General features: G+C 50.2%; 44 protein-coding genes, 1 tRNA gene and 1 pseudogene (1 of these 46 running past the window's edge). 34 read left to right on the top strand and 12 right to left on the bottom strand.

Translation table 11 applies throughout. The annotated features are described in order from the left end of the window. Positions 1 to 2: 2 nt before the first annotated feature. The 22 genes and pseudogenes from CX650_RS15385 (at position 3) to CX650_RS15290 (ending at position 26,194) form a co-directional block, all read left to right on the top strand. A tRNA-Asp gene (locus CX650_RS15385) sits at positions 3 to 79 on the top strand. A gap of 303 nt (positions 80 to 382) precedes the next feature. Then, positions 383 to 1,885 carry a sigma-54 interaction domain-containing protein gene (locus CX650_RS15380; protein WP_101096318.1) on the top strand — a complete coding sequence of 501 codons (1,503 nt, stop codon included), beginning with the start codon at positions 383 to 385 and terminating at the stop codon, positions 1,883 to 1,885. A gap of 64 nt (positions 1,886 to 1,949) precedes the next feature. Continuing rightward, on the top strand, positions 1,950 to 3,899 hold the full coding sequence (locus tag CX650_RS20470) for a DEAD/DEAH box helicase family protein (RefSeq protein WP_229800013.1): 1,950 nt from the start codon (positions 1,950 to 1,952) through the stop codon (positions 3,897 to 3,899). Between the two features lie 30 nt (positions 3,900 to 3,929). Further along, entirely contained in the window at positions 3,930 to 4,457 is a 528-nt protein-coding gene (locus CX650_RS20465) for a helicase-related protein (RefSeq protein ID WP_268248573.1), read from the top strand. 36 nt (positions 4,458 to 4,493) lie between these two features. After that, positions 4,494 to 5,396, top strand: a complete 903-nt coding sequence (locus CX650_RS20460) for a type I restriction-modification enzyme R subunit C-terminal domain-containing protein (protein WP_229800011.1) — start codon at positions 4,494 to 4,496, stop codon at positions 5,394 to 5,396. Between the two features lie 38 nt (positions 5,397 to 5,434). Further along, positions 5,435 to 5,746: a hypothetical protein gene (locus CX650_RS15370; protein WP_101096317.1), complete on the top strand. Its 312-nt coding sequence runs from the start codon at positions 5,435 to 5,437 to the stop codon at positions 5,744 to 5,746. Next, positions 5,743 to 7,295, top strand: a pseudogene (locus CX650_RS15365) (type I restriction-modification system subunit M). Before CX650_RS15370 ends, CX650_RS15365 begins: the two are co-directional and overlap by 4 nt. After that, complete coding sequence (locus CX650_RS15360; RefSeq protein WP_101096315.1) at positions 7,292 to 8,458, top strand: restriction endonuclease subunit S; 1,167 nt, start codon at positions 7,292 to 7,294, stop codon at positions 8,456 to 8,458. The pseudogene CX650_RS15365 and the gene CX650_RS15360 overlap by 4 nt, the downstream one beginning before the upstream one ends. A 58-nt stretch (positions 8,459 to 8,516) precedes the next feature. Then, entirely contained in the window at positions 8,517 to 9,056 is a 540-nt protein-coding gene (locus CX650_RS20570) for a P-loop NTPase fold protein (RefSeq protein WP_101096314.1), read from the top strand. Continuing rightward, complete coding sequence (locus tag CX650_RS20565) at positions 9,053 to 9,958, top strand: KAP family P-loop NTPase fold protein (RefSeq protein ID WP_101096313.1); 906 nt, start codon at positions 9,053 to 9,055, stop codon at positions 9,956 to 9,958. Before CX650_RS20570 ends, CX650_RS20565 begins: the two co-directional genes overlap by 4 nt. Before the next feature lie 123 nt (positions 9,959 to 10,081). Beyond that, positions 10,082 to 11,068: an HNH endonuclease gene (locus CX650_RS15345; RefSeq protein ID WP_101096311.1), complete on the top strand. Its 987-nt coding sequence runs from the start codon at positions 10,082 to 10,084 to the stop codon at positions 11,066 to 11,068. A 215-nt stretch (positions 11,069 to 11,283) separates the two neighbouring features. Beyond that, positions 11,284 to 11,628, top strand: a complete 345-nt coding sequence (locus CX650_RS15340; protein WP_157823040.1) for a DUF4258 domain-containing protein — start codon at positions 11,284 to 11,286, stop codon at positions 11,626 to 11,628. 210 nt (positions 11,629 to 11,838) lie between these two features. Next, the gene (locus CX650_RS15335) at positions 11,839 to 12,096 is read left to right on the top strand and encodes a hypothetical protein (protein WP_101096308.1); all 258 of its coding nucleotides are present in this window, start codon (positions 11,839 to 11,841) and stop codon (positions 12,094 to 12,096) included. Positions 12,097 to 12,210: 114 nt separating this feature from the next. Next, positions 12,211 to 14,016: a nuclease-related domain-containing DEAD/DEAH box helicase gene (locus CX650_RS15330; RefSeq protein ID WP_229800009.1), complete on the top strand. Its 1,806-nt coding sequence runs from the start codon at positions 12,211 to 12,213 to the stop codon at positions 14,014 to 14,016. 187 nt (positions 14,017 to 14,203) lie between these two features. Then, on the top strand, positions 14,204 to 14,383 hold the full coding sequence (locus CX650_RS15325; protein ID WP_101096304.1) for a hypothetical protein: 180 nt from the start codon (positions 14,204 to 14,206) through the stop codon (positions 14,381 to 14,383). Positions 14,384 to 14,453: 70 nt separating this feature from the next. Beyond that, a complete protein-coding gene (locus CX650_RS15320) occupies positions 14,454 to 15,128 on the top strand; it encodes a vWA domain-containing protein (protein WP_101096303.1) in 675 nt (224 codons plus the stop codon). Between the two features lie 2 nt (positions 15,129 to 15,130). Continuing rightward, entirely contained in the window at positions 15,131 to 15,820 is a 690-nt protein-coding gene (locus tag CX650_RS15315) for a PP2C family serine/threonine-protein phosphatase (protein ID WP_101096302.1), read from the top strand. 11 nt (positions 15,821 to 15,831) lie between these two features. After that, complete coding sequence (locus CX650_RS15310) at positions 15,832 to 17,247, top strand: serine/threonine protein kinase (RefSeq protein WP_157823038.1); 1,416 nt, start codon at positions 15,832 to 15,834, stop codon at positions 17,245 to 17,247. Between the two features lie 9 nt (positions 17,248 to 17,256). Continuing rightward, entirely contained in the window at positions 17,257 to 20,568 is a 3,312-nt protein-coding gene (locus CX650_RS15305; protein ID WP_101096299.1) for a DEAD/DEAH box helicase, read from the top strand. Continuing rightward, positions 20,552 to 22,066, top strand: a complete 1,515-nt coding sequence (locus CX650_RS15300; protein ID WP_101096297.1) for a hypothetical protein — start codon at positions 20,552 to 20,554, stop codon at positions 22,064 to 22,066. The genes CX650_RS15305 and CX650_RS15300 overlap by 17 nt, the downstream gene beginning before the upstream one ends. Beyond that, positions 22,053 to 24,377 (top strand): AAA family ATPase, encoded by a 2,325-nt coding sequence (locus tag CX650_RS15295; RefSeq protein WP_101096296.1) that lies wholly within the window; start codon positions 22,053 to 22,055, stop codon positions 24,375 to 24,377. Before CX650_RS15300 ends, CX650_RS15295 begins: the two co-directional genes overlap by 14 nt. Then, on the top strand, positions 24,377 to 26,194 hold the full coding sequence (locus tag CX650_RS15290; RefSeq protein WP_101096295.1) for a hypothetical protein: 1,818 nt from the start codon (positions 24,377 to 24,379) through the stop codon (positions 26,192 to 26,194). The genes CX650_RS15295 and CX650_RS15290 overlap by 1 nt, the downstream gene beginning before the upstream one ends. A 100-nt stretch (positions 26,195 to 26,294) precedes the next feature. Here CX650_RS15290 and CX650_RS15285 read toward each other — a convergent pair whose 3' ends face one another. Then, positions 26,295 to 26,534: a helix-turn-helix domain-containing protein gene (locus CX650_RS15285; RefSeq protein ID WP_101096294.1), complete on the bottom strand. Its 240-nt coding sequence runs from the start codon at positions 26,532 to 26,534 to the stop codon at positions 26,295 to 26,297. A 145-nt stretch (positions 26,535 to 26,679) separates the two neighbouring features. Here CX650_RS15285 and CX650_RS15280 point away from each other — a divergent pair, with 145 nt between their 5' ends. From CX650_RS15280 to CX650_RS15270, 3 genes are read left to right on the top strand one after another with little or no spacing between them, the layout of a single operon-like run. Further along, a complete protein-coding gene (locus tag CX650_RS15280; protein ID WP_101096293.1) occupies positions 26,680 to 26,892 on the top strand; it encodes a hypothetical protein in 213 nt (70 codons plus the stop codon). Between the two features lie 9 nt (positions 26,893 to 26,901). Further along, a complete protein-coding gene (locus tag CX650_RS15275; RefSeq protein WP_101096292.1) occupies positions 26,902 to 28,080 on the top strand; it encodes an Arm DNA-binding domain-containing protein in 1,179 nt (392 codons plus the stop codon). Next, positions 28,077 to 28,946, top strand: a complete 870-nt coding sequence (locus CX650_RS15270) for an HD domain-containing protein (protein WP_101096291.1) — start codon at positions 28,077 to 28,079, stop codon at positions 28,944 to 28,946. Before CX650_RS15275 ends, CX650_RS15270 begins: the two co-directional genes overlap by 4 nt. A 13-nt stretch (positions 28,947 to 28,959) precedes the next feature. Here CX650_RS15270 and CX650_RS15265 read toward each other — a convergent pair whose 3' ends face one another. Genes CX650_RS15265 through CX650_RS15255 form a run of 3 tightly spaced genes read right to left on the bottom strand, consistent with a single transcriptional unit; the run spans position 28,960 to position 34,909 of the window. After that, positions 28,960 to 32,046: a tyrosine-type recombinase/integrase gene (locus CX650_RS15265; protein ID WP_101096290.1), complete on the bottom strand. Its 3,087-nt coding sequence runs from the start codon at positions 32,044 to 32,046 to the stop codon at positions 28,960 to 28,962. Then, positions 32,031 to 34,295, bottom strand: a complete 2,265-nt coding sequence (locus CX650_RS15260) for a hypothetical protein (protein WP_101096289.1) — start codon at positions 34,293 to 34,295, stop codon at positions 32,031 to 32,033. Before CX650_RS15260 ends, CX650_RS15265 begins: the two co-directional genes overlap by 16 nt. Further along, entirely contained in the window at positions 34,292 to 34,909 is a 618-nt protein-coding gene (locus tag CX650_RS15255; RefSeq protein ID WP_101096288.1) for a hypothetical protein, read from the bottom strand. Before CX650_RS15255 ends, CX650_RS15260 begins: the two co-directional genes overlap by 4 nt. Positions 34,910 to 35,522: 613 nt before the next feature. Between CX650_RS15255 and CX650_RS15245 the strand changes: the two genes are divergently transcribed. Next, complete coding sequence (locus CX650_RS15245) at positions 35,523 to 35,777, top strand: YkgJ family cysteine cluster protein (protein WP_039035350.1); 255 nt, start codon at positions 35,523 to 35,525, stop codon at positions 35,775 to 35,777. Between the two features lie 9 nt (positions 35,778 to 35,786). Next, positions 35,787 to 36,239, top strand: coding sequence for an Rrf2 family transcriptional regulator (locus tag CX650_RS15240; protein ID WP_039035305.1), 453 nt, complete (start codon positions 35,787 to 35,789; stop codon positions 36,237 to 36,239). Here CX650_RS15240 and CX650_RS15235 read toward each other — a convergent pair whose 3' ends face one another. Genes CX650_RS15235 through gpmM form a run of 4 tightly spaced genes read right to left on the bottom strand, consistent with a single transcriptional unit; the run spans position 36,240 to position 40,930 of the window. Next, positions 36,240 to 36,989 (bottom strand): divergent polysaccharide deacetylase family protein, encoded by a 750-nt coding sequence (locus CX650_RS15235; RefSeq protein WP_101096287.1) that lies wholly within the window; start codon positions 36,987 to 36,989, stop codon positions 36,240 to 36,242. Positions 36,990 to 37,003: 14 nt separating this feature from the next. Beyond that, a complete protein-coding gene (locus CX650_RS15230) occupies positions 37,004 to 38,209 on the bottom strand; it encodes a S41 family peptidase (RefSeq protein ID WP_101096286.1) in 1,206 nt (401 codons plus the stop codon). A gap of 32 nt (positions 38,210 to 38,241) precedes the next feature. Next, positions 38,242 to 39,378 (bottom strand): murein hydrolase activator EnvC family protein, encoded by a 1,137-nt coding sequence (locus tag CX650_RS15225; RefSeq protein ID WP_083399748.1) that lies wholly within the window; start codon positions 39,376 to 39,378, stop codon positions 38,242 to 38,244. A gap of 10 nt (positions 39,379 to 39,388) precedes the next feature. Continuing rightward, a complete protein-coding gene (gene gpmM / locus CX650_RS15220) occupies positions 39,389 to 40,930 on the bottom strand; it encodes a 2,3-bisphosphoglycerate-independent phosphoglycerate mutase (RefSeq protein WP_039035309.1) in 1,542 nt (513 codons plus the stop codon). A 229-nt stretch (positions 40,931 to 41,159) separates the two neighbouring features. Between gpmM and CX650_RS15215 the strand changes: the two genes are divergently transcribed. From CX650_RS15215 to gpsA, 3 genes are all read left to right on the top strand, one after another. After that, positions 41,160 to 41,594, top strand: a complete 435-nt coding sequence (locus CX650_RS15215; protein WP_071475747.1) for a rhodanese-like domain-containing protein — start codon at positions 41,160 to 41,162, stop codon at positions 41,592 to 41,594. 205 nt (positions 41,595 to 41,799) lie between these two features. Then, entirely contained in the window at positions 41,800 to 42,285 is a 486-nt protein-coding gene (gene secB, locus CX650_RS15210; RefSeq protein WP_025010842.1) for a protein-export chaperone SecB, read from the top strand. Between the two features lie 7 nt (positions 42,286 to 42,292). Then, the gene (gene gpsA, locus CX650_RS15205; RefSeq protein WP_071475746.1) at positions 42,293 to 43,309 is read left to right on the top strand and encodes an NAD(P)H-dependent glycerol-3-phosphate dehydrogenase; all 1,017 of its coding nucleotides are present in this window, start codon (positions 42,293 to 42,295) and stop codon (positions 43,307 to 43,309) included. 183 nt (positions 43,310 to 43,492) lie between these two features. On the opposite strand, the gene CX650_RS15200 is transcribed toward gpsA, so the two are convergent. Next, on the bottom strand, positions 43,493 to 45,643 hold the full coding sequence (locus CX650_RS15200; protein ID WP_101096285.1) for a TonB-dependent receptor: 2,151 nt from the start codon (positions 45,641 to 45,643) through the stop codon (positions 43,493 to 43,495). Between the two features lie 299 nt (positions 45,644 to 45,942). Between CX650_RS15200 and CX650_RS15195 the strand changes: the two genes are divergently transcribed. Both CX650_RS15195 and CX650_RS15190 read left to right on the top strand, forming a co-directional pair. Continuing rightward, complete coding sequence (locus CX650_RS15195; RefSeq protein ID WP_101096284.1) at positions 45,943 to 48,285, top strand: Tex family protein; 2,343 nt, start codon at positions 45,943 to 45,945, stop codon at positions 48,283 to 48,285. Between the two features lie 338 nt (positions 48,286 to 48,623). Next, positions 48,624 to 50,618 carry an LTA synthase family protein gene (locus CX650_RS15190; RefSeq protein ID WP_101096325.1) on the top strand — a complete coding sequence of 665 codons (1,995 nt, stop codon included), beginning with the start codon at positions 48,624 to 48,626 and terminating at the stop codon, positions 50,616 to 50,618. On the opposite strand, the gene CX650_RS15185 is transcribed toward CX650_RS15190, so the two are convergent. Beyond that, complete coding sequence (locus CX650_RS15185) at positions 50,570 to 51,070, bottom strand: hypothetical protein (RefSeq protein WP_039035314.1); 501 nt, start codon at positions 51,068 to 51,070, stop codon at positions 50,570 to 50,572. The genes CX650_RS15190 and CX650_RS15185 overlap by 49 nt on opposite strands. A gap of 37 nt (positions 51,071 to 51,107) precedes the next feature. Then, positions 51,108 to 51,887, bottom strand: coding sequence for a pimeloyl-ACP methyl ester esterase BioH (gene bioH, locus CX650_RS15180; protein WP_039035315.1), 780 nt, complete (start codon positions 51,885 to 51,887; stop codon positions 51,108 to 51,110). 226 nt (positions 51,888 to 52,113) lie between these two features. Here bioH and CX650_RS15175 point away from each other — a divergent pair, with 226 nt between their 5' ends. Both CX650_RS15175 and nfuA read left to right on the top strand, forming a co-directional pair. Then, on the top strand, positions 52,114 to 52,650 hold the full coding sequence (locus CX650_RS15175; protein WP_229800006.1) for a ComF family protein: 537 nt from the start codon (positions 52,114 to 52,116) through the stop codon (positions 52,648 to 52,650). Positions 52,651 to 52,844: 194 nt separating this feature from the next. After that, positions 52,845 to 53,423, top strand: coding sequence for a Fe-S biogenesis protein NfuA (gene nfuA / locus CX650_RS15170; protein ID WP_039035317.1), 579 nt, complete (start codon positions 52,845 to 52,847; stop codon positions 53,421 to 53,423). A 58-nt stretch (positions 53,424 to 53,481) separates the two neighbouring features. Here nfuA and CX650_RS15165 read toward each other — a convergent pair whose 3' ends face one another. Further along, a protein-coding gene (locus tag CX650_RS15165; RefSeq protein ID WP_101096282.1) for an MATE family efflux transporter crosses the window boundary here: on the bottom strand, positions 53,482 to 53,520 show its 3' portion. Its footprint extends 1,302 nt past the window's final position; the window shows 39 of its 1,341 coding nt (coding positions 1,303-1,341); the start codon falls outside the window, past its right edge; it ends in the stop codon at positions 53,482 to 53,484.

The following is a 53,520-nucleotide window of genomic DNA, read 5'->3' as shown; positions in this document are numbered from 1 at the left end:
AAGGAGCGGTAGTTCAGTTGGTTAGAATACCGGCCTGTCACGCCGGGGGTCGCGGGTTCGAGTCCCGTCCGCTCCGCCAACATTCATGAAGCCCAAGCTTATAAATAGCTTGGGCTTTTTGATTTTTACGCATTCAACTTCCTCATATCGCGGTTTGTGACTGTGACCAATCCGTGACCATTCGGTGACCCGAACCCAGTTTTGGCCGAGTGTCATTTCCTAACTGTTTGAGTAAATCTGCCTTGAAATTTGCCAAACCAAGACCGCTAAGTTCCATTTCTTACAAAGCTGCCGATGATCTCAAATTTTGTTTTGTGTGAGTAGGATACACAAAGGTCATGTGGTAAGTTCTCTTACAAATAAGTAAAGGAACTGCTTTGTGATGAAACGTAGACTCTTGCTGACTTGGTTGGGTAAGCATGATCTTGACGCAGAAGCCGAAGGGACGCTTGGTCCTATCGGCTCCATTCTTGTCGAGTCAGATGCTCCCTATGATGAGGTTAAAATTCTTACCAATAATTGGTTTGATAGGATTTCTGACTATCAGATTTGGCTGTCAAAAACACTGCGCAGCAACCGCCGATCAACCAAGATCATCATCGACACAGTTAAGATTAAAAGCCCTATTGATTACCCCAGCATTTATGCGATTGCAGAAAAAGAGCTAAGCCAGACAAGCCTCGACAGCGATTTGGTAACCTTAAACCTGTCATCAGGCACCCCGGCTATGGCTGCTGTGTGGGTACTGCTTGGTAAGGGTATCTACAACACCAAACTCGTTCAAACCTCTGTGCAGAACGGGCTGTCAGACGTTACTTTGCCCGTGAACATCGCCCTTGAAAGCCTTAAACGTCAGGATGAGGTATTAGGAGAACTTGCAAGCTCTGCTCCCGATTTTGATGGTCAATTTGCCCATATTCAGACCGGCTCAGAACCGATGCGCAATGCTGTTGAAATGGCGAAAAAACTCTCCCCCCGCAATTTGCCAGTGATTATTCAGGGCGAGTCAGGTACGGGTAAAGAAGTCTTCGCAGAGGCCATCCATAAGGCGTCTCCATGTACAGATAAGCCCTTCATCGCCGTTAACTGTGGAGCTATCCCTGAAACTCTGATTGATTCACACCTGTTTGGCCATAAAAAGGGTTCTTTCACCGGGGCAATGGAAGACCGAAAAGGGCTCTTTGAAGAGGCGAACGGTGGTACTCTGTTTCTCGATGAGATCGGTGAGCTGCCCCTTGATGCTCAGGCCAAACTGCTGCGCGCCTTGCAACAAAAGCAGATTACTTCTGTAGGTGAGAGCAAGCCAAAAACCGTTGATGTGCGTATCATTGCGGCCACTCACAGAGACTTGCTTGCTATGGTGGACGAGGGCAGTTTTCGAGAGGATTTGTTTTACCGACTGGCTGTGGGCGTGGTGCAATTGCCTCCCTTGCGTGAACGCCATGAAGATATACAAGACTTGCTGGCGGTGCTGATAGCGCGTCTGAACGATGAAGCCAAAGACCAGCCCGGTTATCAAAGTAAAAAAATTTCCAAAGACGCAATAGATTTTATAAAAATCCAGCCATGGCCGGGTAATATCCGGGAGCTATGGAACACCTTGCTGCGAGCCTCTATCTGGTCAGACAGTAATATGCTTACCGCAGAACATCTGCAACGAGCCATGATAAAACGTCGTGAAAGACCTGAGCAGCAGGTGCAATCAATCGATGTATCGGCTGGTATAGATATCAATCAAGTCATTGATAAAACAAAGCGTCACTGTATTCTTGAGGCATTAAAAATTACCGCTGGCCAAAAAAGCAAGGCTGCAAAATTGCTCGGGCTACCAAACCATCAAACGCTGACAAACTGGATGGATAAGCTAGGTATTGATGGTGATTGATGTGCGGCAACCCCTAAGTTGGCACGATATCTGATAAACAGGACGTTATTAAGGGCAAAACGGTATGCAGTCCATGAACTTTGAACACCTCAGGCAACAATGGCCGGCACTGGCCGAACTCGGCGGATTTGCGGAGACGTACGCCCATTCCGACCCGCAAAGTGCCCTGGTCAAGCTGCGCTGTTATGTTGAAAAACTGGTGGGCGTCATTTACAGCGAACTTAAATTGCCTGCGGAAGCCAATGCCACCTTCATGGACAGGTTGAATAACGGCAGTTTTACCGCCGTCGTGCCCAGGGTCATCCTCGACAAACTCCATGCTATCCGCATTCACGGCAATAAGGCCGCCCACGAAGGCAATGTTTCAGCAACCAATGCTGTTTGGCTGGTTCAGGAAGCCTACTATCTGGGCTGCTGGTTGTTTATCGCCCAGGGTGGCGGCAGCCGGGAGCAGTGCCCTGAGTTCCAGACACCCGAGCAACCTCAGGCAGCAACCGCCAAGTCGGAGCTGAAACAAAAAAATAAGGCGCAGCAGGAAAAACTCGCCGCTCAAACTGCCCAGCTTGAGACTGCCTTGAAGGAGCTTGAAGCCGCGCAGCAGGCCGAGCAGGAAGCCCAGCGTCAGGCGGCACAGTTTAAAGCGGCCATAGACCAATCCAAATTCCAGGATTTTATACTGGCAAGTACCAAGGCCGCCAGCACCCTTGATCTTAACGAAGCCGAGACCTGTCGTCGCCTTATCGACAGCGAACTGCGCCTCTCCGGCTGGGAGGTATCGCAAAATGGCAGCAATACCGAGCAGGTCAGTCTGGAGCATGAGGTCACAGGTCAGCCCACTGCCACAGGTATCGGATATTGCGACTATGTGCTGTGGGACGACAATGGCAAGCCGCTGGCGGTAGTCGAAGCCAAGCGTGCCCGTGAGAATCCGGAAAAGGGCCGCCAACAGGCCAAGCTCTATGCTGATGCCCTTGAAAAAGCCCATGGGCAAAGACCTGTCATCTTCTACACCAACGGCTACGATATCTGGATTTGGGATGATGTTCTCGACTCAGTGCCACGCAAGCTCTATGGCTACTACAGCAAAGACAGCCTGCAGTACCTCATCAGTCAGCGCAAACAGCGTCAGAACTTGAACACCACCCCGATAGATATCGCTATTGCTGGTCGGGATTATCAAATCGAATCCGTTACCCGTGTCAGCGAGCGTTTCAGTGAGGGGCATCGTAAAGCCCTGATTGTGCAGGCCACAGGTACGGGAAAGACCCGAGTCTCCATCGCACTGACCAAGCGGCTGCTCGATGCCGGATGGGCCAAGCGGGTACTCTTCCTGTGCGATCGTAAAGAGCTGCGCAAACAGGCCAAAAACGCCTACAGCGAATTCATTAAAGAACCGCTATATGTGGTTGGTCGCAGTAAAAAAGAGGATCAACACAATGCCCGTATCTATATCGCCACCTATCCGGGCATGATGGGCATTTATGAGCAGTTCGACGTAGGCTACTTTGACCTTATCATCGCCGATGAGTCCCACCGCTCGATTTACAACGTCTATGGCGACCTGTTCAAGTACTTCGATGCCCGGCAGGTTGGCCTTACCGCTACCCCGGTCGAAATGATAAGCCGCTCTACCTGCCGTCTGTTTGGTTGTGATTACAAACTGCCCACAGCCAGCTACCCACTGGAGCGCGCAGTGGACGAAGGCAATCTGGTCCCTTTCCGGGTGGTGACCCATACCACTCAGTTTCTGCGTGAAGGAATAAGGGGACATGCCCTCAGCGATGAGCAGATAGCGGAGCTTGAAGATCAGGGTATCGACCCCAATGAGCTTGATTTCAGTGCCTCAGACATAGACAAAGCCGTCTACAACAAAGACACCAACCGCGCTATCCTGCGTAACCTGATGGAAAAAGGCCTGCGGGATCTCGATGGTCAGCTGCCCGGCAAAAGCATTGTCTTTGCCCGCTCCATTCAGCACGCCGAATTGCTGGCAAGCCTGTTTGGCGAAATGTAACCTCAGCATGGCGGTAATTTCTGCCGCGTAATTCACTCTAAGTATGAGCGCGCCGAAGATCTTATCGACGATTTCAAAAAGACCGATGGCTCCAGAGATCAAATCACCATCGCCGTCTCCGTTGATATGCTCGACACCGGCATCGATGTGCCCGAGGTGGTTAACCTGGTGTTTGCCAAGCCGGTCAAATCCAAGGTCAAATTTTGGCAAATGGTGGGGCGCGGTACCCGTCTGTGTGAAGATCTATACGGCCCTGGCAAGCCCAAGAGCCATTTTTTAATTTTCGATCACTGGGGCAACTTCGATTATTTCGAGATGGACCCACCGGAAGACGAAGGCAGGCCCGATAAATCCTTGTGTGAAAAGCTGTTCGAGGCCCGCATCAACCTGGCAGAAACCGCACTTAAAAAGGCCGAGATGGAGGTGTTTAATCACGCGATCACCCTCATCAAGGCCGATATCGATGCGCTCGATGACCGCTGCATCGCGGTGCGCGACAACTGGCAGCTCAAGGCTCGCCTGAGCGACCCCAAACGGCTCAACAGCTTTGCCCCCTAGACCCGCCAACTGCTGCGCGCTGAGCTGGCGCCGCTGATGCAGTGGCGCGACATCAAGGGCGAGTCAGAAGCCATTTGCTGGGATCTGCAGCTTACCGAATTGCAGTACATTCAGCTTACCAAGCCGTCTGAGCTGGCTGTGGCCAAACAGCCGGTGATGACCAAAGTAGGCCGGTTGAAGATGGATCTCAATGCGGTGCGCGCCAAGGCCGATGCCATCAAAGCCATCCAGCAGGACAGCTTCTGGCAACATGTCAGCATAGCGGCATTGGAGCAGCAGCGCCTGGCGCTGCGTGGTATCATCCACCTGCGAGACAAAGACAGCACGCCGCCAACCGAAACCTTGCCGGTGCTGGATATTCGGGAAGATACCGCCGCATACCAGATAAACGACAGGCCGACCCATATTGTCACAGTGGACTATCAGATTTTCCGTCAGGAAGTGGAGCGTACCCTGTCGCCACTGTTTGCCACCGATCCCGTGCTGGCCAAAATCCGCAAGGGGCAACCGGTCAGCGACGCCGAGCTCACCCAGCTTAACGCCCTGGTGCATATTCAGAATCCCAATCTGGATCTGCGCACCCTCAAGGCGTTTTTCCCGGATTCGGGCGCGAGCCTCGACCAGCTGCTGCGAACCCTTATCGGCATGGATGAAAAGGGCGTCGAACAGGCCTTTACTGCGTTTGTGCAGCAGCACCATATCCATTTAAACAGCCGCCAGCTGCGGTTTATTGGTCTGCTGAAAAACCACCTGTGCAAGTTCGGCACTATCAGGGTGGCAGAGCTTTACGACCAGCCCTTTACCGGGGTGCACACCGATGGTCTCGATGGTGTGTTTACCGATCCGGCCCAGGCCGATGCGCTGGTGGCACTGATAAACAGATTCGGCGTGGAGCTGGGCACCCCTATAACGCGGGCCACTTCACCCATGTCAGCCTGAGCCACAGGCTACAACTTTGATAGGATTGGATACTGCGAATGAATGAGTTGCTGTGCCGCAAGTTGCGGCTAACCCATAAGAATGGTCAGGTGCTCTATCCCGTGCGGATAAAAAACAACGACACAGGCAAGCTGGCCTTTCGTCTCTCCAAAAAGGGCAATACCAAGGCCGAAGGCATAGAAGTCTCCGACGAACAGGACATGATCTTAAAAGTCACCACCCAGGGCTATAAGGTGCGTGCCCGCACCGAACAGCCGCCATCTCAGGGCGGAATAGCCGGGCTCTACGCACTGGACCAACGCTCGATTAGCCACTGGCAAAAAATTGAAACCAAAGAGAAAATTGCATGATCACCGGCGAACTGAAAAACAAAATCGATAAACTCTGGGAAGAATTCTGGACCGGCGGCATCGCCAATCCGCTCACCGTGATTGAGCAAATCACCTTCCTGATGTACGCGCGTCTCCTGGATATGAACGAGCGCCGTGACGAAAAGCGCGCCGAGCGTACCGGCCAGCCGTTCAAGCGCCGCTTCGGTGATTTCGATCAGGACATCCGCTGGGAGCAGTTCCGTCATCTGCCCGCCGAGCAGATGTTCAAGCTGGTGAAAGACGACGTCTTCCCCACTTTAAAGATCTGGCGGGTGAGGGCACCCTGTTTGCCGAGTTTATGAAAGACGCCCAGCTGATGATCCAAAAGCCAAGCCTTTTGGTCAAAGCGGTCAACATGATAAGCGAGCTGCCGCTCGACAGCAGCGACACCAAGGGCGATCTGTACGAGTATCTGCTCAGTAAGCTCACCACCGCCGGCATTAACGGCCAGTTCCGTACCCCGCGCCATATCATCCGCGCCATGGTGGAAATGCTCGACCCAGACGCCAGCCACCGCATCGCCGATCCGGCCTGCGGTACCGCAGGTTTCCTGTCGGTCAGTTACGAATACCTGCTGGAAAAATACAGCTCCCCCGAAGGGGTGATCCGCGAAACCGTCAGCAACGACAAAGGCGAGCCCGTCGAGCAAACCATTTTCCTTGGTGATTTGCTGCACGAGCACCGCAAGCATGTCGACACCGACATGTTCCACGGCTTCGATTTCGATGCCACCATGCTGCGTATCGCCGCCATGAACCTGGTGATGCATGGTGTCGCCGAGCCCGATATCCACTATCAGGACACCTTAAGCCAGCGTTTTGCTGAGCGCTTCCCGAAGGATGCCAGCGAAGGCTTCGACCTTATCCTCGCCAACCCGCCATTCAAGGGCAGCCTCGATGAAGAAGATGTCGACCCCAAACTGCTGCGGGTAGTCAAAACCAAAAAGACCGAACTTTTGTTTGTCGCCCTTATCCTGCGGATGCTCAAACTCGGCGGCCGCAGTGCCACCATAGTTCCCGACGGGGTGCTGTTTGGCTCCAGCAAGGCCCACCAGCAGCTGCGCCAGCATCTCTTGGACGACAACCAGCTCGACGCCGTCATCAGCCTGCCAAGCGGGGTGTTCAAACCCTACGCCGGCGTCTCCACCGCCATCCTGATTTTCACCAAGGGCAGCCCCGGCTGCGGCGGCAGCGATCAGGTCTGGTTCTATGACGTAGCGGCCGATGGCTTCTCACTCGACGACAAACGTCAGCCCATCGAGGCTAACGATCTGCCTGAGCTGGTCAAGGCCTTCAAGGCCCGCGACAAGGCCAGTGCGACCACGGATGCCAATGACCGCAGCAGCAAATCTTTCTGGGTCAGCCGCGACGAAATCGCCGCCAACAAGTACGACTTGTCCCTCAATCGCTATAAAGAGCAAAAGTACCAGGCTGAAGAGTACGATGCCCCCAAAGACATTCTGGCGCGGCTCAAGGCGCTGGAAGCGGAGATCCAGCGGGATCTGCAAGCGCTGGAGGAGATGCTGTGAGTGCTCCGCTCGTAAAATTAGAAAAGCTGACCACGATCCTTTCAGGTTTTGCTTTCAAGTCCGCAAATTTTAGCGAAACCGAAGGGCTGCCTTTAGCGCGTATCCGTGATGTGGTGCGCGGGCGATCTGAAACCTTTTACAAAGGCGACTACTCGGATGATTTCGTTATCAATGATGGCGATATGCTGATCGGGATGGACGGAGACTTTAACCGTGAAAAGTGGCAAGGCGGGAAAGCATTGCTGAATCAGCGGGTGTGCAAAATCACCGCTGATGGGGTCCAATTAGATCAGCAGTATCTGTATCATTTTCTTCCAGATGCTTTGCTCCGAATTCATGCAGAGACGCCTGCCGTTACGGTAAAACATCTTTCCGTGAAGAAAATTCGCGAGATTGAAATCCCCCTCCCGCCGTTGACCGAGCAAAAGCGCATCGCCGCCATCCTCGACAAGGCCGACGCCCTGCGCCGTAAACGCCAGCAAGCCATCGACCTCGCCGACCAGTTCCTGCGCAGCGTTTTCCTCGACATGTTCGGCGATCCCGTCACCAACCCAAAGGGCTTCCCTGTCCGCACTCTCAAAGAGTTCTATTGCGATCAAAAGCAAGGAACAAAGTGTGGCCCATTCGGCAGCGCGTTAAAGAAAGATGAGTATCAGAGTGATGGCGTTCCTGTTTGGAATATGGACAACATCTCTTTATCAGGAGAGTTCAAAGATTCACCATCACTTTGGGTCACACCTGAAAAATATGAGGAGCTGGAATCGTACAGTGTACTGTCCGGAGATGTAATTATATCGCGAGCTGGAACTGTTGGGAAAATGGGGGTTGTTCGAACTCGATACTCGCGGTCGCTGATCAGTACTAACTTAATTCGAGTTCGCTTCGGCCCTAGGTTGATGCCCGAATATTTTGTTGCATTGATGACGTACTGCAAAGGGCGCGTAGGAAGGCTTAAAGTTGGTACTGATGGTTCATTTACACACATGAATACTGGCATCCTCGATTCAATAGAGTTTCCGTATCCACCTTTAGAAGTACAAGAAGGATATCTAAAAGTAAGGGACCAAGTACTTGCTGGGCTAGCTTCTCAAGTAATTGCTAAGAATGAACTGGATGGTTTGTTCGCTTCAATGAGCCAGCAAGCCTTTAGCGGCAAGTTTTGAAGCACCGACTCATCGCCAGCAATACATAACAGCATTCACCAGCCACAGGGACGTGAACATGCCAGACAGCAGCGCCAACTCAGATAACAACCCCAAGTCGGCAGTGCCGCTGCGTTTTCATCCGCCCAGCTTTGCGGAAGGTGAGTGGCCGTGCGTAGCCGATAAGCTCGGCCGCAGCCGTGAAATTGAAAACCTCACCCCGGTGCTGCTGAATGCCGAGGCACCACTGGTGTTTGCCATCGATGCACCCTGGGGCGGCGGCAAGACCACTTTTATTCAGCTTTGGCAGCAGTTCCTGAAAAAGGAGGGCAAGGTCAGCCTCTACCTCAATGCCTGGGAAAGTGACTTTGCCGACGATCCGCTGCTGCCCATGTTATCTGTGCTGGATGACTGGCTAACTTCACAATCGAGTAAACCCGCGATAAAAGAGGCGTGGGATAAAGCCAAAGCCTGTGCCCCCGGGATTATCAAAGCAACTGCGGTCGCTGCCGCCAAAGCCGCCACCTTTGGCGCATTAGATCTTGATAAGGAATACGAAAAGCTCGCTGCCGATTTGACCGGCGAGGCTGTTGGTAGCTTGCTAGAAGCTTTAACGTGAAACAAAAATCGTTGGCCAAGTTCAAACAGCAGCTGTCGGTGGCGCTGGATGCCTTGCCTGATGATCAGGCTAACCTGATAGTCTTTGTCGATGAACTCGACCGCTGCAAACCCACCTATGCCATCGAAGTGCTGGAGCGTATCAAGCATTTGTTTGATATCGACCGCCTGGTGTTTGTGCTTGCCGTAAACCGCGATCAGCTCAGCAAGAGTATTCAGGGTGTCTATGGCCCAAGTTTCGATGGACTTAGTTACTTGAAACGCTTTATCGACCTCGACTACAGCTTGAGAACTCCAAACAGGAACGCGTATATACGGATGCGGCTGCAGCAGCAGGATTTACAGAATCGCTTTGCCAAACTCCATAATGGCAATAGAAACATCGATACTGTAGAGAGCATGTTGTTTTGGCTGTGCGAGCGTTTCGAGTACACCGTAAGGGACATAGACCAGTTAATCACCAGATTGCGTTTGATAGTCCGTTCAATACCTAGAGATGATTATTTAGATACTGTCGTACTGCTGTGCATGTTGATACTGCGCCAGGAGAAAAGCGCGCTATATCAACGATTTGTGCAGGATGTGATGTGCACCAATGAGGTAATCGAGTTCTTGTTGGGGGGCAACATTAAGACCACTCCCTTTCCCAAATCATTTGGCGTTATATGTGGTTGGCTTATCAAGTCGGGATACGATGAATATAAAAACACCGATTTGGAGCCATTGATCGCACCTTGGGAGCAATTGAGTGGTGAGTTTCCTGATGATGATCCCCGGCAAGCTGAATTGGCCAAGTTGATACGTTTATCAAGAAGCAATGATACATCGCGGGATTACTCAGATCTGCGCGGAACCGCATTTAACCGGATTGAGCTGGTATGTCAGATAGATATATCCGATTAGAAGCGCGTATTTGCTGAAAATGACTTCGCCGATGTTGCCAAAGGAATGACCATTCTGGGTAACGTGGCATCCGGCTGACGTGGATTTCTGTGACAGCTACCTTGAAATACCGTGGAGGTAAAGATGGAATTTGCTCCCAATAATATTGATTACTCGGGATCTGAGCAGTTTGAGCGGGACTGGAAACAAGCTTCAAAACAGATTTTTGAGCACGTTAGGCCACTGTTCGAGCCTTATGCAGGCAAGCTGCGCTGCTCGCCGGATCTCAAGGATAAAGCGGCATGGCTGAAGTTTGAGAACCCTCATCCCGAAGTGCACTTGCTGGCCGTTTGTTTCAGCCGGGTCTGCACCAATTCGGTGCTGGATATTCGCGTCTGGTTTCGACAGGAACAGCGCGGCGCTTACGACCTGTTATCTCAGGCCGAACCCTTTATCTTCAACGAAACCCCATTGATAAAATCGGTGGGAATGAATCCAAGGACGTCCTGGGCATCACAGCTTCGCGATAAAGACCTTGATGTGGTCGGCATTCAGTACGGGTACCGACAAGGGTACTTTGCCGACGAAACCAGCATAGCGGAAGGAATAGCGAGTTTACTCCAGGACTTTGCACAGTATCTTCTAAGGGTATTGGAAGGACAATGTGAGCAAACTGCTGTTCCGGACACGACCGAAGCTTTGGACGAGGCCGCGATAGTAGTTGAGGCTGGTGCAACAGCAAAAAGGTTACAGTGGATAGCGGATCGTCAGGGTCAGCCCGCGTTTCGGCAGAAATTACTTGAAGCCTATGAAGGGTGCTGTTGTCTGTCAGGAACTGCGGTTCCTGAGGCGCTGGAGGCGGCGCATATTATTCCCTTCAGTGAGCGCAGGGCTAACGACATCTGCAATGGTTTGCTACTGCGGGCTGATCTTCACACCCTGTTCGATTTAGGACTAATCAATATCTGTCCGGACACACGTACAGTAGAAGTAGCCGAAATGCTTCGAGAAACAGAATACGGCAAACTGGCAGGAAAACGATTACACGAACCTCTCTCACCAGATGCAAGGCCCTCAGCTGATGCCTTGAGGTGGCGCACTCGTCATATCTGGAACTCTGAAGGTATGTAGACGACTTACTTATCAGTAATGGCTGCAGTGGGATCTACCTTAGGTTGTTGTTTAAATTTCTATCGCTGTAAACAAACTTACAATAAGGTAAAAATCCCATAGATATTTAGATGAGCACTCTACGGCAAAAAGTTTAAGTGTATGAATTTAAATTGTTATTTATGTTGGCACTGAATCTGCTCTATCTCTGGCACAGGCAACCAGGAGGCAGAACGATGAGACATCAAACCGATTATTCCCCATCTTCAGGCATTGATTGCACAGCGGATGTTGAGCTGGCGGCACATGCCCGCAAGCGCATGGATCAGCGTGGCGTATCCGAGCAAGCGGTATTGCTTACCCTCAGGTACGGCCGAAAAATTCACTCACGCCGTACCGTGTTTCATGTGATTGGCCGTAAGGAGATTGCCCGCTATGGCAAGCAGGTGCCAGAGCTGCTTGCCCTGGATGGAGTTCAGGTGATCACCTCCCAGGGTGAGCATATGGTGGTGACTGTGTACAGGAATCACGATCTGCGCGGCATCCGTCCGACCAAGAGAAAGCACCGGCATCTGCATTGAACAGCAAATAGTTATGCTACGGCATGACTCATTTTCAGTGATTAGGGGCAGCATTTCTTGTGGGTTGAAATACCAGCAAACAATATTTTAATTTCAATAAATCATTGACTTAAGTCACAGCGCACAAGACATTATCAGGCGAAGATGTGTGAAGGGTTGGTCGCTGTGTCGACAGCTTCGCCGTTTCATTGAATGGATCAGGTCGAGAATATGGAAGTGATGTTCGATATCAAAAAGGCCAACAAGGCCGGCACCGATGGCTCTGAGCACTACATCGTAGAGTTCGATGACATGGCGCTGATGCAGCTGTTTGGTGCTGAATCCCAATATTGTCTGGTGACAGCTACCGCCGGCGAGGGCGTTGGTGCAGCCCCCTACACCACACTCAAATGTTTAATATCGCAAAGCGTCGCACAGACGCACGTTAAGCCTGCAAGCCAGGTTGCGTCACTTGCGTCAACACAATAGGAGCGTTACCTGCACAATAGTCAGGGATGATAAGGCCATCAGATGACAAGATTCGTGTCTCCTCCCAAAGCGGAATTTCACAAACTCCGCCAGCCCCTCACCAAGGGCGAGAGGATGGTGTTTGAGTTTTTTGATACCCATTTGCCGGAGCATTGGGATATCTATATGCAGCCGCATCTGAACGGTTTACGGCCCGATATTGTGTTGTTGAGCCCAAAAATCGGCATTGCGGTGTTTGAAATTAAAGACTGGGATCTCAGCGCCATGGAGTATTGGGTCGACATCCAGCCCAATAAAACGCCCAAACTGATGGGGCGTAAAGATGGTAAGTCCTTCTCGTTACACAGCAAAAATCCAATTGAGCAAGTTCACCGCTACAAACAGGAAATTTTTGAACTCTACTGTCCCCGCCTGGAAAGCAAAAGAGGGTTTGGCGCTATCACCGCAGGGGTGATATTTCCCTTTGCCGATGACGAGCAGCTTTTGAGGTTGTTTGCACCCTGCCTTAAACACCGGGAAGTGGATAAATACCCTATGCTGTATCCGGTTATTGGCCGCAACACCTTGCAAGGCGGAAACATGAAAGCGGTATTCCCCAAGGGGGAGTCATTTTATTCCCCTGTAATGAATGACGACATGTACAAGGATTTACGTAACTGGCTCGTCGAGCCCGATTTCGCTCAGACACAAAGGCGGCCACTGGAACTGGATAAAGACCAGCGGGCACTGGTTTCCAGCAGAACTGAGTCAGGCTATCGACGGATAAAAGGCGCGGCAGGTTCGGGCAAATCTCTGGTGCTGGCCGCGAGGGCGGCGGAGCTGATAAGTCAGGGTAAGCAGATCCTGGTGGTGACCTTCAACATAACCCTGCTGCACTACTTGATGGACGTGGCAGTGCGCTGGCCGGGTGGTAAAGGTAAGACTCGCTCCAGTATCACTTGGCTAAATTTCCACGCCTGGTGCAAGCGGGTTTGTGCTGATGCCGGTGCAGATGAAGAGTATCGGCAACTCTTCCATTTGGGGAACAATGAGGCTGATAAACATGTAATCGACGACCTGGTGCCAGCCTTGGTTGAGAAAATCATTCGGCATGACTCTGACGGCGATGTTGCCCGTTACGATGCCATTTTGGTCGATGAGGGCCAGGATTTTTTGCCCCACTGGTGGAGCGTGCTGAGGTTGGTGTTAAATCCCGGTGGCGAAATGCTGCTGGTGGCTGATTCCACTCAGGATGTCTATGGTACTGCGTCCCGGTGGACTGATGAGGCTATGACCAATGCAGGGTTTCGCGGCCCTTGGTCTGAACTCAGTATCAGTTACCGACTGCCGCAACGAATTCTTGAGCTTGTTCAGGACTTTGCACAGCAATTCCTTCCTCCTGAACAGGTCAATTTGCCAAAGGGGCAGCAACTGGGCCTGGATTTGGAACAGTCTTATTTAAAGTGGGTGCAAATAGATGCACATCGGACCGTGGACAGCTGTTGTACCGCGCTGCTGGATCTCCTCAAGCATGACACGGCTCAACCGCTGGCGATTGCGGATCTGACGTTACTCTGCAGCCACAAGGCAACCGGTCAGCTGGTGGTTAATGCACTGGCGCAAAAAGGCATCCGAGTTATCCATACCTATGACAACGACGAGCGAGAATGCAGGCGGCAAAAGGTTGGTTTTTACATGGGGGATGCCCGGGTAAAGGCCACAACTCTGCACAGTTTTAAAGGCTGGGAGTCGCGCGCCATTGTGATATGCATCAGCGGCAAGCTGACAACCACTGATCTGGCGCTGTTATATACCGGCCTAACACGACTGAAGAGACATCCCGACGGCAGTTTTCTCACAGTGGTATCAAGTGCGCCGCAACTGAGAGGCTTCGGCCAAACCTGGCCGGTATTTGAATCGCTCGAGAGCGTCATGGCATGAACCGCCTGATGGACAAGCACTGCTGCTTCACAAGGCACAATGCATAATAAAAATTACATTGGCGTAAATTTACTTACGGCATATCAGTCTGGCTTATTGTGTAAATTAAGTTAAGGCATTGGATATACTGGGTATTAAATTTTGGCATGAGTTCTGCTGATACAGGATGTATACAGAGGAGAACTCAATGATGAACAACAACGATGATTTTAAGGTGGTTTCCAATCACTCCGGATATGACTACGCCGGCAGTGAAAATTTTGAACATGATGACACAGGTTCCATCCACTGCTACTCAGGCGTTGAAGATGATGTGTTATCCGCTTTCGCTGAGCATGAGGGATGGTGTGAGGGATATGACTTTTAAACAGGCGGTTATCCCGCTGAACCCTGGCAATTGATTTTAAGAATTGAACAAAAAAGAAGGAATTTAATCCATGGGAATAGGTGATTTTACAGCTAAATCGGCTCGTCCACTGCCGGTTATCATTTTGGCAGATACCAGCGGCAGCATGAGCGTTGATGGCAAAATCGAAGCGTTGAATTTAGCTCTTAAGGATATGGTAAGCAGCTTTGCACAGGAAGGCAGAATGCAAGCCGAAATCCAAGTTGGGCTCATTACCTTTGGTCATGAAGTGACTCAGCACCTGCCATTGACCCCAGCGCATCAGATTAAAGAAGTTGAGCCTCTCAGTGCTGCTGGCAGAACGCCGATGGGGGAAGCTATGGAGTTGGCCACCGCGTTATTGGAAGATAAAGAGCTCATTCCTTCCCGAGCATATCGGCCGGTGATTATCCTGATTTCGGATGGCCATCCCACCGATGATATTCGCGGCCCCTTTGAACGACTTAAGTCCAGCGAGAGGGCTCGCAAGGCAACGCGACTGGCACTTGCTATTGGCTCAGATGCGGATGAATCTCTGTTAAGAGACTTTGGCAATGATTTGGAGGCGCCGCTCTTTTATGCCAATGACGCCCACGATATACGTCAATTCTTTAAAGCAGTCACCATGAGCGTCTGTGCCCGCACCAGAAGTTCAGCACCCGGTGAGCCGATCAAAATAGAGTACCAACCAGGAGTTGGCGACGATCTGCTGGAGCTGGGTTTTTAACCTTGAAACTGTCTTTTCAACATTGCAGTGTTCGGGGCCCAGGACATATACGAAGCGGCTTGCCTAATCAGGATTATCTGATGTGTGGCTGCTGGGGGCCATATTGGGCAGCGGTCGTTTGTGATGGCATGGGCTCTCGAACTCGTTCAGACATAGGCTCCCGAGAGGCAGCAAAGGCCGCTCTTCAGAGTGTGAAGATGCTTGGCTTCGAAGTGAATAACAGGGTGATTGTTGAGATGCTATATCGGCAATGGCTGGCGCGATTGAAGCAATTGCATATTCAACCGACCGAAGCCGTCACCACCTGTATTTTGGTTTGGGGGGTATCCGATGGAAGTTTCAGGTACGGGCATTTGGGCGACGGATTGCTGGCCTCACCCCGCATGCCAATTTCCTGTGCCCTGGGTTCAGCTTTCAGTAATGAGACCACGGGCCTTGGCATATCCAAACATCTTTCGGATTGGCAATTCGGTTCGGGAACTCTGCGTGAACACGACAATAGCCTGTTTTTGATGACAGACGGCATCAGTGAGGATTTGACTAATCCAACAGCTTTCTGTGGGTACCTGAGTGAAGTGCTGTTGCACAAAAATACAAGACAAGCGAAGAAATGGCTGCATCGTCAACTAAGTGACTGGCCCACGCCGGGGCATAGTGATGATAAGACCCTATTGATGTTGCGCCACTACTAGGGATGGATTTAATGACTCAACACGTTCAACCGACTGCAGAGAAAGCCAAGACAGCGCCCCAAAAACGTCTTGTCTTGGATCAATATGGTTCCACCTACGAATGCACAGAGCTACTGGGCGAAGGTGGACAGGGCAAGGTATGGAAAACCAACCACCATAACACTCTGGTGAAGACCTTCTATCGTAAAAATAAGGATAAAGAGCAAAACTGGTTTCAGCATGTCCAATGGGTGCTGAGGCAAGATCTGGAAGGGCTGGCAATTGCCGCGCCTAAAGCACTGATCACAAGCCCTCTTCCTGGATATGTGATGGAACTGATGGACGGTTTACATCCTCTGTCGACGGATATGGAGCGCAGTTTTACTTCGCTGGTCGAAGGGCGGGGTCTTACGGGTTATCTACTGACCGGAGGTTTGAAGCGGCGACTGTTACTGTTAGCGGAAATTGCCAATACGCTTGCCAGGCTTCACGCGAAAGGACTGGCATACGGTGATTTATCGCCAAGTAATATCTACGTATCACAACAGGTCACCCATTCACGGGCCTGGCTTATCGATTGCGATAACATTTGCGCCAATGAACGGACGGGTTGGGCACATTTGTACTCACCTGGCTATGGTGCCCCTGAAGTGGTTAGAGGTGAGTCCGGGGTCAATAGCCTGACAGATGCCTGGTCGTTTGCTGTCATTGCTTATCAAATGCTCACTCTCAACCATCCGCTTAAAGGTATCTTAGTCGAGGATGGCGAGCTCGAATTGGAGCAACAAGCCTATCGAGGCGAATTGCCATGGGCACTGGAGCCTGATGATGACACCAATGAGCACTCAGGTGGGATCCCGCTGGATTTGGTGGCATCAAACAAAATGCAGGAGTTGTTTCATCGCTGCTTCGAACAAGGTAAATGCTGCGCTTGGGAACGTCCGACCTTATCGGAATGGCGCTGCGTACTCGATGAAGCCATTTCGATGTTGCTTGTTTGCCATAACCCTGCTTGTGAGAGCTCTTATTACAGAAGCCATGCCTGTCCATTCTGCAAGACTGCCACAGATGCCAACAACTCGGTGTTGCTGACTGCACTTGTCTATAGCTCTGACCCAGAACTGACCGAAAAGCTTTTAAAAACAGGGTTTGGGCGTGTGCTAAATCGAGGCGAAACAGCCGCATTGAAAAGAATGCCAGCAGGAACCTCTTTGTTTTATGAGTCTGACGAAGTATGCCAGATAAGACTTGATGAGCAGGGACTATCGGTAAATGTCATTCCGGGCAACCGCATCATCTTGGTGAGAAATGGCAAACAGGAAGAGATAACCAGGCGGTTACTTCTGAGTGATAGTAAGAAAATGGGAGAGAACTACTTTCTTCATCTTGTCCAACCACAGCAGTCAGACGGAGTCACAATCCATCCCGTCTGGGCTTTTCGTTGGTAGGGGGCTCGTATGAAGTTAGCTGACTTTCGCTTTTTCGACCCAACACTGCACTGCATTCACTTTGTTGATAGCACCTCTGGGGCACTCAATTGGCAATCAGGCAAAGAAGTTCGTTTGGTCAGCGATAAAAGCGACCTGATTGTATCCCAAAATGGCTTGATTGCCTTGGTTAGGGCCAGCGATCCAAAAACTAAGGACTTAGCCTCGACAAGATTAGGTTTATGGCGATTGGCGCAACTGGGGGGTAACCATGTTCATCTGGAACACGCCGGCTTCCAGCTCAGATTGTCATTGGATTTAAAAATAGCCGTGGACGGCTACCTGGCAGAGCAATTATCCAATGAGGCCCTTATCGCCCAAAACTCCGTCGCACAAGCCAATGACTGGTTGAAGGATGAGTTTATCCTTGAGCTGGACGAACCCATGTTAATCGCTCGCTATTTCCAAAGTCAGGAGCGGAATGATTTCCAGCTGGTTGGTAAGAGTTACTCACTCTCTATCTTCAAGGACGGTAGGCTCTGGCGAGCCAAGAAACTGACCAAACTTCGAAGAGACGACAGCGACCTCATTGCGTTGGTTGGCAATGCAGAGTTTGTCGATGACTCAGTTGCTGCCAGGGTCAACGCCAGTGCTGTCGATGTATTGGAGCAACACATCAACAATAGTGGTAGTTACCTTAGCCTTTGGGAAACATACAGCAAACTGCAATGGAACATCGCGACACGTGCCGCCAAAAAACTCGGCTACATTCCTTACAGCGCAATGTGTCATTCGGGCAAAGAAATCCCACGTTTTCGACTGAATGTAGGCCATGAGCAAGCCATTGAATTTGGTAAACGGATTAAAGCCTTGCAGGATAACGATGAGCTGGGTACCACCGAGCTGATATTTGAAATTACCGATGAGCCACCAAGCTGGATGCTGGAGCAGTCCGAACCAGTCAAAAAAGAAGCAACAGGACGCAGCCCATTGCTAGGGCGCGATATCCAAATTAGCCCTCCGTATATCGAAATCGAAATCAAGCAAAATCCGCCTCCTCAAAAAGGCATTATTTTGCTTTCTATTCAAGGCGATAAAACGGCGTATGAGCGCAGAGAAAGAGCCTATCGCGCCATACAATTGCATCAAAACCTCATGCCACAATTGCGAATGTTGCTTGAGGGTATCGAACCGCCTGTAGAAAGAGCCAGAACGCTGACAGCCTTATCCACAAAAGCCAGACAACGCTTCAAAGGCGAGCCAACGGCAAGGCAAAAAGATGCCCTGAAAGTTGCCCTGAACACGCCTGATGTGGCACTCATCATTGGCCCGCCAGGTACAGGAAAAACTCAGGTCATTACAGCCCTGCAGCAACGTATTGTGGATGAATTTTCGGACAACTCATCGTTGAAGCATCAGGTCTTATTGACCAGCTTCCAACATGACGCTGTAGAGAACGTCGTTGGACGTTCGGGCGTTTTTGGGCTGCCAGCAGTAAAAGTTGGTGGGCGTCGCTTCGGAGGCGATGCCTCGGAAAACCCAATCACTAAATGGCGAATTGGTAAAATACTTTCACTCAAACAGCCTCTTGAGGCAGAACTTAAGTCCTGGCCGGAATTTGGTCTTTACGAGCAGCTGAAGGAGACAAGCCTCAGCCTGCGGATGTCCAGGGATCCAGGTTCCAGAAGAGCTTTGTCGTTGGAAATCGAGGATATACTGACGAGACTCTCTAATGAACATGACATGTATCTCTCAAATGCATTGAGTGATTCATGGCAACGAACGCTCGTGAAACACCTTAAAGGCAGCGAGTTACAGCTTTCAAATAGCCATCGTTTGGAACTATTGCGAGTGATTAGAGGGCTGAGAACCAGCATTGTGGCCTTCAACGATGATGGAGATGACAGACTGGCAGATTTACTTAAATTTGCTGAAACCATCCCAACCCTGAGTGGCCATCCAACAATAGCGCGCTTGCGTGAATTACAGCACCTGTTGACAGATTTCCGGCTTTCAGAGGAAGCCGCTATTGAGGAAATAATATCCACTAAAGAACAACTCATCGATGCCGTTCGTCCGGACTATCGGCCATATCTGCTGCGTTCATATATCGATGAGGCTGACTGTTCTGTGCTGGACGAGATGGAAAGCGAGCTCTATGGGTTGCTCTCAAAATCCCGAGTATTGGGACCTCTGATTGTGCGACACGAGTATATTGAGGCTCTTGAAAACCAAGCTTACAACATTGAAAAAAGCATCGAAGATTACGTCACTATTATCGGTGCAACCTGTCAGCAAGCCGCTGGGGATCAGATGCTCAGTCTCAAGGAAACAACAGAGAGACAAGGCATAACCTTTAACACCGTCATAGTGGACGAAGCAGCCAGAGCCAGTCCGCTGGATTTGATGATTCCAATGGCGATGGCCAAACGCCGCATTGTGCTGGTGGGGGATCACCTTCAGTTGCCCCACATGCTTGAGCCGAGGGTTGAAACGGAATTACAGGAACAACATGAACTGGATGCCGTTAATTCTGAGCTGCTTCGCATCAGTTTGTTTGAGCATTTATACCGGCAGTTTAAAGAAATGCATAAAAATGGCGGCCCGGAGCGTGTTGTGATGCTTGATACCCAATTTCGCATGCATCCTGTGCTGGGTCGCTTTGTTAGTCGTGAGTTTTACGAGCGCCGCGGTTTTGATCCGATCGAACCAGGATTATCTGAAGCAGTGTTTGAACATGGTATTGAAGATTATCAAGGATGCTGCGCTGCGTGGGTGGATGTGCCTAAGGAGCTGGGCCTTGAGCAAAAGCGCCATGGCAGCAGATTAAGGACTGATGAGGCAAAACGATGTGCAGAAGAAGCATCTAAGCTCCTCAACGCCTATCCCGATATCAGTGTTGGCATCATTACTTTCTACAGTGCCCAGAGAGACGCAATTTATGAGGAGCTGGCAGCACTGGGATTCGCGGAACATACCGAGGATGGTTGGCAGATTGGCGCCGAGTATCGAATTAATGAGCAGGGTGAGGAACGTCTGCGAGTCGGGTCAGTGGATGCCTTTCAAGGGAAAGAGTTCGATGTGGTAATTCTCTCGGTTGTGCGGACCTGGACGTCGGATACTGAGATAAATACCGAAAGTTTGAATCGCAAGCTGGGCTTTTTAAGGCTTCCAAATCGTATCAACGTCGCCATGAGCCGACAGAAAAAGCTGTTAATTGTTGTGGGCGATAAAGAACTCAGAAATGTGAATGGTGTAAATCCTGAAGACAATATGCCATTGCTACCCGGGTTCCCTGCCTTTTTTGAATTATGTGAGGGAGCACATGGCAAGATTCTCTGATGATTTCATCTGTTACCAAAACCGGCCACCAGTTGATGAACGCCAGTCGGTAAGGGCTGTATTGTGGCCAGTTTTTGTTTGGCAGGTCTACGGCCCCAATCTCTCTGGCAAAAGCATCAACATATTCGAACGCTCTATCTTATCCCTGCTTTCAATGAAAACTGGAAGACGGTTGGACAGCACTCGCCTTAGCGAGATAGCACAGTGGCATGGACTCGAGCCTGAGATGGTGAGGTACATTATTGAACAACAACTCGAACCTAATGGGTGGGTGGATGCAAACACGGGGTGGTTGACCGACGAGGGACATCAAGCGTTGCAGCAGGATATGCCGAGCTCCACAGGGCTGAGAACAGGTTATGTTTTCCAGGATGCTGTCTACGGTAGCCTGTTTCCGAGATACGCCAACAATATTAATGCTATTGAACCGTCGAATACTGCCACGACTCCTTTGGAATTTTCTCTTTCAAAAGGTTCTAATTGGCCATGGCGACCAACTGTCATTAGGGAAAAAGTCGACCCAAAATCTCCAAGCAGGGACGAACTCCGTCATGTTATGGAGGCTACGCACCAAGCTCAACGTAATGCGTGGATGATGGGACATTCAAACGAGTTTGAGTCTTTTCGTCAGCTGGATGCTCTGAAGCTTACCGATAGAGCTCCTTTCAACGCCTATCTTTGGGTCTGGACTTACACGACGCCGGCACTTGAGAATATTTGGGCCGTGCAGGACCCTATTGGACTCCATAGTGACGTGCAATGGATGCGAAACAAAATCGAGGGCGTTTTTACAAGTTATCCCAAAATAAGTCGTGAAATCATGCAAATGATTGGCATTAAGGACTCCAATGACTTCTCTTCGTTGGATGAAGCATTGGCAGCAAGGTCAGAACAAGCCAGGTTAGAGGTGCTAACCGAGTATAGCCAGGCTGACACTGTTGATGGTTTAACCGGTCTTCTGCACGGGTGGATGAGCCGTAAACTGGAAATAGAAACCGCCGGGGAGACTAACAGGTACCACGATTACCGGGATTTGATCACTCAAAGCTCGAGCATCATCGAACACTGCGTAAGATATTGCCTTGAGCGATATCCCCTTAAAAACCTGAAAATTATTCCCCGGCAATGCGGTCCCAAAGAAATGCGAAAGCTGATTAGTGACGCAGCTCCATTTTTATCCCGCTTGCAACTCGAAGAGGCGCTACAACTCCGGCATTCAGCGGTGTTTAACACTGCCAAAAATAAACAAGGCTCGTTTCGATTGTGCTTTGCAGCTTGCTTATTGTCGATGCCTGACTACCCAACGCATCCTATTCGTGAATTTGTTCAACAAGAAAATCTCTTCCTCGATGCGTACCGTTTATCTCACTGGCGTGACAAAACAGCGCACGCAGAGGGGGGATTTAATGTCTCTAAATCCATGTCATTGGAAGCCGCTGACATCTGCGCTTCTTTCTTAAAGACGTTCTTCGAAGGACTGAGTAATGGCCAAAAATAGAAATCGGACTAACATTCCAGCGCTCAAACAAACCCCCAAAATGCCCAAAAATGCTATTACAGAAAAAATCGCCAGCATTACGGGAACAAAACCCGATAGCGAGTTGATGGATGAAGCTACTCCTGAAACGCTTGAAAGGTTAGAGGCCCTTTGTAGTGAGTTGAGCTCACTGAAATCACAGTACGAAAATGATTTGCAATCGTTAGCCTCTGAGCGTGATGAGCTGGAACGGGATCGGACTGCAATAAAGACTAAACAAACAGTAATAGAAACCCAAAAGGTAGATCACCAGCAAGAACTGCGCAACATGGAAAAAATGCGCAATGACTTGCTTATCAAAGAAAAGAGACTGATCCAGCAGGAAGAAAGCCTGTCAGTGAGGGAGGCTGAGGCTCAAGCTGGGTTTGTAAACCTCCACAATCAGTCTTTGGCAAAGTTAAGCGCTGAGTTATCCAAACTGAAAGAAGAGCAACTTCTAACCTTGGAACAAAACCGGAAAGCAATCATAAATGCCCAGCAAGTCATCGATGATGAAAGAAAAAAGCAGACTGATGCCATCAATAGCGATTGGGAAAAACTGAGGCTGGCACAGCTGGCCCAGGAAAGAGAGCGGGCAGAGATAGAAGTACAGCAAGCTCAATTGGAGGCAAAAGAGTCTGCCCGTGCTTCTTGGGAAGGAATAAAGAAAGCCCAATTAGAACGGCAGTTTGGTGACAGAATTTCCGAGCTCGAATCAGAGCTTGAGCTAATTCAGAACTACAGGCAGAGGGATGCAAAAACAATTCAGGAACTAAAAGGACGACTGTCTGACTTTGCAGAACTTGAGAGAACGTTAAAGCAAAATGATATGCCCTCTGTTGAAGAACTGTTCAGGACTATGGATAAGCTTGAAACAGAAGTCAGGGAATATCGACAAAAATTAGCCGGCCGCCCTGTTGCTGAGCTGGAGGATGAAGTCGAGTACCTGAAAGATTTCAACCGCAGTCTGGAAGACCAACTCAGAGAGCGCACACAAGAATTGCAGGAAGCCAATATCGAACGCAATCAAAGAGCTACCGGCATAATGGAGCGTGAACAGCTCGCGCTGAAAAACAGAGCATTGCAGCAACATAATGATGCTCTAGGGCTTGCAACTGAGCAGTTAAGACGGGAAATCGAGAGTCTTAAAGACATGCAGCAAGGACAGCCTACGTTCCCTGAGTTGACGAAAATGGACGAGGAACTGAGGGAAGGCTCTGTGACTCAACCTATCCCTGCTCTTGCAGAGTTCATTGATGATCTCCAAGCAAGGATTTGCCAGGTCGATCCAAATAACCCTCTTTATTTCGGTAAAGATACCCTTCGCCTTTTTATGGGTGGTTTGGCGATGAGCCAGCTACACATTCTGCAGGGGATATCCGGAACAGGAAAGACCAGCTTAGCCAAAGCTTTTGCTCGGGCTGTTGGCGGTCAATGTACAGTGGTGCCGGTTCAGGCGGGTTGGCGAGACCGCTATGATCTCGTCGGGCACTACAACGCGTTTGAAAAAAGATTTTATGAGAAAGAGTGTCTGCACGCACTCTACAAAGCTCAAACGCCAGCATTTAAAGATCGATTCAATGTGGTGCTACTGGACGAAATGAACCTATCCCGCCCCGAGCAGTATTTTGCCGAATTTCTCTCTGCACTCGAGCTTACCGGCGATGATCGGCACGTTGTGCTGATGGAAAACACCCCTGCGAAATATCCTCAGTTGCTGATGGAAGGAAGAAAGATCCGTGTTGCAGACAACCTGTGGTTTATTGGCACAGCAAACCATGATGAAACCACATTTGAATTTGCAGATAAAACCCAGGACAGAAGCTTTGTGATGGAACTTGGTCGCAACGATTCAGAGGGCATTTCGACAACGTTAAAGCGCCCAGTTGTGTACAGCGTTTCCTCTATGCAAGCAGCTTTCGATACGGCAATCAAACAATACCGACCAGAAGTGGACCGACTCTTTAAAGTGCTACAGGCACATGAGATTACAAAAGTTCTGGAACAGCGTTTTGGCATTGGCTGGGGCAACCGTTTAGAGCGCCAGGCAAGACAGTTTATTCCGGTGGTGATGGCTAGTGGCGGCACATCCAGCCAGGCATTGGATCATCTGCTATCAACTCGCCTATTCCGAGATGGCAAGGTTACCGGGCGCTATGACACAAAAACTGAGCATTTGAACAAGCTTGAAAGTTGTCTAAATGATGTTTGGGAACAGATGTTTAGTAAGGAGTTTGCACTTAAATGCGGTGAGAGACTGCTGCAGGAAATTGAGCGTAAGGAGATGGCCTGATGCTCACACTTCGAGATTGTGTGACTGGCGAAACGGTTGCAATTTCCAGAGAGAGTGCCATTGATTCTGGTCGTTATGCATTAATTAAGGAAAGTTGCCTGGGCATACATGGTCGCTGGCCTGCTGGCACCATTTTGCTTGACGATGGTCGAGGCAAAATCGAGATAGATGGCGTGTCTGTCCGACTTACGAGAGACAAGCTCAATATTGATATGCAGGCGGATAGAGATATTGCTATTCAGGCGTTGGAAGAAATCAATGCAATTGCTGACTTGACGGATACAGCTTCGCTGCCATCGGCTGTTATTCCACCACAAATAGCGCACAGGTTTGATTCTTCTCAGCTGGAAATGGCATTACAAGAAGTTATGCAATCAGGGCATCTTCACAGTATCGCGAAATCACCTCGCATTTCGATGAGATACGATGAGGAGTTATTACCCGTGTCTAGGGTAAAGCGGACGGCGAGCAACTTTCAGCGGCATTTGGCAGCACATTCTGAATGCTGGCAACAGCGTACCTTTACAGGCGTGGTGCCAAAGAAATTACAAGCCAAGATCAGCGAGGATGAACTCCATATCTATGAAAATCGAGTTTATGCACGATTGCTGGATCATCTCGAACGGTACATTAAAAAGATCCTTGCTGAATTAAGAGCTCTGGATAAGGTTCTTGAAAAAGGATTGAAATTAGACGGCAGTGATTCACTTCACCGGAGCCTGCGTCATGCACTTTGTGACTCTTGGGGGGAATCTTTTGCCCAGGAGGAGGCTGAAAGTCTGAAACGCCTCTCCGAGTCTAAGCTAGAGCAATTTAATGAACTGCTTAGAAAAATACAGCAACTTAAACAGAGTGAAACATACAGAGCCATCCCCAAAGAGGCACAGGTTCCGCTTACGCTTAAGAGCACCAATATTCTGCTGAATGACCCACACTACATGAAGGTTAGACACCTGTGGAATATATGGATAAAAGAAACGGCGTCAAGCACCAAAGACCCAGTTCAAATTTTCCAACAACGGCAAAGACAACAAGCTGCCTATCAGCAATATATAGGCATGGTGGTTTTGCGCGCCCATCAGAAAATTGGCTGGGATACTATCCCATTATCTGGCGACTGCTGGTTGCTAAACCACCCGTCTGGTATGTCTGGAAAACTGAATAACGTAGGTAATAGCTGGCAGTTATCATGCGTAAGTTTTGATTGCTCGGAACCGCTCACATTTGTTCCTTTGACAGACGGTTTTCCAGTAGAACAAGAGAGGCCAAACCGCTTTATGTGCCGCCTATTCGTCGATACAGAGACGGATGCGCTCTTCTCATGTTCTCCTGTTAATCTATTCACCGAAGAAAGGGTCATCGAAGCAGTTCAACGATGGTGGATTAAAGTTGTGGTACCTGACTACGGAGCCGTGGTCAGCCAACTTCCCAAGGTGACTAAAGAAAACTGGCCCAAGTCCCAACCTTCTGGACAGTTTAAATTGGCCAGCCAATTGAGCAATGACGAATTTCAACATTGGCTCAGAGCTTTTACTTTGTCACCGGCAGTGAAGGCAGCTCTGGAGAAACTGTACACTGCCGCCAAGTTTGTAGCTTATTGCCCATGTTGTGGGCGACTAGCTGACGGTTCAAACTTCGTTTCTAGGGAAGGTAGAGGCTTTAAATCATCTTGCAATCTGTGCGCCGCAGACTGGGAGCTGAGATCCACGGGGTTTGGCTGGAAATTCGGAATTGGTTTCGATACTGCAAGACAGCTCAGCGCAGGGCGATGGCATCAAATAATTGAGCTTGAAATAGATGAGAAACAGGTTGCTTGAATAGTCATAGGTGCTTACAAAGCATCTTATACAAATAACGTTCAGCTAAAAGGTTCTTTGGGAACCTTTTTTATTTAATAAAATCATATTTATAAGAAAATTAATCAGCATCGCTTTCATCTTCTTCTACATAGACCAATAACTCTGCCGGCTGACATTCGAAATACTTGCACAGCGCGTTGATAGTATCAGTGTTGGTGACGTTGCCTGGCACGTTGGCGATACGCGTTAACGTGGCACGGCTTATACCTGTCTTTTCACTCACCTCAGACAAGGTTATCCGGCGCTTTTCCTTGAAGGCTTTTTCATCAAGCAACTTGATGAGAAGGATTCTTATCATGTTCTATCCATAAGTCATATCTCTCACACATCATATCAAATGAGTCATACATGATGCAAAAAACGCTTGACATTGTTCATTTGTGATTTATTGTGTACTCAAGAGCTTCAAATGAATCATATGTGAGTCAATTGCGGAGGCGGTTATGAGTACATATCTCACCACAGAAGAACTATCTGCACGGATTAAGTACGACGTTCGCACCATCCGGCAGTGTCTTAAGGATGCTGTTCTGTTTGAGGGCGTGCACTACATCCGCCCCTTTGGCGGGCGCAAAATTCTGTACATCTGGGAGCGGGTTGAGGAGTCCATGCTGCTTGGCGCCTCAGCTCACGATCTGATCAATCAGATGGATTAGGAGAACATCATGGGAACAGTGAATAGCCGTGATGGCAAACTCTATTTGGACTTTCGATACAAGGGGGTGCGTTGCAGAGAGCAAACAAGCCTTATCGACAATCCAACTAACCGCCAGAAGCTCAATAAACTGATGGCTTTGTTTGAACAGCAGATGAAAAGCGGCAGTTTTGATTATGGGCACCATTTCCCAAACAGCCCTAAGGCAGAACATTTCAGGCAGTTCGAAAAACTGCGCCAGCTTAAAGCTGCCGGTGGGCAAATGCAGCTTGCCGCATTTGCAAACCTTTGGTTAGCGGAAAAGAAAGTGGAGTGGCGCGCCAGTCAGGTTGAGACGGTTGAGGGCATTCTCAGGTGCCATCTGATCCCAGCGTTAGGTGATTGCATGATTGCCGCTATCACCAAGACCGATATTCTTGGATTTCGTACACAGTTATGTGAAGTCGATGCTACTACTTCGAAATCATTATCGGCCTCGCGCATTAATCACATCATGACATATCTACGCCTAATGCTGAGTGATGCTGCGGAGCGTTTTGGCTTTGACAACCCCTGGCGGAATATTAGGGCCCTACCGATGCCTCGAAGTGATATTCAACCATTCTCGCTTGATGAGGTCTGCCGCATTATAGAGGGGGTAAGAAGTGATTTTCGTCCCTACTATATCGTTCGATTTTTCACAGGTATGCGGACTGGTGAAATCGATGGCTTGATGTGGGAAAACGTTGATTTTGCCAGGCAGTTAATACACATCCGCCAATCACTGGTGCGGGGGACTCTTGGCCCTACAAAAACACAAGGTTCATTCAGGGCAATTGCCATGAGTCAGCCGGTATATGAAGCGCTGCTGGCACAGCGGCAGCAAACTGGGACCAAGAGTCAATTTGTCTTTTGCAATCGGAGTGGCGCAGCGTTGAATCATCAAAATGTCACCAAACGCATCTGGTACCCACTATTGGAACACCTCAAGCTTGAAAAGCGAAATCCCTACCAGACACGGCATACTGCCGCGACCCTCTGGCTGGCTGCCGGCGAGAGCCCTGAATGGATTGCCAGGCAATTAGGGCACGCTAATACCAGTATGCTTTTCAGAGTCTATTCGCGTTATGTGCCCAATTTACTTGGACAGGATGGTGCAGCGTTCGAGCGTTTGATCCGCAAGGGAAAAATCGAAGGAGAGTCAAAATGAATATCAGGTCCAGAGGTACTTCTGATGACTTGGCCTGGGTACACAGAGTCGCACAAAGTGAGTCGTCACAATTATGGCAATTCCGCTGTCTGCGCGAGTCCTTATCACTTGAAGTGCCCTGCGATGTCATGACGGGGGTACGGCCTGAAGGCCAATTGGTATTGGTGCAGTGGACTGCAGACGATGAGCGACACATTAAGAAGGTTTTAACTGTTCCAGAAGTGACTGATGAGGTCGCCGTTCATCGCCATTTTTCATTAGTGCCAGCAGGGTGTGAATCCATCATCGTCGATATCTGGGGGATCTTAGGACTTATTCAGAATGCTGCACTGCGACATTTCTATTTGGCGGTATTACTTAATCAGGAGTTGATGAGCCAGTTCTTTATTGCCCGGGCAAGTCGAAGTCATCATCATAATCATGAGACAGGATTGTTGGAGCATAGTCATGAAGTGGCCGTAACAGCCGCGATGCTTTGTTGGCGTTACAATGTAGGTCCCTTGAGTGTTGGTGTAGCGTTTATTGGTGGGCTATTGCATGACATTGGCAAAATTCACCTCTTTTATAATGCCGACACACGGGATGGCATTGCGGGCGCTCATGAGTCCTACAATTTCATGGTATTGGCCGAGCCGTTAGAAGTGCTGCACCGTAGTTCCCCAAAAATATTTGAAGCGTTAAGCAGTTGTTTATCGTTAAAAGTAGGGCGCCGGCATGAGTCTTACCTTCCTGCCTCTATGGTTAGACTGTGCGATAACCTGTCGATGGAGGTTTGTCATTGGCGCACGGCTTTTACAGACGTGCCCCCCCATCATTGGTATGCACATTCCGCCATGAATGACCAATGGTATAAACGACTAGGATGAAACTTGGGGGCAGTCAGCGTTGTCCCCAAGCCTTAATGCCCTCGTCAGTAAAAAGAATAATGGCCAGCCGATGAAATAGCACTTGTAACGAGGGAGAAGAGTATCGGCTAAGCCGGTGATACTTGTCATTTATAATGCGATGTTGTTCGTCCCTGTGGCGTAAGTATAAATAGCCAGACCCTTCGGGATATTGATTGACCTTTTTTAGGGTATAGCGAGTAATCTTGAGTAATTGATGGCAGCGCCATCCCGACATTTTTTTTCCATATGGGTAGCGGAGCTCGAGTGCCCAGCGTTCCCACGGGAATAGTTGACTTACCAGTGCCATAAAGCGCTGGAAGTCCACTATCCTTTCAAAGTGAATCCAGGTATGACTGCTGGTGGAGTGGGTCAGGCAATATTCAATGGCCCAGCAAAGTTCTGCTTTAGTCAGTTGGCTGGATTTTAGTTTTCTACACACAGCTAATGCGGAACTAATGTCCTTGCGATCATCAATATTAGTTGGCTCCGATGGTAGCAGAGCATAGGCTCGCTGCTTCGAGAATAACCTCGAAACCCCGCGAGGCGTTGTTAACTCCTTCAGTGCTTCAGCTGAGCTAAGCCAGCGCTTTATGCGCTGTAGAGGAAGCCGATAGAGGAGTGTAACTTCCTGATAATTGTGTCCCGCCTGGATACGTTCAAGCACTGCAAGAGCTTGAACGTAGTGGTTTTCTCTACTCACCTCAAACTTATTGTCTGCGGTCGCTTTACGTAGGCTTTTGATTGGATGAATGAATTTTTTTAGGCGATGTTGAAAAAAAGGCCGCAAACTAGAGGGAGTTACGTTACCTGTCTTGGCCACTGCAGCATAGCGGTGCTTGGGTACTCCAAGTACTGTATGCCCGATGTGGGCGTTCAATGTCTGCGCGTTTGATGCTAAATGGCATCCAAGTAGTAAGTCGGTGAAGTGCAGGTAACTTCTTAAGGTAATATCTGGGCTGCTATGGCCAGCGAACACAGCGAGTGCAGTATATCGGTCACGCAATCGGCCTTTGCCAAAAATCAGCCTCCTTATAAGATCTCGCTGTGTTTTATCATATGGCAATATAGATTGAGTGAAGGAAGGAAGAGTAACCAGATCCTCATGTGCCAGTAGTTGCAGTCTTGAGAGCGCAGTGTGACGCATGTGGTACAGGCGATAGTAAACGCCGCCAGAAAGTTGCGATAATATTTCGCTAACCATTTGAGAGATTTGTTGGTTATTTAATACTTCATAGGGATTCCCTTCTTCATGAAACAACAGCTCTGCGATGTTGTTACTGCAGGCAAGCTCCCTCTCGCTAATCAGGTTTTTAACAAGGTGTCGTTCTTTTTCCGTCAGAAAAGGAAACAGGGGCACTTTACGTAGTGCAGAGTCAGTTTTGTTATGTCCATGGCGACTTTCCCGTACAAACAGCCAGCCAATTTCTGAGGGTTCAATATCCTTTAGGCGTAGCTTGGATACTTCACCGGGTCTAAGCCCTGTACGATAGGCAATAATCAGATAACACTGCAGCATGCGTTGCATGGTGTAGTTTAAATCGGCCAAACAGGCGATATGATTTAGTAAGGCTGTGAATAACGCTTCATCCACTATGGCTGCACTGACATGAGGGATATCGGCACTGCCTTCACTCAAAGGTTGGCATAGCGGCGGCAAATCAAAATGTGTCTGGGCAAACCGATGCATATCCTCTAAACGACCTGCGTTGTAGTGATTTGTTTTTGTGCGGCGATTCAAGATAGCTTGGTATAGCACGATAAATTCGTCCGTATCCAAACTGTAAAGGTCTACACTCTCTGTACCTGCCAACCAATCAGCACCTATGGCTGAGAAATACCGTTTGGCAGTGGAGACTTCATTTTTCACTGCTTCCAGATGATGGAGCAACCAATGCAATAATATCTGTTCATTAGAGCCGAGAGCCGTTTCACTGAGCCGTTTGAGTTTGCTGACAATGACACTTTTTCCTTGGGGGCGAGCCGGATTCTGTTTAAATATTTCCCGCAGCTGGTCCAACAAATATCTGTTACTAATGCGTGAGCGCCGAGGCGTTACGGGTGCGATAGATTTGGTTCGTTGCAGGTTTTGCCATTGGGCAAACTCGTCAAAGCGTTTGACACGACAGAAGCTGATATTGTTACTTAACAGTCTGAAGCAATAAGGTGTGGGTAGTGATGCGCTTTTTTGACGACCAACAGCGTATTCCACCAGAACTTGTGGCAAATTAATCCCTGGAAGTACTTCGGCAAAACTCACGCCACCTTTACTAAGTGCTGAGGCTGAGCTCTCTACTCCCAGTTCTGACTTTAGGAGGCTTACGCAGGCATTTACAGATTTCGGTGGGCTCCAGTCGTTTGTGCGGCAAGAAAGAAATTGCCACAGAAAACCCAGACTGATGGGGTCGGGAATAAACTGAACCTCTACTTGCGCTTCACCCAGGCCAATCCCCCCGTTGTCATGGTAGGTGTTACTGGCAAAATCGTTGCTGGGTGAGACGTGTAAGGGGATCCAGCAATAGTTGGTATTACCATTTAGCGGTTTGTCTTTGGTGAGTGCGAGAGCCAATGCTGGCCAAAGCGCTGGCCGGTTAAGGCCCCCATGACAAATACTACTCATTAACAGTCTGGCAAAGCACTGTTGTGGATCAGTTGTTTTCTGCAGTTTGTCTAACCAACCAGATGCTTTGGAAGCAAAAAATGCCGTGGTCTGTTGCCAGCTTAAGCTTCGAAGAGGCCTTGCTCGGCGAAGGGTCAGGTAGTCTGATGGGGTATTTATTTGCCACAGCCCTTGCCGATTGCCTTGTTCAAGTTGCCGGCATATGAATCCATAGCCTCGTCGGTATGCTATTTCGGTTTTGAGCTCTTGGCGAAGCTCAGTGTCAACCGTCGGCCAGATAGCTGCAAAACGAACACTGCTTGGAGGACTATCAAACATTTCCGGTAGATGCTTTTCAAGTATGCCCATTGCAATTCTAACAATGGAGGCATCTTTCTTCTTTCGCGCTGCTGTTCTGGATTGGTGGCCAAGCAGTTGCGTCAATGGGGCTTGTTCTAAAGGAAGAATTAGCGGGTTTTCCATCCGTCTATGGCCTCAATTTGGTGAGTGTTCAGTAACTGCTCTATATAGCCTGCGATTCGGGTCAAATATTGAGTTGAAAGCATACTGTGTCTGCCAAGGGATTCTTCGCCAATATCTTCATGTCCCATCCAGCCATCAATTTCTTCGGGCGCGACTCCAATTTTTTTCAGTTCACTGCGAAGATGATGGCGTCCCCAATTAGCGGGCCAAGGTAATCTATCTCCTAAGCGAATCTTTAAACGGGCCGGTGTGAGGTCTTCGATAATTGGAGTATTGTTAGCTCCAAGTTCGATAAAGAATAGTAAGTTGCCAGTGCCATTCAGTGCAGTTACACACCGCTTGAATAGCTCAGCGTTGACTAGTTGGGTTCGGTTTTTGATTTCTCGTAGGTGATCTAGATATTTTTCAAGTTGCAAAACAGCAGTTGTGGGTAGGGTTACGATTCTTGCCGCCAGTCCGTGACGGACCTCCTTGTCACTTATCCACCACGAGCGAGCAAACTTATTTAGATCAGTAAGTTGCCCCATTGGAGCGTTGACATCGCGATGACCTGTCACAAAGCTCAGCAATGCCCACACGTAGCAGACGTAGTGATTATGGAATGAGGCGAGCTCTTTTAAGGCTGGTTTGCAATGCAATGGAATGCTGTTTCTTAGCAATCGAAAGAAATTATGCATCACATTTGCTGGCAAATGCAGTGCGCTGCCAAGCTGTGTATTGACTGGCCTAGGGGGGGGGAGTTGTAGATCCATTTCTGCAAAGTCGAAGATATCCTCCAGATAATTGCGATAGTTAGTGGTCAGTGTATCCACACAAAAGTTTGTATAGCTCAAAGCGGGTCGGCGTTGGAGAGAGCTCCCTCTGATCAGCGCTACTTCTGCACGGTCAATGCCATTATTGGTATACCAATGATCCAAATATCGAACGATTCTTCCTAGGGTTAGGCGGCAGCGATGTTCAGCATTGATCTCTCTGAGATGCGTCTTCAGACTGTTTGAATGGCACTCAACTAATAGATGGTTTCGCAATATCTTGGGCAGGGGCAATACGATCCAATTCCTTGGCTTCTTTATGCAGATTTCTAGACGTTTATCCTGCTTACTGGACGGCACAGAATGAGATAATCGTAGACACGGGTGGTTTTTATAATGCTCTAGAAGAAATGCCTTGGTTTGGTTTAGCAATGCTTCCGGATCTCGTCCTGTGAATAAGCAGATCAGTAATACAGCGTGATTGTTAACATCGATGCCGCGGCCAATCTTGTCCACACTATGACGAATGAGTTGGTGAATATCCCATTCGGTGAGCTGATTATAGCTGCAGTTCAGTGATAACTGCCTGGTGGTCAACTTTTCAGCTAGAGACTTATGTTGAATGGCTTTTATTGCTCTGGATGGGAATGTACCTCTGTTTTCGCGCCCATTACCTGCATTATCAATCAAGCGAACCGTTCTTCCTGCGTTGATTACCAGACATTCGTCCTGCTTTTGGGGCGAGCTCGGGTTATGGTATTTAGCACATAGCTCTTCCACCCGAGTGCCTTGCTCTTCAAAGTCATCAGCAAGTTTAACTTCAACGATTGTGTCTGATTCGGGGAGATCGCGTACTCTGAATTTCGGACGGCGTTTGGATGTCCAATTTAGCGCCTCTCGGATGACCAGCTCGAAGTAACTGAGGCCATATTGCTGCAGCTTTGGGTGAGTTTTATTCTTTAGTTCTTTGAATTTTGCTGAAAGTTGTTGAAGGGATAGTGCTTCAGTTAAATCAGGCATTAAGCAGATCAGCTTTTGATGTCTGTGATCTGTCGCCATTAGTCGCAATTCCCGCAGGGCATGTCGGTTTCCTGAGGCTGCTCCATATCGATCGTGCGTATAGCGAATAAAACAACAGACAATGATGATTGCTTGGTAAGAGCGGTACTTTGCATATATTGGGGCGGGGAATTCACCTGACAGATGCGCACTAATTGCTGAGGCCAGTGGGTAATTGGTAAATAGTTTGTTTTTCTTCAAGTGGTTGTAAACATCTGATTGAATGGGGGGTGATGCTGTGACTTTACGAAGAAGGAAGTTGCTCAGGATGTGTAATCGCTCGAAAGTGTCCCAATAGGATGTGGGGAAGGCCTCGATGACATAGGCAAAATTGGCTAAAAGCGCTTTCCTGAGGTCCTGATTAAACTCTTTTGGCGTCAAAAGCGCTATCGCAAACCGCTTTAATGGCTTGCTCAAGTTTTGTGCTGCATGGGTCATGGATTCGGTTCCCATGGCTTTAACAATTCGTCGATTGGATTGGGTGACTCGGTGGGATAGATAGAGGTCACCAGACGCTGTCGCTGTTGAATCAGAGCTCCTCTGGTCATCGATAGCAGATCACAAAAAAATTGATCTGATATGGTTTTTCTTTGAAAAATTTCTTCGATAAATCCCATGGGCAGTCCTTGCCGCCAGGCGTCGATAAATACGGCGGCATTTTTGGGGCTTATGGATAAACTCAACATTTGCAGCAGCGATAACCAGGCTTTATTCTCGACTTCTTTGTCGGACGGTTGTTTCTTTGGGTCTACCTGAAAAACAATAAGGGTGCCTGTTGGCGGATGCCCATCTTGCCAGTATTTTGCTGCCCAAAGGGGGCTGTAATATTGAAAGATTCGCGGGCGTTTTTTGGCACCTTGGGGAAGAGGTGTCAGTGGTAGTTGTTCGATACAATGTATCGTCTGAGATGCCCACTCTTGAAGCACTTTACCTGGTAGTTGCTGCAGGTCGCAGATGACGGGTATCGATTGCATCGCATCGTATGCTCGCCTCGCAGCTGGATGTAACACCAGAACAAAACTTGTCTGGTACGGGATTACTGAGTAAGCCATAGAAGTCCTTTTCACACGATAGCGGGCGTGTTTAGTATGATTTGCGCTCAAAAATTGATCAATACTTGATCGGTAAAAAGGGTGGTATTTGTGACCGTGACCATGAAATTGCTTCTAACCTACGTTATTTGTCAGGCCTGAATTCAAAAGTTTTATGCTATATAAATCAATTGAATAAATTTTAGGTAAAAGAAGGAACGCTATAAAATCCAGATGACCANCCTACGTTATTTGTCAGGCCTGAATTCAAAAGTTTTATGCTATATAAATCAATTGAATAAATTTTAGGTAAAAGAAGGAACGCTATAAAATCCAGATGACCACGGCCTGTCACGCCGGGGGTCGCGGGTTCGAGTCCCGTCCGCTCCGCCAACTTAAAGAGAAAGCCTCATCGAAAGATGAGGCTTTTTTCGTTTTGATTCTTTTCTGCAAATTTACAGAGTCATCCTTATAGGTCAGGAATATCCCGGTTCTTGAGGTTGACGATTGAGAATGCATAAGTGCTATCGTTATATTCGCTTTGGCTGTAGGATTCGTTTGAGTCTGTGACTTGGGTACTTAACCGAAATTTTTTTGTCGTTATAATAGTCATATTCTATTACAGGTGATGATTGTGGATTGTCGTATCGGTTGCGGTGCCTGTTGTATTGCACCCTCCATCAGCAGTGCCATTCCTGGGATGCCGCAAGGTAAACCTGCAGGGGTTCGTTGTGTGCAACTTGATGACAACAATCTATGTCGCCTCTTTGGTTCCCCTGAACGTCCCGATGTGTGTAGTGATTTCTCCGCATCGGTAGATGTATGTGGTAACAGCAACGAAGAGGCGCTCTGGCTGATAGGCTCTTTAGAGGTGGAAACCTCTTTCTGAAGGTGAAAGATGCAGTTAACGCGTTATACAGATTTTGGAATAAGAACTCTTATGTATCTGGCAATTCAACCGGAGCGTGAGACGTTATTTCGAATCGCAGAGATCACAGAGGTTTTTGATCTTTCACCTAATCATGTCTCCAAGATAGTACATCACCTGGGTAAGCTGGGATATTTGCAAACAATACGCGGCAAGAGCGGTGGTTTTCGTTTGGGGATGACTCCGGAGCTGATCAATGTCGGCGAGCTGGTGCGGGCACTGGAAAATTCACTGGCGCCTATTGATTGCAGCAAGCCTTATTGTCGGCTGACTCCTGCTTGTCAGTTGAAAGGGGTCTTGGCTCAAGCTGTGGATGCCTATCTGGCTGTGCTCGACCGTTATACCCTGGCAGACATTGTCAGTAACCAACAGGAGCTGCGAGCCTTGCTGCCGGATCTGGAAATCCCTGTATTACAACTCTGATTAGAGTTTTTCACCGCTGGTATTCTGCTTCTGGGCCAAAGAGATTGGCAGTAAGTTAGATACAGGCACCAGAGTGACTCCTATCTTTGCCAGCTCTGGCAGTCTCTTCTTGAGGAATTGCATACTCTCTGGGTAAGGGTGAGCTATCATCAAGGCTTCACCTTCGCTTTGGGCCTTGGCTATTGCCAAGTCCAACTGTCTTTCGAAAGCCTGTTCGGTTAGTTGATTATCCAAGAATACCTGACGTCTCAGCAGCGGAACACCCAAGGCATCGGCCTTCTCGCCAGCTTTAGTGTAGCGGGTAGTAACACTGTCAATAAAGAAGTGATCTTCCTGTAGCAATACTTCCATTAACCAGCCCATAGGTTGCTCGAGTTGAGTCAACAAACTCCCCATATGGTTGTTACTTCCCCTGGCAAAGGGCACACTCTGCAAGGCTTGTTTGAGAGTTGCTTTAAACTCGGTTTCTGACATCTGGTTGTTGAGTCCACCAGGCCCCATGGCCTTGCCGTTAAGCGCCTGCATAGGGAGGTGCACCATGATTTCGTGGCCCTTGCTGTGAGCCTGGCGAGCCAGTTGTTGCCCGAGAGGAGTATGTGGCAATACAGACAAGGTTACAGCTACTGGTAAAGATAGGGCGGCCTTATCTGTATGGCGGTAGCCAATATCATCGATGACGATTGCCAGTCTTGCTCCCCACGCAGGAGAGCAACTAGCGACTAGCAGTAGTAGATAGAAACAATAGCGCACTTTTGATGTTAATTTTATTTATTTGATTGTATCCATGCCACCGCCGAGTTGATGGCTCTATCGCTGGCGGTATCTGCATGGGGAGATATGAGGTCGATTATAGGCACAGTTTTGTTATCGGAAACAGTATTGGGTGCGATTTTTATATCGGGTTCTACCCCTTTGGCGTTGATATCCTGGCCTTTTGGGGTGGTATAGCGGGCTATGGTCAGCTTGATGGCATTACCATCGACAAGTGTTGGGATCAGGCTTTGTACTGTGCCTTTACCGAAGCTGGTTTCACCTATCACCTTGGCACGGTTGTTCTCCTGCAACGCCGCCGCCAGCACTTCGGAAGCCGAGGCTGAACCGCGATTGATCAGCACTAATATGGGCACACCGGCCAGCATGGTTTGCGGAGATGCATAATAATCTGAGTTGGCATCGAAGAAGCGTCCTTCGGTAGCGACTATGCGGCCCTTATCCAGAAATAGATCCGCTATCCGAATCGCCTGATCCAGTAAACCGCCGGGATTGTTACGTAAATCCAGAATCAAACCATTTAGAGACTGCTGTTGCCACTCGCTCAACTGGTGGACTATGTCACGGGTCGAATCTTCCTGAAAACTTGCCAGGCGAATATAGCCAATGTCGTTAGTGAGCATTTTCCCAAGCACAGAGTGGATGCTGATAGTGGCCGGTTTGAGGCTGACTTCAAAGCTGACATCCGAGTGAGCATGATGCAGTTGCAGCGATAACTCACGGTTGCTGCTGCTGAATTGCTTTATTTGGCTAAGCACCTCTTCCAGAGACTGCTTGGCAATACTCTCACCATTGACGGCAGTAACAATATCGCCGGCCATGATCCCGGCTTGTTCGGCCGGAGAACCGGGAAAAGGCGCGATAATTCTGAGCTTTTCCCCTTCAGTGGACACTTCAAAGCCGTAGCCGAAGTATTCCCCACGGTTGCTGTCTCTGAGGCTGCTCATCTGCTCCGGTTTCAGAAAGCCGGAATAAGGGTCGAGATGTTGGAATATGCCTTCAATGGCGGCATCGACAAGCTCTTTGCGGCTGATATCCCTGACGTAGTAGGTTTCCACTGTATCCATCACATCCAGCAATAATGAAAGCTCGTGGGTGTGACTGGGTTTGGGAAAGTTTTCGTGGCTGGCCAGGCTGAGAGAGACTCCCATGATGATACCCAAGCCGATATACAGCAGGTTGCGAATAGAGTTGCCCATGTTGCCCCCTTTGAAGTACCGGGGGCTGATGATTAGCGCCGACAGTAATTTGCCGGGTCGACAGCTTGCCCCTTATGCCTTATTTCAAAGTATAGGCCAGGCTCGGTTTGTCCTCCGGAACGTCCTACCAGTGCCACGGCTTCGCCGGCCTTGACTGAATCGCCTGCATCTTTCAGCAATGCCTGGGCGTGGCCATAGAGGCTCATATAACCTTTGCCGTGGTCGACAACCAGCACCATACCAAAACCGCGCAGCCAATCGGCATAGATCACCTTACCTGCGGCTACGGCACTGACAGACTGGCCCTCTGGAGCAGACAGCATGACACCTTTCCAGCGTACACTGCCGGAGCGCTGACTGCCAAAGCTGTTTTTGATCCTGCCCTTGGTGGGCCAGTTGAGGGCGCCACGGGACTTGGCCAACCCTTCCATGCTGGGGCTATCGCGCATAGCGGCCAGAGCTTGCTCGACAACCCGCTTCAGTGAGGCTTCTTCTATCTGCAGTTGCTCCAGCTCCGAGGCCTTACTACTGATGGTGCGTTGCAGTTCCTTCAGTGTTTGCTGTCGTTGATCCTGTTCTTGATTGAGGCGTTTGGATTGAGCCTTCTGATCCAGTACCAGCTGGTTGAGTCTATTGCGTTCCTGCTGCTCGCTCTGCTGTACTGCCGATAATTCCTGACGGGTCTGTTTCAGTTGTTCTATGGCCTGCATTCTGGCCTTGTTGAGGTATTCATAGTAAGCCAGCATTCGTTCTATGGTGGCCGGGTCTTGCTGGTTGAGCAGCATCTTGCTGTAGTCATGATTTCCGGCGAGATAGGCGCTGGTCAGTTGCTTGGCCAGGGTTTGCTGTTGGCTTTCTTTGAGCTTGTCCAGTTGTACGGCTCTTTGTTTCAGGTCTGCAAGGCGTTTTTCGGTATCGCGGAGGGCATTTTCTGTGTGGTTGACCTTACGGGCGGCATCGGCAATAGCCTGTTCGTCTTTTTTCAGCAGTTGCAGCAGTTTTTCCCGTTGTTTGCCTGTGTCTCTCAGGGCATTTTGCTGAGCGGTGATCTGGGATTGCAGTGCCTTTAACTCGGACTGACGCCGCTCCAGATCGGATGCCTGCAGCTGAGAGGAAAACACGAGAAAGCCAGCAAGTATGCTGGCTTTGGCTAAAATACGCTTCTGCACCGGGTCAGTGTTACTCTTTTGTATGGATTAACGGACGCCCTGTCATTTCGTCAGGAATGCTCTGTCCCATTAGTGTCAGCATGGTTGGGGCGATATCACTCAGGCGGCCACCTTCATCGATTGTGGCCTTGCGGCCGACATAGATAAAGGGCACCAGCTCACTGGTGTGGGCGGTATGAGCCTGGCCCGTGGTTTCGTCCACCATCTGCTCGGCATTGCCATGGTCGGCAGTGATGATGCACTCACCATCTACCTTGGCCAGTGCGTCCACTACTCGGCCTATGCAGGCATCTACAGCTTCGCAAGCCTTGACCGCAGCATCAAACTTGCCGGTATGGCCAACCATGTCACCGTTGGGATAGTTACAGATAATGACATCATATTTAGTTGATTCAATAGCTTCAACTAACTTATCTGTCAGTTCTGTCGAACTCATCTCGGGTTGCAAGTCGTAGGTGGCGACTTTGGGCGAGTTGATCAGAATACGGTCTTCACCCTCGAATGGTTGTTCTTTGCCGCCGTTGAAGAAGAAGGTTACGTGGGCATATTTCTCGGTTTCAGAAATACGCAGCTGGGTCAGACCGCGATTCTGCAGTACCTCGCCCAGGGTGTTGACCAGGTCTTCCGATGGGAAGGCTACCGGAGCCTTGATATCGGCGGCATACTCTGTGAGCATGACAAAGTTGACCTTGGGCGTCACTGCGCGTTCAAAACCATTGAAGTCCGGATTGACGAAGGCGCGGGTGATCTGTCTGGCGCGGTCGGCACGGAAGTTCATGAAAATTAGCGCATCGCCATCGTGCAGCTTTGTGGCCTTACCTTGATCCAGAATCGCTGTTGCGGCAACAAACTCATCGTTTTCATCGCGGCCGTAGGCAGCTTCCAATGCGGTTACGGCAGAGTCGGCACTGTAGTTACCCTCACCTTGAGTGATCAGATCGTAGGCTTGGGAGACTCGGTCCCAGCGATTGTCCCTGTCCATGGCGTAGTAGCGGCCAACGATGGAGGCTATGCGACCTCGGCCTAATTCGGCAAACAGCTTGTCGAAGTGTTCCAGACTGGCTTTAGCACTGCGTGGCGGGGTATCGCGCCCATCGAGGAAGGCGTGCAGGTAAACCTGCTTGGCACCACGTTTGACGGCCATGCGGCACATGGCTTCAAGATGATCTTCATGGCTGTGAACACCGCCGGGTGACAACAGCCCCATGATGTGTACTGCGCCGTCTGTTTTGATGGCGGCGTCGACAGCCTCGATCAGTGCTTGAGTTTGCTCAAATTCGCCATCTTCAATGGCCTTGCTGATGCGGGTCAGTTCCTGATAAACGATACGGCCGGAACCAATATTGATATGACCCACTTCAGAGTTACCCATCTGCCCGTCAGGCAAACCTACATCTTTACCTGAGCCGGAAATCAAACTGTGGGCGTATTCGGCGTTGAGTCTGTCGAGAACCGGAGTGTTGGCATGATGTACGGCATTCATATGCGTGCCTTCACGATAACCCCAGCCGTCCAGAATAAGCAGTGCCAAAGGACGTTTGCTTGTGTTCATGTTGATACCTGTAAAGTTGAAAGAGTCGGTCAAATCTGAAATTGGTTAAATATTACTACGTCTGCCCTGGGGGCAAAAGCCATTTACCCCGATTGCGACAATTGGAAGGGTCGCGATTTAACGCCGACTCAAGGGGCAAAACTGCGGCGAAACAGCTGCAATCTGCCTGGCCTCTGGGTATACTCTGCGCTTGTCCTAATATGGCCCAATAGATAACAGGCAGTAAAAAATGCAGGAATATATAGAGTTTCTTAAAGCCCACCCCATGCTGAGCCTGGCCTGGGCGGGGTTGTTTATCGCCGTGATTGTAACCCTGTTCAAATCCGGTTTTTCCAAGGTTAAAAGCGTAGATCATCAGCAGGCGATTTTCTTGATGAATAAGGAAGACGCCAAGGTGGTCGATGTGCGAGCCAAGGACGATTTTCGCAAGGGACACATTCTCAATGCCTTGAATGTGCCTATGGCCGATATCAAAAATAATCAGACTACCAACCTTGAAAAGTACAAAACCACACCCATTATACTGGTATGCAACGCTGGCATGACCTCATCTCAAGCGGCTCAGATTTTGGTTAAGCAAGGCTTTGAAAAAGTCTTTAACCTCAAAGGTGGTATGGGTGATTGGCAGGCAGCAAATATGCCTGTATCCAAAAGCAAAAGATAATGAGTGTCGGCGGTTGTCATTGCATTAGGCGCCGCTCTGTTAGTAGAGTGGCCATACTGAAGTGGCAACCGGCATCCTGAGTTCTGTTCCGGCGCTGAACAGATGAATAGCAGGGATGATGACTGGGAGTCGCAATCGACCCGAGTAACATACACCCTAAACACCGGCTCATTGCAAGCCGAGACTAAATGGATAGGTAGGAATTATGGCTGAAGTAGCAAACAACGAACAACAAGCCCCACAGTTCAACATTCAACGTGTGTATATCAAGGACGTTTCTTTCGAAACTCCTAACAGCCCAGCGGTATTCCAGAAAGAGTGGAATCCTGAAGTTAAGCTGGATCTGGATACCCGTAGCGCCAAGTTGGCCGACGACGTTTTTGAAGTAGTACTGTCACTGACTGTGACCGCCAAAAATGGTGAAGAAACAGCTTTCTTGTGTGAAGTACAACAAGCCGGTATCTTCTCTATCTCTGGTCTGAGCGATCCTCAACTGGCTCATTCTCTGGGCGCTTACTGCCCTAACATCCTGTTCCCTTATGCCCGTGAAACCGTGGCCAGCCTGGTATCCCGTGGTACTTTCCCACAGCTGAACCTGGCACCTGTGAACTTCGACGCCTTGTTCGCTCAGTATGTGCAGCAGCGTCAAGCTGCCGCCGAGCAAGCTCCGGCCGAAGAAGCAAACGCGTAATCAGCCGATGAAAGACACTGCCGAAATAACGGTATTGGGGGCGGGCTCTTATGGCACCGCCCTTGCCATTTCTTTGGCCAGCAATGGACACAGTACCCTGTTGTGGGGACATGAACCCGAGCATGTGGCTAAACTCGCTGCCGAGCGCAGTAACCAAGCCTTTCTTCCCGGAATAGCCTTTCCCGACTCCCTGGTGATGGAGGCCGATCTGGCCAAAGCATTGGCGGCGTCGCGAAATATTCTGGTGGTGGTGCCAAGTCATGTCTTCGCCGAAGTGCTGGCTCAGGCCAAGCCTCTGCTGCGTGATGATGCCCGCATCATTTGGGCTACCAAGGGGCTGGAGCCGGAAAGTGGCCGCCTGTTGCAGGATGTTGCCCGCGATGTGCTGGGGGAGAAATATCCGCTGGCGGTATTGTCCGGACCGACTTTTGCCAAAGAGCTGGCGGCAGGTTTACCAACCGCCATCTCAGTGGCCGGTACTGATGCCGAGTTTACCCAGGATCTGGTGGAACTGCTGCACAGCCCCAAACGTCTGAGAGTGTATGCCAATGACGATTTTATTGGCCTGCAGCTCGGTGGCGCGGTCAAGAATGTCATCGCTATAGGTGCCGGCATGTCCGACGGTATAGGCTTTGGTGCCAATGCCCGTACAGCCCTGATCACCCGTGGTTTGGTGGAGTTGAGCCGTCTGGGGGAAGCCTTGGGCGCTCATGCATCTACCTTTATGGGAATGGCGGGTCTTGGGGATCTGGTGCTGACCTGTACCGATAACCAATCGCGTAATCGTCGCTTTGGTTTGGCATTAGGTAAAGGTTGTGATGTCGATACTGCCCAGGCTGAAATCGGTCAGGTGGTTGAAGGTTACCGCAACACTAAAGAGGTCTACACTCTGGCCAAGCGCTTGGGAGTCGAGATGCCGATCACCGAGCAGATCTATCAAGTGTTGTATCAGGGCAAATCGCCTATTGATGCGGCCAAAGAACTGCTGGCCAGAGAGAAAAAGTCGGAAACCTCGGCAGACTGAGTCATCTCCAATCCCGGAAAAGGATGCTATAACAGCGTCCTTTTTTTATGGTTCTCGCTTCCAGCGAGCACGACTTAACATGCAGCCCAAAGCTGCTGGCGCAGTACCCGATTATGAGCAAAAGCCAGTTATTGAACTGGCTTTTTATGAGGGCTACCGACAGTAACCCTGATGAAAGTTTCCTTAAAACGGCAAGCTGAAGCCTATGCTGACAGTACGGCCCATGCCCTTGAAGTAACGATTGTTGTTAGCCATAGTCTGTGAGTAGTAACTGTAGTAGTCCTTATTCAGCAGATTCTGTAGCCCCAATGTCAAAGTGCCTTGGTATAAGGGCATAGAGAAGGAGGCATCAACCGTGACATAGCCGTCAAACTCGGCGTACTCTTCACCATTGGCCTTCTTGAAGCTACGGTCCATATAGTAGTTGGCCTGAATCCGCCCACTCATCTCGGCATCGAACCTGTGTTCCCAGAATAGGTTGAGACGATTGGGTGCTATGTTGGCGCCGTCGAGATCTGTGTCTGTGCTGCCATCTTTATTTGAGTCATACTCCCCTTGTTGCAGCGCCAGGTTCAGCCCCAGATCGTCGTCATTACCCAGGTAAGCCGTGACATTGGCTTCCAGTCCCTGGATCACGCTCTTTTCCCGTTTCACATTGTAGAAGCCGTCTTCATTCAGGGCTAAACGGGCACCCAGTTTGGCCTCGGAGCGATACAGGGCCAGCTTGGCTGCCAACAACTCGCCTTGATAGTCCAAGCCCAGTTCATAGTTGTCTGTGACCACGGGCTCCAGCGTCAAGGAACCTTCCACGCTGGGGTTCTGGTCCGGGAAGCTGTTGCCGTCACGCAGAATTCGCCCTATGTCGGCCATACCAAAACCTTGGCTGTAACTGGTATAGAGGCGCAGCGCTGAGCTGAAGTTATAACTGGCACCTATATTGAACAGGGTTTCATTGAAATCCGGTTCGCCACCGGCAACCTGTTTGTGGCCAGAGGCCCATAGGGTTTGGAAATCATCGACCTTGAGTTTGGCATATTCATAACGAACGCCGCCGGAAATAGTCAGGGCATCCAAAGGTGAGAAGCTCAACTGGGCATAGGGGGCGATATTGTCGTAACGGGTCTCGGGTACCCAGGAGCGTCCGGTCTGTACCAGATCCTGCTCTGTGGTATCGCTGAAAAGGTCTACCCCATAGGCCAGATCCACACCGCTGTCGGCGAGATTATTAGCGATCATCGATGCCTTGAGGCCCCACTTGTTGGACTTGTTGCGTGACTGGTCATAGAAGTACTGCTCGCCATTGGCGCCGGTATCACAGGTCGTCAGATTCGCAGCACCTTCGAAGGCCGGATCATAGAAGCTGCCGAAACAGCCACCGCCATAGACACCCTTGAAGTTCTGGTTGAACAGTTGCAGCTCCAACTGCTGCCCGGCGATGTTGCGATGCTTATAGGTGAGACTGCTGGTGGTGACCTTGTTGTTGGCAGCCTGCCAGGGTTGTTTCTGTTTCACCGCCGACGTTGGAGTATCTGTGGCGACACTACCTTTGACCGGCATCCAGTCACCATTGTTGTCCATATCGTAGTGGTTGACCATCAGCTCCAGTCGCGACTCGCTGAACTCATAGCCCAACTTGAGGAAGAAGTCCTTGCTCTGGCTGTCCATCGACTCGCCCTGGGTGGTGTCGACACCTATGACATCATCGTTGGCATCATAGTAAACGCCATTGCTGTGGTATCCCACTGAACCCAGCATATCCAGGTTGCCGCTTTGGCCGGAGAAGGCATAGTTGGCACCAAAGCTCAGGCTATCGGACTCGAAGCTGGTGGGAGAGGACAGATCAAAACTTACCCGACTTTCGTTGTCGCCGCTGGGTTTCTTGGTGATGTAGTTGATGATGCCGCCCTGAGCACCAAGGCCGTGCATGGCGTTGGCTCCATGGATAATTTCAATTCGTTCTATCATCATGGGATCTATGGTTTGGCCTGAACGACCACCACTGCGCAGAGGGTTTGACTGAGGCACGCCATCTATCATGATGAGTGGGGCGCGGCCACGCAGGGTTTCACCTGTATTGGTCATTTTCTGGCGGCTGGGGGAGAAGCTGGGGGCCAGGTTGCCCAAAATGGTCGACAAGTCCCGGGTGGTGGCCAACTGTTGCTTGAGCTGTTCCTGGTCTATGACGGTCACAGTATTGGGGATGGCACTGAGTGGTTTTTCCATCCGACTGGAAGTGATGACCATGGTTTCCATTTGGGGCTCTTTGGCGTAAGCCGCCTGGGCTGCCAGCCCGGAAAGGACTGACAGAGCGACGAGGGAGCGAGTGAATTTCATCGTTATTCCTAATGTTTGCCATCTTGGAAGACGGCTTATTGGTTTGCGGTTTCCGGCGCTCCTTGCCAAGTTGATAAATACAAATCATTGTTATTTGCATAACGGCTAAGGAGTATAAAATAGGCTGGTTTTCTCTGTCCATAGCTGTGATGAATTTTTGTAAAGAGTGTCAAGGAGCTAAACCTGGGATGTGATTAGCTGACTAAAGGCCGGAATCTCGCTCTCCGGCTATGAAACTTTCAGGCTGCCTGTGGTATGGTTGGCGCATCTGAATTTTGTCAATCCAACAGATCCTTACTATGCATAATATTGCTCAGATTATTGCCCAGGAGCTGAATGTTCGTGAGCAGCAGGTTGCTGCTACCATCAGCTTGCTGGATGAAGGTGCAACAGTGCCTTTTGTTGCCCGCTACCGCAAAGAGGTGACGGGGGGGCTGGATGATACCCAGCTGCGTAACCTGCACTCTCGTCTAGGTTATCTACGGGAGCTTAACGATCGGCGTCAGGTGATCCTCTCCTCGATTGATGCTCAGGGAAAACTGACCGCCGAGCTGAAGCACGCCATCAATGAAGCCGACAGCAAGACCCGGCTCGAAGATCTGTACTTGCCCTATAAACCCAAGCGTCGTACCAAGGGCCAAATTGCTATTGAAGCCGGTATTGAGCCCTTGGCCGATGCCCTCTATGCCGCCGCCGGCAGCGCCGCCATGGATCCTGAGCAGGCCGCCGAGGCCTATCTCAATCCGGAAGCCGGTTTTACCGACGCCAAGGCGGTGTTGGATGGTGCCCGTTATATCCTGATGGAGCGGATCGCCGAAGATGCCGAGCTGCTGGCCAAGGTGCGTAACCACCTGCAACAGTCGGCTGTCATTGAAAGCCGACTGATCTCCGGCAAGGAGAAGGAAGGCGCTAAGTTCCGCGACTATTTTGAGCACACTGAAAAACTCAGCTCTGTGCCTTCTCACCGGGCGCTGGCTATGCTGCGTGGCCGCAATGAAGGCGTGTTGAGTCTGTCGATGAATGCCGACCCTGAGGCAGAAGCCAAAGCGGGGAGCTATTGTGAGGTGATTATCGCTGAGCACTTGCGTCTTAAGCTGAGTGACAGCGCTCTGGATAACTGGCTGAAGACGGTTGTCACAGCCACTTGGCGGATCAAAATCGCCCTGCAGATGGAAACCGAGTTTATCACCAGAATGCGCGAAGCGGCGGAAACCGAGGCGATTAAAGTCTTTGCCCGTAACCTGGGTGACTTACTGATGGCGCCTCCCGCCGGAGCCAAGGCCACCATGGGACTGGATCCCGGGCTGCGTACCGGAGTTAAGGTGGCGGTGGTCAACGACACAGGCAAGCTGGTGGGCCATACCACTATCTTCCCTCATGCGCCGCAAAACCAGTGGGACAAGTCGATACGCACTCTGGCTAATCTGGTCAATATGCACAAGGTGGAGCTGATCGCCATAGGTAACGGCACGGCTTCCCGTGAAACCGACAAGCTGGCCGCTGAAGTGATTGCCATGGTCAAAGACAGCAACCCCGGCATCACTAAGGTGATGGTCAGTGAAGCCGGAGCCTCTGTCTATTCGGCCTCTGAGTTGGCGGCCAATGAGTTTCCTGATCTCGATGTTTCACTGCGCGGCGCCGTGTCCATCGCCAGACGGCTGCAGGATCCGCTGGCGGAGTTGGTTAAGATTGAACCTAAGTCCATTGGTGTGGGTCAGTATCAACATGATGTCAGCCAAAGTCAGCTGTCGGCTTCTTTGGAAGCCGTGGTTGAAGACTGTGTAAACGGCGTCGGTGTCGATGTGAATATGGCTTCCATGCCGCTGCTGAGCCAGGTGGCCGGTCTTAACCGCACCTTAGCCAAAAATCTGGTGGAATATCGCGACGAACACGGCCGCTTCAACGACCGTAAAGAACTACTCAAGGTGCCACGTCTGGGGCCCAAGGCCTTCGAACAGGCCGCCGGCTTCCTGCGGATCCGTGAAGGCAGTAACCCGCTGGATGCATCGGCCGTTCACCCCGAAGCCTATTCGCTGGTGGAAAATATCGCCAAGCTTAAGGGTAAACCGGTTGCTGAACTGATAGGTAACAGCGATCTGCTGAACAGTATCAATCCGGCCGAATTCATCACAGACGCATTCGGTCTGCCGACAGTAACGGATATCCTCAAAGAGTTGGATAAGCCGGGACGTGACCCCCGGGGCGAGTTCAAGACAGCCAAATTCAAAGATGGGGTTGAGGCGCTAAAGGACCTCAAACCTGAGATGATCCTCGAAGGCGTGGTGACCAATGTCACTAACTTTGGTGCCTTTGTCGATATCGGCGTGCATCAGGATGGACTGGTGCACATCTCTTCATTGACCGACAAGTTTGTCAGCGATCCTCATACCGTGGTTAAGGCCGGTGATGTGGTCAAGGTAAAGGTCATGGAGGTAGATATTGAGCGTAAGCGTATAGGACTGTCGATGCGCCTGGACGAAAAGATTGAGCCAGGCAAGCCACAACAAAGAGCAGGTAAGCCGCAGGCCAAGGGCAATAAATCTGGTCAGGGCAAACAACGTCCTGCCGCCAAGCCACAGCCAGTGAATGCCGCCATGGGCAATGCGTTTGCCGATGCCTTTGCCAAGTTGAAGAAAAACTGATCGACAAGTTGTTGAATACCTATTAACAGTCCGACAGTTGATGAATCCCTCGATAATTATCGGGGGATTTTTTTATACGCGATTTTCTGTTGCTAGTACTCGAACCAATAATGTCGTTTCCCGCTAATCATGAGTTCTGACACTTTTCCCCATCTTTTGCGAACGGCTTCACCCTCAGGTGCTAAAGCCAATAACAAACAAATGTTAATGAAACTTTATCTTATCCTTTCTGTCATAATTGCGTGGCAAATCGGCTCTTTCTGGGGGTTGGCGTGCGGTAAATCGTCAATTTTTTAACAAACGCCAAGGCAAAAGAGTGGTGAGGAACCCTGGAAATGATGTTTTCTCGTTTTAAATTTACTGGACCGTTTCGTAGTGTACTGACTTTCAGTTTATTGGCTCTGTTATGCCTGATGTTGAGTCGAATTGGGCTGGGGCTTTGGCAATATGAACGGGTAGCAGCCGTTGGTGGTTGGACTCATCTGTTGTTGCAGGGGCTGCGGGTAGATGTGGCCATGCTTTGTTGGCTCTGGGGGGTTGTGGCACTGGGTACAGCCTTGTTTGGCGGCGAACATTGGCTCGGACGTTGCTGGTCTTGGATACAGCGTCTGTGGTTGACTCTCGGGCTTTGGTATTTGCTGTTCTTGGAGTTGTCTACACCCTCCTTTATTGAAGAGTATGGTGTCAGGCCAAATCGCCTCTATGTTGAGTATCTTATTTACCCCAAAGAAGTGCTTTCCATGCTTTGGAGTGGCCGCAAGCTGGAGTTGATCCTTTCCGTGGTTTTGTCTGGAGCCATCCTTTGGAGCGGTTGGAAACTCTCAGGTTACCTCTGTCGCAATTGTCGTTTCCCCAAGTGGTATTGGCGTCCGGTACTTGGTGTGCTGATCATTGTCTTGTCCTTGGCGGGGGCCAGATCCACTCTTGGTCACAGGCCTTTGAATCCGGCCATGGTGGCCTTCGCCGATGATCCACTCGTTAACTCGTTGGTGGTCAATTCAGGTTACTCGCTGGCTTTTGCTATCAGCCAAATGAATAACGAGGCCGACACATCGTGGATCTATGGCGATATGGACAGAAAGGAGGTCTATCAAATAATTCGCCAGGAGAGTGGTCGTGCGCCGGCTGACTTTATATTAGACAAATATCCCAGCTTGAGTCAGAACCAGGCCAGCTATCGTGGTAAACCCAAGAATATAGTCATCATATTGCAGGAGAGCCTGGGTGCTCGTTTCGTTGGCAGTTTGGGGGGCTTACCACTGACACCTAATCTGGACGCCCTGGCCAATGAAGGCTGGTATTTCGAGAGTCTGTATGCCACGGGTACACGTTCAGTTCGAGGCATAGAGGCGGTGACCACTGGTTTTACCCCCACGCCGGCGCGTTCTGTGGTGAAACTCGGCAAGAGTCAAAGTGGTTTCTTCAGTCTTGCTGCATTGCTGCAGACTCAAGGGTATTCCACCTCCTTTATCTACGGTGGTGAAAGCCATTTTGACAATATGCGCAGCTTTTTTCTCGGCAATGGCTTTAGCACCATAGTCGACCAGAAAGACTATCCTAAACCTGCCTTTGTCGGCTCCTGGGGGGCTTCAGATGAAGATCTAATGCGCAAGGCCGACTCAGAGTTCAAGCGCCTTCATGCCGAGGGCAAACCTTTCTTTAGCCTGGTGTTCAGCTCCAGCAATCATGATCCCTTTGAATTCCCTGATGGCCGTATTGAACTGTATGAACAGCCAAAACAGACCCGCAACAATGCTGCCAAGTATGCCGATTACGCCATAGGTGAGTTTTTTCGATTGGCGAAAGAGGCTGACTATTGGCGTGATACCCTGTTTCTGGTGGTGGCCGATCATGACAGTCGGGTTTCCGGGGCGTCTTTGGTGCCAGTGCCCAGATTCAGGATCCCCGGCTTATTATTGGGTGAAGGGATAACGGCTAAGCGGGACCCGCGGGTAGTGAGTCAGATAGATCTGCCGCCAACGCTGTTGTCTTTGGCCGGCATCGATGCCACCTACCCCATGTTGGGAAGAGATTTGTCAAAGATGCCCGATAACTGGCCGGGCAGGGCCTTGATGCAGTACAACAAAAACTTTGCTTATATGCAGGATAACAAAGTCACTATATTGCAGCCGGAGAAAGCGCCTGCGACCTTTGATTACGATCCAGTTAGGGAGCAACTGCACGCCGCGCCACTCTCTGAATCAATGGCTCGCACGGCGCTTGGGTTGGCACTATGGGGTAGCGTGGCGTATCAGGAAGGTTTGTATAAGCTGCCGCCCATGGATCAAGCCAGTGCAGAGATACCGGCTGCAGGCATAGGCTCGGTGCATTGATGGTAGAAGGTATCGATTCTCTGCCCCAGCTCGCGATAAAACTGCGGTGCTTCATTCGGCATGGGGTGAGGCCCATTATTTAATACAACTGTGGGTTTGAGATACGTAGAAGCTTCAAACTGACGGTTACGTATATCGCGGCGATCCAGAGCCGGCTTGCTGAGTAGATTCAGCAGCAGAGGCTTACTGCCTTGGCGCCGCTTTTGCTCTTGCTGCTGTTGTTGACCGGATTGTTGTTGGCGCTCCTGGACTCTGTCGGCCAGTCTGGCCTGTTGCTGCGCCGAGTCTGCAGTGCGCTCGTGCTGCGGGTTGAAGGCTCGCTCTTCATGGCCTTTACTGGGTTGCTGCGGCGGAATGACCGGCGGTCTTTGCTGGCTCTCTACCCGAGCAGCATCTGTCGCGGGATTACTGGTCGCGATCGGTACCTGTGGATAGTGTGAGACAAGTTGCATAGGGCATTCCTTACATTGCTGACCAAATAATAGTCAATCAGGGCAAGGAATTAAAGTCTTTCTCTGTTAGCCAGTTATTTAGCCCTTCAATAAACTCCTGAGGATGGGAAATAAAGGGGGCGTGTGATGCCTTGGGCAGCAGTAAATCTGTGGTTGATGTGTTACCCGGCAAGAGGTTCGCGACTCTTCTCGGCACCAGCCCATCCAGCCTGCCCCAAACCCTGAGCCAGGGAAGGGCGAGTCGCTCCAGTCCGGGGCGTAGATCCACCTTGGCCAACATCTCCAAGCCTTGCGCCAGAGCCTGTTCATTGGGTAGCGGCCGCGCCAGAACCAGCTCGCGAATGGTGCGAATATCGTCGCGGGCGCTATCGCTGCCCATAGCTTGGATCGCCAGAAACTTTTCTATGGTTCGCTGCAGATCCTGTTGCAGTTGTTCGGCAAACTGAGTCAGCACATTAGGTGCTATTCCAGGCCATTGGTTATCGCTCCTGGCCATAAAGCAGGGAGAAGAGGCGACTGTGATAAGCCCGGTAACTCGCTCTGGAAAGCGCTGAGCTACCCGGGTGGCAACCAGGCCACCAAGCGACCAGCCCAACCATACTGCCTGTGTGGGCAGAGCTGCCACCAGGGCGTCCACCCAGTCATCTAGCTCCCCGTCAATGGTTTGGCTAAAACCAAATCCCGGCAGGTCGACACTGTGGACTCTATACTGAGATAACCCAGGCAGCAGGGGATGAAAAACGGCACTGTTGACGCCCCAACCGTGGAGCAAGATCAGATCCCGTCCCTGTCCCTGGCTTTCGATATGCAGACTCACTGAAACACCTCATGGAAGATTCGTTATGTGGAGCCCTCTATTGGCAGGATGCCGGGCCCTATTGGCCGCCAGTTTACCCAACCGTTGCCTCTTGTGTCATCAGCAGATCCCATCATCTAGTCAGGGGGTGTGTGCCTGTTGTCTTGCTGCCAGTTGCTACCGACAACCTATCTGCCTCGGCTGTGGCCGGGAGTTGGTTGTTATTGGTCGCTATTGTGGTTCTTGTATGAAACACAATCCTATCCCTGTGGTGGCTCCGGCCAGCTACCACTCGGCATTGGGGCCACTTGTCGGCCGAGTCAAATACCAGCAGGATTTTGCCCCGCTGCCGGCATTGGTTCGGGCCTTGTCTTGCAGAGTAAGGACGTTGGCGACCGCCGGACTTATCTGTTGGCCCCAGGTCTTGGTGCCTGTTCCTTTGCATCCGGCAAGGCTGCAACAGCGGGGCTTCAATCAGGCCTGGGTGATTGCATCCATGTTGAGTCAAGAGTTGGCGCTGCCGCTGGAGGATTCTTTGCTGCTACGGGTCGCGGATACCGCACCCCAGGCTGGTCTCAGTGGTAAGGCCCGCAGGCGTAATCTGGCCAAGGCGTTTGCCGTGAGCGGGGCACCAAAGTGGCAACGATTGGTGTTGGTGGATGATGTGGTGACGACAGGCACCACTATCCGGGAAGCCGCCAAGGCTCTGGCTCCCTGGTCACCGGACATACAGGTGTGGTGCCTGGCCAGAGCAGAAGCGCCCGGATTGAGTCATAGCTCCTGAGCGGCTAAAGGTGGTAAGTATGTGTCAGCTAAATATCAAGATTCGACTTGAAATTGTGGAAGATAAAATCGAGATCCCGACAACAAAAAACTCAGCTCTATCGCTTTCGGGACTACAAAGCGCATGACAGTCGGAGTATGATATCGCTAATTCTTACTAATTTACTCAGGTTTACCCTGACGGAGCAGGTTGTCATGATTACCATTTCCGAAGCAGCTCAGGCGCACTTTGTTAAACTCCTGGATGGTCAGCCGGAAGGCACTCATATTCGGGTCTTTGTTATCAGCCCTGGGACTCCTCAGGCCGAATGTGGCGTTTCATATTGCCCACCGGATGCGGTTGAAGCCGACGATATCGAGTTGGAATTCAATGGCTTTAAGGCCATGGTCGATGAAAAGAGCGCCCCTTTCCTGGAAGAAGCCAGTATTGACCTGGTGGCCGATCAGTTGGGCTCACAACTGACTCTGAAAGCGCCCAACGCCAAGATGCGTAAAGTGTCTGATGATGCTTCACTGACCGAGCGCTTGGAGTATATGATCCAGGCCGAGATTAATCCCCAGCTGGCCAGCCACGGCGGTCACATCATGTTGGTGGAGATCACGGACGACGGCGTGGCGGTACTGCAATTTGGCGGTGGTTGTAACGGTTGCTCCATGGTCGATGTGACCCTGAAAGATGGTATTGAGACTCAGCTGTTGGAGCGTTTCCCCGGTGAATTAACCGGTGTTCGTGATGTAACTGATCACCAACATGGCGACCATTCTTACCAGTAATTCTGGTATTTGGCTGCCAAAGAAAAGGACAGTATTGAACTGTCCTTTTTTATTGCCATCAGGCCTGGATAAAGTGGTGTTGGCGCCAGAGAAAGTG

This window comes from Shewanella indica (assembly GCF_002836975.1).
GTDB lineage: Bacteria > Pseudomonadota > Gammaproteobacteria > Enterobacterales > Shewanellaceae > Shewanella > Shewanella indica.
This window is presented reverse-complemented; position numbering and strand designations above follow the sequence as displayed.

Excerpts from the sequence above, each read along its gene's own strand:
- CX650_RS15380 (WP_101096318.1), top strand. The coding sequence starts at position 383 with ATGAAACGTAGACTCTTGCTGACTTGGTTGGGTAAGCATGATCTTGAC.
- CX650_RS20470 (WP_229800013.1), top strand. The coding sequence starts at position 1,950 with ATGCAGTCCATGAACTTTGAACACCTCAGGCAACAATGGCCGGCACTG.
- CX650_RS20460 (WP_229800011.1), top strand. The coding sequence starts at position 4,494 with ATGCAGTGGCGCGACATCAAGGGCGAGTCAGAAGCCATTTGCTGGGAT.
- CX650_RS15370 (WP_101096317.1), top strand. The coding sequence starts at position 5,435 with ATGAATGAGTTGCTGTGCCGCAAGTTGCGGCTAACCCATAAGAATGGT.
- CX650_RS20570 (WP_101096314.1), top strand. The coding sequence starts at position 8,517 with ATGCCAGACAGCAGCGCCAACTCAGATAACAACCCCAAGTCGGCAGTG.
- CX650_RS15345 (WP_101096311.1), top strand. The coding sequence starts at position 10,082 with ATGGAATTTGCTCCCAATAATATTGATTACTCGGGATCTGAGCAGTTT.
- CX650_RS15340 (WP_157823040.1), top strand. The coding sequence starts at position 11,284 with ATGAGACATCAAACCGATTATTCCCCATCTTCAGGCATTGATTGCACA.
- CX650_RS15335 (WP_101096308.1), top strand. The coding sequence starts at position 11,839 with ATGGAAGTGATGTTCGATATCAAAAAGGCCAACAAGGCCGGCACCGAT.
- CX650_RS15330 (WP_229800009.1), top strand. The coding sequence starts at position 12,211 with ATGGTGTTTGAGTTTTTTGATACCCATTTGCCGGAGCATTGGGATATC.
- CX650_RS15325 (WP_101096304.1), top strand. The coding sequence starts at position 14,204 with ATGATGAACAACAACGATGATTTTAAGGTGGTTTCCAATCACTCCGGA.
- CX650_RS15320 (WP_101096303.1), top strand. The coding sequence starts at position 14,454 with ATGGGAATAGGTGATTTTACAGCTAAATCGGCTCGTCCACTGCCGGTT.
- CX650_RS15310 (WP_157823038.1), top strand. The coding sequence starts at position 15,832 with ATGACTCAACACGTTCAACCGACTGCAGAGAAAGCCAAGACAGCGCCC.
- CX650_RS15305 (WP_101096299.1), top strand. The coding sequence starts at position 17,257 with ATGAAGTTAGCTGACTTTCGCTTTTTCGACCCAACACTGCACTGCATT.
- CX650_RS15300 (WP_101096297.1), top strand. The coding sequence starts at position 20,552 with ATGGCAAGATTCTCTGATGATTTCATCTGTTACCAAAACCGGCCACCA.
- CX650_RS15295 (WP_101096296.1), top strand. The coding sequence starts at position 22,053 with ATGGCCAAAAATAGAAATCGGACTAACATTCCAGCGCTCAAACAAACC.
- CX650_RS15290 (WP_101096295.1), top strand. The coding sequence starts at position 24,377 with ATGCTCACACTTCGAGATTGTGTGACTGGCGAAACGGTTGCAATTTCC.
- CX650_RS15285 (WP_101096294.1), bottom strand. The coding sequence starts at position 26,534 with ATGATAAGAATCCTTCTCATCAAGTTGCTTGATGAAAAAGCCTTCAAG.
- CX650_RS15280 (WP_101096293.1), top strand. The coding sequence starts at position 26,680 with ATGAGTACATATCTCACCACAGAAGAACTATCTGCACGGATTAAGTAC.
- CX650_RS15275 (WP_101096292.1), top strand. The coding sequence starts at position 26,902 with ATGGGAACAGTGAATAGCCGTGATGGCAAACTCTATTTGGACTTTCGA.
- CX650_RS15270 (WP_101096291.1), top strand. The coding sequence starts at position 28,077 with ATGAATATCAGGTCCAGAGGTACTTCTGATGACTTGGCCTGGGTACAC.
- CX650_RS15265 (WP_101096290.1), bottom strand. The coding sequence starts at position 32,046 with ATGGAAAACCCGCTAATTCTTCCTTTAGAACAAGCCCCATTGACGCAA.
- CX650_RS15260 (WP_101096289.1), bottom strand. The coding sequence starts at position 34,295 with ATGACCCATGCAGCACAAAACTTGAGCAAGCCATTAAAGCGGTTTGCG.
- CX650_RS15255 (WP_101096288.1), bottom strand. The coding sequence starts at position 34,909 with ATGGCTTACTCAGTAATCCCGTACCAGACAAGTTTTGTTCTGGTGTTA.
- CX650_RS15240 (WP_039035305.1), top strand. The coding sequence starts at position 35,787 with ATGCAGTTAACGCGTTATACAGATTTTGGAATAAGAACTCTTATGTAT.
- CX650_RS15230 (WP_101096286.1), bottom strand. The coding sequence starts at position 38,209 with ATGGGCAACTCTATTCGCAACCTGCTGTATATCGGCTTGGGTATCATC.
- gpmM (WP_039035309.1), bottom strand. The coding sequence starts at position 40,930 with ATGAACACAAGCAAACGTCCTTTGGCACTGCTTATTCTGGACGGCTGG.
- CX650_RS15215 (WP_071475747.1), top strand. The coding sequence starts at position 41,160 with ATGCAGGAATATATAGAGTTTCTTAAAGCCCACCCCATGCTGAGCCTG.
- secB (WP_025010842.1), top strand. The coding sequence starts at position 41,800 with ATGGCTGAAGTAGCAAACAACGAACAACAAGCCCCACAGTTCAACATT.
- gpsA (WP_071475746.1), top strand. The coding sequence starts at position 42,293 with ATGAAAGACACTGCCGAAATAACGGTATTGGGGGCGGGCTCTTATGGC.
- CX650_RS15200 (WP_101096285.1), bottom strand. The coding sequence starts at position 45,643 with ATGAAATTCACTCGCTCCCTCGTCGCTCTGTCAGTCCTTTCCGGGCTG.
- CX650_RS15195 (WP_101096284.1), top strand. The coding sequence starts at position 45,943 with ATGCATAATATTGCTCAGATTATTGCCCAGGAGCTGAATGTTCGTGAG.
- CX650_RS15190 (WP_101096325.1), top strand. The coding sequence starts at position 48,624 with ATGTTTTCTCGTTTTAAATTTACTGGACCGTTTCGTAGTGTACTGACT.
- CX650_RS15185 (WP_039035314.1), bottom strand. The coding sequence starts at position 51,070 with ATGCAACTTGTCTCACACTATCCACAGGTACCGATCGCGACCAGTAAT.
- CX650_RS15175 (WP_229800006.1), top strand. The coding sequence starts at position 52,114 with ATGAAACACAATCCTATCCCTGTGGTGGCTCCGGCCAGCTACCACTCG.
- nfuA (WP_039035317.1), top strand. The coding sequence starts at position 52,845 with ATGATTACCATTTCCGAAGCAGCTCAGGCGCACTTTGTTAAACTCCTG.